This is a genomic window from Peribacillus sp. NPDC097197, from assembly GCF_050278025.1.
Classification (GTDB): domain Bacteria; phylum Bacillota; class Bacilli; order Bacillales; family DSM-1321; genus Peribacillus.
The window spans coordinates 173015-230685 of sequence record NZ_JBNNST010000005.1 but is presented as its reverse complement, the minus strand read 5'-3'; the positions used below and the strand labels follow the sequence as shown (position 1 = coordinate 230685).

Sequence of the window (57671 nt, the reverse complement as noted above, 5' to 3'; positions counted from 1 at the left end):
TGCATTAACTGACGCATCGTCAGGAGCATGAAGTTAAATAACTGTGACACAACCGTCATCATCATTCCCATGACTATGATGACAATCGCTAAACCCACGATGATTTTCACAGGGATGCCGACAACAAAAACATTTAGTTGAGGAACGGTCCTTGCTAGGATACCAAGCGTGACATCCACTAAAAATATGCTCCCCACAACTGGGATCGCCATTTGAAAGGCAATCATAAATGCTTTACTAAACGCCTTGGCCAAGTACTCTATTATTGTTTGGTCGCCGAACGGGACGAACAATTGGTCAATCGGGATAAATTGATAGCTATAAAAGATTCCATCCAGTAGTAAATGATGACCATTGGTGCTTAATAGAAACAATAGGGCTATCGTGTATAAATATTGTCCCATCAAGGGACTTTGTGCTCCTGTTTGTGGATCGATGACATTCGCTATCGAAAAGCCCAGTTGAAAATCGATTAACCCACCGGCAATTTGGACCGCAGACAAAATCATATAAGCAGCAAACCCAATGAAAAGTCCTACAAGTGCTTCTTTCATGATCAATAAATAAAAAGTCACATCCAAATCCAGAACCGGGGCATCGATGGTATAGTACATGATCCAAGCCAGGAAAACCCCCAACCCGATTCTGTGCTGTATCGGAATTGATCGATACGAAAAAATCGGCATGGCCACGAAAAAGGTAGTAACCCTGACTACTATTAATAAAAAAGCAGGAAAGTAAGGGAATATTTCCTCCATGCCCTAACCTACAAATCGATTCAAATTACCGAATATATCATTGGCGTACGATAATAGATGACTGAGCATCCATGGGGCCAAAAAAATAAGCGCCAATAAAACAGCCACAATTTTCGGAACGAAGGCCAATGTTTGCTCCTGAATCTGAGTGGTTGCCTGAAAGATACTTACTAATAACCCGACCACAAGAGCTATCAACATCAACGGACCCGCAATAATCAACACCATATAAATCCCTTTTTCTGCTACATCAATCACATAATCTGCACTCATCTTTTCTCACCTGCTTAAAAACTCTGTAATAATGACTTCACTACTAAATACCAACCATCAACAAGAATGAAGAGAAGGATCTTGAATGGGAGGGAAATCATGACCGGCGGTAACATCATCATCCCCATTGACATCAGGACGCTGGCAATAACCATATCTATCACTAAAAATGGAATGAAAATCATGAATCCTATTTGAAAGGCCGTTTTAATTTCACTGATTGCAAATGCTGGAACAAAAGCAGTCAAGGGGATATCCTGTATCGTTTTTGGCTGTTCTACCTGGGCATAGTCAAGAAATAAGGCCAGGTCTTTCTGTCTCGTATGAGCGCTCATAAATTCCTTAAAAGGAATCGCTGCTTGCTCATACGCCTCTTCCAAATCAATTTCTTCATTAAATAAAGGAGTCAATGCCTTCTCATTCACTTCCTGGAAAGTGGGAGCCATGATGAAAAAAGTCATGAAAAGAGCCAAGCCGACCAGTACCTGGTTCGGCGGCATCTGTTGCGTCGCCAGCGAAGTCCTGACAAAACTGAGTACGATGATGATCCTCGTAAAACACGTCATTAAAATCAATATACTAGGAGCAAGAGATAAAACGGTTAGCAAAAGAACTAACTTGACGGAAGTAGAGACGCTAGTGGGATCACTGTTGTTAAAGAACTCCATGAACTCATTCATTCTTTGTCTCTTCCTTTCCTATCAAGTTCTTTTAACAGCTTCTTCCTGCTTTTAGACATTTTCTCGAGCTGATTTTTGAACTCCGAGGAAAAACTATTAGTCTCTGTTTCATCCTTTTTCAGCCATTTGCCTTTCATTTTTGCCACAAAATCTCTTGGCTGGATCATCTGGTCCATTTTCCCATTGTAATCTTCTATCAGCTGTTCATATTCTTTTGGATCATCTATTTCCTTTAAAAGTTGGATGTTTTCACCAACGCCTACGACTAGAATCCTTCCTCCGACTTTTACAAGCTGTACGGATCGGTTTGCCCCGAGACTCGTACCTCCCAGATTCTCAACCGAATTGGCTTTTTGATACGTTTTGCTTTTCTTTCCTACAAATCTTAAAACTATATAGAGCAGCACGACCACAAAAATGGTCGCAAGAATCATCCTGAGGAACTCCCATCCAGTAATCCCCACTTTTTCAGGATTCGTTGCTTCATCGGTAGATTGGGAATCGGTAGAAAGGGATTCTTTTGATTTATCAGTTTTATCCGTTTTTGAATTTTCTGGCTCAAAAAAATTCTTTACTGTGTCATCCTGATCTTGTGCATGGACCTGAATGGCCCCGCAAAACAAAATGACTAGCGCTAGTGAAACTTGAAGCCATTTTTTAAAAGCAAACAATATGAAGACACCCTCTTAGTTAGCTTAGTGCTTTATTTATGGCTTCCAATACGCGATCCGCTTGGAACGGTTTTACAATGAAGTCTTTGGCTCCCGCTTGGATGGCATCAATGACCATTGCTTGTTGGCCCATTGCAGAGCACATGATGACCTTGGCTTGAGGATTTACCTTTTTAATTTCCTTTAATGCGGTAATTCCATCCATTTCAGGCATCGTTATATCCATCGTTACAAGATCCGGGTGTGTTTCTTTATATTTCTCAACTGCTTGGGCTCCATCTGCCGCTTCCCCGACAATCTCAAAGCCATTTTTAGAAAGAATGTCCTTGATCATCATTCTCATAAATGCTGCATCGTCTACAATTAATATTCTATTTGCCATTTTGTTTCTTCCCCCAAATTTTATCTAATTTTTTTTAATCGGTCGCTCTGACTCATAATATCAGTAACTCGAACTCCAAAGTTTTCATCAATGACAACAACTTCACCCTTTGCGATTAACCGGCTGTTTACAAGAATATCAACAGGTTCCCCAGCCAGTTTATCCAATTCAATGATAGAACCGGATGACAACTCCAGGATTTCCTTGACCGAACGCTTTGTCCTGCCAAGTTCTACCGTTACTTGAAGTGGAATGTCCATCAGCATGCTGAGGTTCTTCGTTTCCGATTCTTGAAGTTGATAAGGCTGAAAACTTGTGAAACTAGCTGGTTGGATATTTACAGGCTTACCATTGGATGCACTTGGTGAACCAAAATGCTGAGGTTCATTAGGCATTTGATAAGTCTGTTGTTGTGCCTGATAAGGCATTTGTCCATATGGATCATGGACTGATTGGTTCGTAATGGGCATCTGTGATTGAACAGTCGCTTGTGTCGGAATGCTCTGCGGCTGATTTATGGCCACCTGTTCCATCGCTTTTGGAATTTCGGCAGGTTCACTATCTCCGGTACCATTCAATAGTTCATCGACCAACCCCTTAGCGAACTCTAAAGGCAATAACTGCATGATGCTTGAATCAATTAAATCACCGACGCGCAGCCGGAACGAAATTTTTGCAAATAGATCTTCGTTCGGGATGGCGTCCTCGCCTTCGCCGTTCAAAAAATTGAGTAAATCTATGCTAGGTGGAGAAATATCAACCTTTTTGCTGAAAATGGTCGACATTGACGTAGCGGCGGACCCCATCATTTGATTCATTGCTTCCTGGACCGCACTTAATTGGATTTCCCCTAGCATATCCGAAGGACTTAATCCATCACCACCCAACATCAAATCGGCGATGATGGCTGCATCACTTTGCTTGATGACAAGCATATTGATACCGGAAAACCCCTCCGTATACCTTACTTGGATGGCCACATATGGCTGTGGAAACTCCTCTGCTATTTTACCTTTTTCAATGATGGTAACAGTCGGAGTCGTGATATCCACCTTTTGGTTCAATAAGGTGGATAATGCAGTTGCTGAGCTTCCGAAAGAGATATTCCCGATTTCACCGAGTGCATCCAGTTCCATTGCTGATAAATAATCAGCAATGGGAAGCGAGCTTACCTCTTCATCTGTATCGTCTGTACCTTTTAAAAGGGCATCTATTTCGTCTTGTGAAAGCATTTCGTCACTTACCATCTTCGTCTCCCCCTTTCAAAATATCAAGAATCTGGATGGCATGTTTTTTACCTACTTTGCCTGGTTGCCCACTATATTTTGGAATTCCTCCAACTTTAATTAATAAAGGTTGATCGATTGCCTGATTTAAATCGATAACATCACCTACATCAAGAAGCAGAAAATCCTGTATGGTAATATCAGTGGTTCCAAGTTCGGAAATGATTGGGAGGTCTGAATTCCTGATACGCGTTTCCAAGACCTTGATTTCCTCAGGCAGTCTTTCTTTTTGGGAAGTTTCCATCCAGTAATGAGCAGATAACTTTGGTATAATCGGTTCTAAAACGACGTGCGGTATACATATATTGATCATTCCGCTTGTTTCACCAATCTGGGTATTCAACGAGATGACCACCACTGTGTCATTGGGTGAAACTAGCTGTAAGAACTGCGGATTCACTTCGAATTCCGTCATCACCGGTTCGATTTCGACAATCGTCTCCCAGGCTTCCTGTAAATTCTCAAAAGCCTTCTCAAAGAGGTTTGACATGATTTTCGTTTCGATTTCCGTTAGACTGTCGACTTTATTTGCACTGACGCCCCTGCCCCCCAACACCCGGTCCATCATGGAATACGCAATATTCGGGTTGACCTCCAGTATGATGCGACCATCCAAAGGTGGGACCTCGAATACATTCAAAATCGTCATTTTGGGGATGGACCGTATAAATTCTTCATAAGGGATTTGGTCAGCGGAAGCGACCGAAATTTGAACATAGGTTCTTAGCTGCGCTGAAAAGTAGGTTGTCAATAACCTTGCGAAATTGTCATGGATGCGTGTCAAACTCCTGATTTGGTCTTTCGAGAACCGGAGCGCTCTCTTGAAGTCGTACACTTTCACCCTTTTTTCTATTTCTTCTTTCTTTAAATCATCTGCATCCATTTCTCCTGTAGAAATCGCTGATAGTAGTGCATCAATTTCATTTTGCGATAATATTTCCCCGGACATTAGCATTCACCTCCAAAACTTCCCCTTCTTATTTAATGAAGTCAGGATGTTCTTATTGAAGGATCGAGGAGGTTATATAAACCTTTTCAACTTTTCCTTCTTCCATTAATTCATTAATTTTAGTCTGTAATGTATTCTGAAGTTTTTCCTTGCCCTTTTTACCTGTCAATTCTGTTGCCTTCATTTCGGAAAGCTCGGTTATAATGATATTTTTCACTTGAAAATTCCTTTTTTCGAGTTCTTCTTTAGCCTTTTTACTATCTGTCTGGACCATAAATGATATTTTAATATAATCATTGCCCGCTAGATTCGTCGTAATCTCCGGAATTTCTACAGAAGATTTAACAATTTCATCTATACTTGGCTTGTCCTCTGCTGATGTGGGGTCAGATAACTTCGTAACAACCACTACTGCTATGACGCCAACCAGGGTTATCGCCACAAGCATAATCAATATAATCGTCAATAGCTTTTTTTTCATACGCTTCCCTCCCCATCTTTTTGAAATCCAAGAACGTTAACGGAACGGTAGAATTGAATGATAGCCTGAATCAATTCCTCTTCTTTCTCAAGTACTACAATCTTCTTGCCATTTGTAAAAGTAATGGTCGTATCCGGCAGCGATTCGACCGTATCTATGTACAATGCATTAATATGAAATCTCTTGCCATTCAGCCTTGTCACTTTAATAATAATATGTAGGAGCCAGAGCAAATCAGCACCTGGCTCCTCCCTCCCTTAAACTATCGTTTTAAGTTAACCAGTTCTTGCAGAATTTCATCAGACGTCGTGATGATCCGCGAATTCGACTGGAAACCACGCTGAGCAACAATCATCTCCGTGAACTCTTCGGATAAATCGACGTTGGACATTTCCAATGACCCGGATGCAATTGTTCCGCGGCCATCCCCAGCTACACCGATGTTCGCCGTTCCTGAGTTAATCGATTCCTGGAATGTGCTACCGCCAGTTTTGGTTAAACCAGAAGCGTTTGAGAACTTGGCGATGGCCAACTGACCCAATGTCACGATTTTCCCGTTTGAGTATATTCCATTAATTTCACCTGAAGCGCCGAAGTTAAAGCTTTCCAGTTTTCCTTCTTTATTACCGTTTGGATTGACAAGAGCTGTTGTTGTTCCTGCAACTTGGGTAAGGTTTGAAAAATTATAATTTATGGTAGCTTCTGTTTTATTACCAGAAGTGTAATTACCGTTATTATCAAAAGCAAGAGTAGTTAATTGACCTGAACCTGTAGTACCAGGAACAGTCGGTGGTTCCTTGTCTACAAATACATCCCATGAACCAGTAGTAGCATTTGGTTCAGATGTTTTTTGAAAATACATCGTTTTCGTTTGTTCTTGACCCTTATCATCAATCACTTTGATTTGCTGACTAAATACGGAACCCTTAATAGCGTCTGCTGCAAGATTCTCACTCACAGTTACTGTAGTTGTCTTTACTGCCGGTAAAACAGCATTTACGTTAACTGCTACATCACCGATTGTATTCGATAATTTTCCATTTGCATCAACCTTGTAGGCTTGCACTTTGGATCCACTCGAGTTAACGAGGGTACCATTATCATCTAAATAGAAGTTTCCAGCACGTGTATACGATAAGGCGTCACCTTGTTTGACGACGAAATAGCCGTCACCGGATACGGCCAAGTCGAGATCACGTCCAGTAGTTTGCAAGCTTGATTGACTATGAATCGTGTCTATCGTCGCGATGGTAGATCCTAAACCTACTTGTTTGGCATTGGTCCCCCCTCTATTTTCCGTTGCAGCACTTGCCCCTGATATTGTTTGGTTCATCGTATCACTGAAAGTAACACGGCTTTTCTTAAAACCATACGTATTTACATTAGCCACATTATTCCCGATGACATCCAATTTTGTTTGTAAGTTTTTCAACCCACTGATTCCTGAGTACATTGAACGAAGCATATTAAACGTTCCCCTTTCATATTAGCGACTGCTTCTGTCATTCCACAGTCTAGGCTTCCTATACTAGGGCCGGCCCGTTAATCCAGTAATATGGTTCCATTGATATTCGTGAAAATTTGAGACGATGCTTCATCTCGGTCCATGACAGTGATAACTTTGTTATTTTTCGTGCTGACTACGAGCGCCGCATTATCGGTGATTATGAGTGACTCTGTCACTCCCATCTTTTTGGCCTCACTTGCTTTATCGGCAATTAGATCCCAAGTTTGGGGATTTATTTCTATTTTCCTTTGATTCATCCGCATTTGGGCGTGTTTACTGATCGTCAGTTTTTCAACATCTGTTACAGCTGTCTTGAAGTGCTGTTGAAATCCTTGCTGGACCGTTTGCCTTTGTCTCAAGGGTGTTTTCATCAGTGGTATCGCTTGAGCGGAATTAGTTTGAAAGCCTAGTTTATTCATCGTTCCGCTCCTTAAGCGCCAGCTATTTTTATCAATTGCTCTCTTGATAATTTTGTGCCTGTTTCATCATCCACTTCGATTTGCAGCTTGCCATTATTCATCGATACTGATGTTACAATGGCCGACTGCTCACCGTTTTTCTCATCATTCCACGTGACACTTTTACCAATCAGCTCGCTTGCTGTCGTCAGGCTATTTGAGCCTGTTCCCGTCTGCTTCATGGCTGAAATATTCGCCGGTTCAAGTTTGGTTCCATCTTCTAAAAGGAAATAAACTTTATCTCCTTTAAATTGAATTGAATCCACGATTCCTGTTCCTTCTTCAATTGCAAGGTTCTCATCACCCTCGTCAAGTTTATGCCATGTCACTTCTTTACCAACAAAGGAGTTATAGTTCATCAAACTATTTTGCTGATTGGATGCAAGCAACTCGTCCATTTTAGTTCCGATATTCATCATCTGTTCTAAAGATGAAAAAGTCGCCATTTGGGCTATGAACTCCGAGTTGTCCATCGGGCTTGAAGGGTCTTGATTTTGCAGTTGAGTAAGCAACAACTTCAGGAAATCATCTTTTCCTAGATTATCCCCCGTTTTTCTTGTTTCGGTTTGATAGTTTGATAACATGAGTGATGTATCAATCGTCGTCATTTCTTCACCTACACTTCTAGATTTAACAGGGCTTCAGCAAATGAACTGGTAAATTCACTTTCTGATTCTTCGTTACTTTCCTGCTTGCTTTCTTGGTGTTGTCTGCTTTGGTCCTCTGCATCTTTCTGGCTGAATTTCTCTGCATTGAAAGAGTTGAAGGCCTGTACAATTTCGATTTTTTCGATTTGAATGTTCTGCCCGCTGAAGGCTTGCTTTAATCCTCGAACTTGGTTCTCCAACATATCCTTTGCATGTGCTGTAGTGGCTAAGATTCTTGCTGTCATCAGTCCATCTTTTTGGATCAATTCAATTCTGAGCGAGCCCAGGTGTTCAGGGTTCAGTCTAATTAACAGCTTATTGACGCCATTCGTTCCTGAGAAATTTGATTTGTTCAAAATGGATTCAAATCGCTTGACGAATTCATCTTGACTAACCGTCTGTCCATCTTTGGAAGCTGTCATAACCAGCTGTTCCAGTTTTGTGATTTGCCCCTGTACACTTGCACCTTGGTTAATAGCTTCATTTAAAACCTTTTCATTGCTAAGCGTTCCTGAATTTCCACTTTTCGTTAGAGTGAGCTTAAAGTGAGCTGACTTTACAATCTGTATTGGCAAACCCAGACCTTGCTTGTTTCCTTCTTTATCAGCCCCTACCATCCGAGAGAATGCATTCCTCACCGTTTCGAGAGATTTATTCTGCCCTTTATCCACTAGAACTGAAAAATCAAGATCTCCACTTTTTTTCTGTTGCTCATTGGACACCCATTTTTCAAGCTTTCCGGTTATTCCATCAAGCACGTTCTTCATTTGCTTCTGGATGGATGCTTCGTCCTGTGTCATATCTTTAGTTTCTGATAGAAGTTCCTGAACTTTCACTAGCTTTAAAAGGTTTGCCGTTCCCTCTATTGGGAGCTGTTTCCACTCATCTTCACTTAACGATGCAACTTGTTTAAGGATTGTATATAGGTCCATGACATTAGCACCGAGAAGACTTTGAGCGTCGAGTGCCATCTCTTCCTGGTCACTATCTAAATCAAGTTCTTCGATACTTGTAAAAAATCTCTCTAGACTAGTTTTGTCATCACCGTTAAGAATTTGCAGTAGCTGTAAAAGTAACTCTCCCGAACCTGACGACTCGTTTATTAACAAGTCCTCAGCTGCTACTCCCCCTTCAAGATCACTTAAATTGGATTGTTTCAAGAAATCCACCAAATCCTTTAGTGTTGTGAGTTTTTCCTCCGAAAGAGTGATAGATTCTGCATCCAACGTCTTGTCCGAATCTGTCTCTACAGTCAATGCGGATTGAAGGGCGGATCCAAACTGGGCATTTGATCCTTGGCTCTGGTTGGGTTGTACTTTTTTATTCACTGATGCCAAAGGTAGCATCGAATTAATGGCCGAATTCACGTTTAAATCACCTCCTTTCATGCGACTTACGTACTAGACTCTGTTAGTTTCTTCGTTAATCTGACAGCATCTGCGGTAGTCATCTGCTCCAAGACCTTCGCTAATGTATCAGCTTTCATACTTGCCAAGATTTTCACGGCATCTTCATCGTTCATCTCCGTAATGATTGGCGCTGATTTTTTAGGAGCCATCGTTTCATATGTGCGTATGATGTCCTTGAATGCCCGTTTACTCCCATCCTGGCTTTCTTTAAGCTGATTCAATTGAGTTTGTATTTGCTGTTTTTCTGCCTCAGCCTTTTCGACCGCTTGATCACGGGTGTCAATGATGCTTTCAAGTTTCTTTATCTCTTTTTCCTTGTCTTTAATTTCAGTCTCTAGTCTAGCCAATCTTTTTGAATCCTTACCAATCTCTTGCGTGGGTTTTACTTTTTCATCATCTTTTTCAAATAGTTCAGTTAAGGGGATTTTCCCTGATAGCTCCTTAGCCTTTTCCATGACATTCACACCGGCTACAGTAAAAACGATCAATGCAACAGTCACCGCAAAAATCAAAGGGATAAAGATGACAAGAAACCATTGAAATTTACTTATTTTACTTTCTTCCAATTCATCCAATCCAGTTGGTTCTTCTTTTTTACGCATTCTATCACCTAACGCCCTTTACTTAAGAATTGCCTGATAGATATTTCATCCATTTGTCTATTCTCATCTTCCTTGATGATATCCAAGAATTTATGAAAATCGTTTTCTTTCATTTTCTCGTACTTCTTCACTTCAATATTTCTTTCCATTAATACTTCTTGCAGGACATTCATTTTATAACGAGCTTCTATGACTTCCTCCTGGCTAAGACTTATGAGCTTTTCAAGATTGTCCATAAACAGCTGGTGATGGCGAATTTCTTGAATGGACAAACCATTTCTCAACCTTTCCTCTTGGAATGCCAGTAAGTCCTCTTTTTTCTTCAAGAACTTATATAGTTTTCCAGCCACTTCTTCAAACTTTTTCAGCGCTGTATTATATTTAGATAGTGCATCTCTTTTTTCTTTTTCTTTTATGGTAAGGATCTTTTCGAACTTATATTGATAAATCATAGCTACTCACCTCTTTCCATCAAATCTACAAGGTTTCCTATACTTATATCTTTAGGCGCCTTTTCATGAGTGCCCTGCTTTAAAAATGAAATGATTTCCGGGTAGCGCTTTATGGAATTATCTATTTCCTTCGAAGATCCCCTTTTATAAGCTCCTATATTAATTAAATCTTCCGAATCCATATAAGTAGATAAGTTTGCACGTAGTTCTTCTGCCGACTTTTTGTGTCTTTCTCCAACGATGTTATTCATGACTCGGCTGATGCTCTTTAAAACATTAAGCGCGGGATACTGGCCCTTGTTTGCCAAATTACGGTCTAAGATGAAATGCCCGTCCAATATTCCCCTGACTGCATCGGCAATTGGTTCATTCATATCGTCTCCATCAACAAGAACTGTATAAAAGGCTGTGATAGATCCTAGTTGATTTGTTCCCGTTCTTTCTAAAAGTCTTGGAAGAATGGCGAATACCGATGGTGTATACCCTTTTGTCGTAGGTGGCTCACCGACAGCTAGTCCGATTTCCCTTTGGGCCATCGCCACCCTTGTGACAGAGTCCATCATCAACATTACATTCAATCCCTTATCCCGAAAGTATTCTGCAATTGCAGTTGCTGTCATTGCTCCTTTAATCCGCATCAACGCTGGCTGATCGGAAGTTGCCACCACCACAATGGAACGAGCCAATCCCTCTGGACCAAGATCCTTCTCAATGAACTCCCGAACCTCCCGACCACGTTCCCCAACAAGTCCAATAACATTTAAGTCAGCTGTCGTATTCCTGGCCACCATGCCTAGCAATGTACTTTTCCCTACTCCACTCCCAGCGAAAATCCCGACACGTTGCCCTTTTCCGACTGTTAGTAGACTATCTATCACCCTGACACCAACATCAATCGGTTCATCAATCGGTGGTCTTTCCATAGGATTAGGAGGATCTTGATCGACTGGTACCGTAGCTAGTCCCTTCGGAAGCAGGGAATGATCGATGGGAAAACCCAGAGGATCGACAACCTGGCCAATCAATCCGCTTCCCACTTTTATCTCAAGGCTACGCCCACTTCCTTCGACGATGCACCCTGGTGAAATATCACTCACAGCTGTAAATGGCATGAGAATAACCATTTCATCGCGGAAACCGACGACTTCAGCCAGTATCGGTTTTTTCTTTTTTTGAACACCGGTATAGATATAGCAAACGTCTCCAACAGAGCTTTCAGGGCCTTGAGATTCAATCATCAACCCTACGACACGCTTGACTCGGCCATAGTGTTTAAATGTATCGACTTCATCAATATAGGGTATGAGGTCTCTCGCTTTCATCTTTACTCCCCTTCCAACAGTTCGGATAGTTTTGCCTTAATTTCTAGTAGTTGACTATCGACACTTGCATCAATTCTTCCATTCTCCGACTCTATGATACAGCTGCCTTCATCCAATTCATCATCAGGATAAATATATAATTCCGCTTCTTTTGGAAAAATCGAAATCAGTTCATCCTTGTGAGAAAGAATCGATTGGTATCTGGACGGATGAATGTGCAGCTGAACTTCCCGGTATTCCCTTGCTTCTTTAATCGCTCCCTTAACGAGAGATAAGAATGTTTCTTCCTTAGCCTCCAATTGCTGTCCGATGATTTTTTTGGCTACGTTCAATGCTATATCTAGAATGACTGATTCAGAGGATTCAAGATGCTGCTGATAATCAACTTTTGATGCCTCCACCACTTCTTTAGCAAAAGCGATGTCCCCGGCCATCTCGTTATAGCCCTTTTGAAGTCCATCCTCAATGCCCTGTTGGTATCCTTCTTTTTGTGCTTGTTCAATGTATATTCTTTTTTCCTCTTGCTCCCAATAATCCTTTGCTTGTTGAATTTCTTCGACAATCGTTTCGGCTTGCTGCTTTGCTTCTATTAATATGGCATCCGCTTCTTGTATGGTTTGATTAAGAAATTCATTAAGTGGGAAGTGATTGGTGACTTGCCCCTCATCATTTTCTGTTACCTGGACATCAAATTGCCGGATTTTAATCGTGAATTTGTTACTTTCATCTTCCTTCGCCTGATGAGATTTAATAATTCTAGACAATAATATCATCCCCTCCGCCACGGGCGATTACAATTTCACCAGTTTCTTCAAGGCGGCGAATGACAGCAACGATTCTTGATTGTGCTTCTTCTACATCACGTAGACGAACAGGTCCCATATATTCCATTTCTTCCTCAAAGGTTTCGACCATCCGTTTGGACATATTGCGGAATACAATGTCTTTCACTTCCTCACTTGCCACTTTAAGTGCAAGTTTAAGATCTTCATTATCCGATTCCCGAACCACGCGTTGAATGGCTCTACCATCAAGGGTCACGATATCTTCAAAGACAAACATCCTCTTCTTGATTTCTTCTGCAAGTTCAGGGTCTTGAATTTCAAGAGCATCCAAAATGGTTCGTTCCGTGGAACGATCGACTCCGTTCAGGACATCTACCACAGCTTCGACACCACCGGTTTGTGTATAGTCCTGGGTAACGGTTGCAGAAAGTTTTCTTTCTAATATCTGTTCCACTTCATTAATAATCTCTGGCGAAGTGCTATCCATCAAAGCAATCCTTCTTGCAATGTCTGCCTGCACTTCTTGAGGCAGTTCTGATAAAATTTGTCCGGCCTGTGTTGGATCAAGATAAGATAAAATCAGGGCAATCGTCTGAGGGTGCTCGTTTTGAATAAAGTTCAATATTTGCCCTGGGTCTGCTTTACGAGCAAAGTCGAAAGGCCGAACTTGCAGGGATGAAGTTAAACGGTTAATGATGGCCGCAGCTTGATCGGTACCTAACGCCTTTTCCAAAACCTGCTTCGCGTATCCTATCCCACCTTGCGAAATATAATCCTGTGCTAAAGCGATGTTATGAAATTCCTCTAAAATCTCTTCCTTATCGTGCGAGTCGACACTTCTAACTCCTGAAATCTCCAGAGTCAGCCTCTCGATTTCTTCTTCTGAAAGATGCTTATATACGGATGCAGAAACATCCGGGCCTAAGGAGATAAGGAGGATTGCCGCCTTTTGTTTACCTGTCAATCCACCCTTTTTCTTTCGATCTATCACTTGCATGGCCTCCTAATCTTCTGCTATCCAGCTTCTTAATAATTTTGCGAATTCATCTGGCTTCTCTTTAGCCAATTTTTCAAGCTGTTTCCTTTTTAAAGAGGCCTCCGATTCCGTCTCTTTATTTAAATCAGGAACTTCGAATTGGGCTTCCTCTTCTACTTCCTCGTAATACTCCTCTTCCAAATCCCGTTGACGTCTTGAACGGAAGAATAAGACTAATAGAATGATAATGACTAGCAATAGAACTCCACCAACAATATAAACCCATATCGGTAGTGAGGAAGCATTCTCCTCTTCTGAGATCTTCATTTTTCCATTAAAAGGTTGTACGGAAATGGCAATCTTCTGATTTAATTCATCATCTGTCAGTTCTTCCCCTACCGCTTTTTTATCTATCGTCGTTCGGATAATCGTACTTAGGATTTGTGTGATATCATCCACGCTCTGTTGAGATAATGAATTCGGATCATCAGCGGTAGGTGGTTCTACCATGACTTGAATGCCTAAATCCTTGACTTTATATGGACTTTCAACGATTTCTTTCTTGATTCGGTTCACTTCACTATTTATAGTTTCATCTGATTTTTCATAATCGCCTGAACCTGTCGTACCTTCTACATAACTGGAACCCAATGAATCCGCGGAGTCTTCACTTTGGGGAATTCCCCCATTTTCAGCTGCGTCCCCGCTATACGATTCGTTGATCCTTTGGGCTGAAATTTCTATTCCAGCCATATTTTCCTCATCCACCGGCTCCACAAGGTTCTCTTCCCGATTTTCTTGAGTAAAATCAATGTCGGTCGTAACGGAAACGGCCACTTTATCCCGCCCCATAATAGTTCCAAGCATATTTTGCACTTGTCTTTGTATATCTCGTTCTATTTCTTTTTTTATCTCATTTTGAGATTGAAAAGCAGAACCGAATGACGAATTTTCATTTTTAAGGTCATAATACTCAAAATCTTGATTCATGATGACGATATTATCTGTAGGAAGGTTGGGAACACTTTTCGAAACAAGATGATATAGGGAATTGACTTGACTCTCCTCGAACTTATAGCCCGATTTCGTATTCAATACAATCGATGCTGAAGCTTCACCGGCGGATTCGCTGACAAAGACTCCTTTATCAGGAAGCGTAATCATTACGCTAGCGTCCTCGACTCCATCAATTTTCTTTATTAAATTGGATAACTCTGTTTGCATCGTATCCAATTTAATTACATTAAACTCATTTTCAGTCATTCCCAATCCAGCTCCCTGGCTAAAGAATGAATAATCGATGCTACCAGACTCAGGTATTCCCTCAGCCGCTAGTTCGACTTTGAGCGTATCAACACTTTCTTGTGGTACTTTGATGGTTGTACCGTTATCCGCAATCTCGTTTTTTATTCCTTGACTGTCTAAATTTTCTTTTATGCTACCCGTCTCGGATGGTTTCAGATTGGAATATAACGGAACCAATGTCGTTCGGGTTGCGAAAAATGAGGCAACCATGACGATGATGATGACTAATGCCGTTGAACCAATCATTATCATCTTTTGTTTTCTACTTCTTGTACTCCAGTAACCAGTTATTTTATTTTTAAAGTTCACTAGTGCATCATTCATTTAAATCCCCCGGTCAGTCTATGAATTTATGAGAGGAGGCATTTTCCCCCTAGCCATTTTTTCTCTCTTTATATGAGGTCTTTAAAATGAATGTTAAATGCTCATTCTCATCATTTCCTGGTAGGCTTCGACCACTTTATTCCGAACCTCTAACGTAGCCTGCATCGTAATGCTCGCCTTTTGTGAAGCAATCATCACATTATGAAGTTCTACGTCTTCTCCGTTAGCTAACTTAGCTGTAAGGCTGTCCGATGATACCTGGGCCTCGTTAACTTTATTCATAGTTTCTTTTAATACGGACGCAAAATCTTGTTGCGCTTCGTATGGTGTACTTGTGTTAGTCTGCTGACTTTTCCATGCTTTATCTATATTGCTTATGCTTGAAAGAGAAATCCCCTCCATAATGCACACGCTCCAATCAAAAATTATTTACCGATTTCTAATGCCTTCATCATCATTCCCTTTGATGCATTCAAAACAGTGACATTGGCTTCATAGGATCTAGTGACGCTCATTAAGTCGACCATTTCTCTCAGTGGATCCACGTTTGGCATCTCTACATATCCATCTTCATTTGCATCTGGGTGATCTGGATTGTAATCCAGTTCAAATGGTGTTTCATCTTTAACAATTCCTGATACTTTTACACCTGTACCCGTACCGTTCGTTTTTCCGGTTGCTGCATCTAGAAAACTTGCAAAACTTGCTTCCTTATTTTGCAGAACAACCGATTTTCTTGAATAAGGTTTCCATTGTCCCGACTCCGCATCAAATTCGGCTCTAGTCGTATCGGCATTGGCCATATTGGCAGAAATCACATCCATCCGAAGCCTTTGGGCAGTCAAAGCTGAGCCCGTCGTATTAATACTCTGAAAAATCCCCATTACTTCCCACCCCTAATCACTGATTCCAATGACTGGAATTTACCCGAAAGTCTATCCGTTACAGCATTATAATAAATTTGATTCGTAGCCAGGTCCGTCATTTCTTTATCGACATCCACACTGTTCCCGTTACTGTTATAATTCACATTGTTCTGTGTAACAATGGAAGAAGTCGCTTTGCCGTTTGATTTAAAGCTAAAGTGCCTGTCATCGGTACGATATGATTGAATAGCCGTATCAAGTTCTGTTCGAAAGGACTTTGTATTAGAAACATCTTTCGCCTTATAATTCGGCGTATCGGAATTAGCAATATTTTGCGAAATGACCTTTTGTTTCGTACTAGAAAAATTCAGAGCGTTTTCCAGTGATTGAAAGGTATTTGAAAATAACTCCATTTTGTCGTTCCCCTCTTTCTATCCAAGCAAATAATAACTTATGTGATAAATAAATCCATTATCTTAATATCCTTAATTTTAAAGAAACGCAAGAACGATGTCTATAATCAATATATAGACTTTAGACCTATTATAGTCGAAAAATGTCACAATTTGCTCAAATTTATAGCTTTTTTATTTAAATTTCTAGTCAATTGTGACGTTATATTACATTATTTTATGATTTTATCCATTTTTTATCTTTAAATACTTATTTATCATACAGAATCACAAACCAATATACCTGATACTTTAGAACTAATTAGTATAGAAACCACCAGGTATATATTGGTAATGGTTTAATGGTAATCTACATACTGCTTCAGCAAAGGGTGAATTAACGTGTAAAAAATCAGATTTTTTACAAATACTGACTCCCTAATTTTTTTGAAAGAATATAAAACTATTAAAGCATTCGACTTTTTTCCACATATTAAACTTCCCGGAAATTCCGATTAATAAATGCCTGAGATATAAAGTATTCTTAAAATTAATGAAAACAATCTTTTATTGACCATAGAGGACTGTCTATTCAAATAGCTATTACAGTATAATTACCCTTTATAAGGAAAATTATACTGTATTTTGGATAAACGATTCTTTATCCTCATACTGCCTATTAGAATTTGATTCCAATTACCCTATAATGGAAAACTTCATTATAAATTGAACCTCCTACATGTTCTTATAACTACTACCTTAGTTTTACCGGATGAAGGATATATTAAATAAGTGCAATTTAATATATATACGATTATATTTCGTACCTAACCCCAAAAAGGCACGATCTCTCACCCACTAAGAGATCGTGCCTTTTTGGTTAGATTGCTAGAAATCGAGATGCTAATTTTCTCCATCTACATTTAAAGATAAAAAAAGGATCCGGAATTAAATTCCCGAACCCTTTCCTTTGGTACTATCAGCTTTATATCTAGAGCTGAATTTTAGTTATTTTTAAGTTTTTCTAATTCGTTAAGGAATTTATCGTTCAATACTTTGATGTACGTCCCTTTCATCCCTAATGAACGTGACTCAATAACACCGGCGCTTTCAAGTTTTCTAAGTGCATTCACGATTACTGAACGAGTAATACCAACTCTATCTGCAATTTTAGATGCAACAAGTAATCCTTCGTTCCCTTTAAGTTCTTCGAAGATATGTTCAATAGCTTCTAATTCACTGTAAGAAAGTGAAGATATAGCCATTTGAACGACTGCTTTACTACGTGCCTCTTCTTCAATCTCTTCTGATTTCTCACGAAGGATTTCCATTCCAACAACAGTGGCTCCATACTCCGCCAAGATTAAGTCATCATCATGGAACTTATCTTGTAATCGAGCAAGAATCAATGTTCCTAAACGATCTCCCCCGCCCATGATAGGAACGATGGTAGTTAGGCCATTTGAAAACAACTCTTTATTCTCAATTGGGAAAGCTGTATATTCGCTTTCAATATCGAGGTTAGAAGATGTTTCTTGGATGTTGAATAGATTCTTTGTATACACTTCAGGGAATTGCTTATCTTCTAACATTTTATACATACGTTCATTTTCGATTTGTTGGCTTACTGCGATTCCAAGTAATTTTCCGCGACGGCTAACGACGAATACATTCGCTTCGATTACTTCACTTAAACTTTCTGCCATTTCTTTGAAATTAACTGCTTTTCCTGCTGCTTTTTGGAGCATTGCATTAATTTTTCTTGTTTTTGCTAATAAGTTCATCTGACTTGTTCCTCCTAAAAATACCATGGTTCACAATTGACTATGAAGTTGTATTTCCGTAATGTGATGTAATTTGCTTAGGCAATGAATATTGCCGCTGGTTCATTCTAAAGGATAAACTGGCTTAAGTCTTTATTACGGGCAATCGAGCCCAGCTTATCTTCGACATATTGAGGAGTGATTGTAATCTTCTCCATCGTAATGTCAGGAGCTTCGAAAGATAAGTCCTCTAGAAGACGCTCCAGGATTGTATGAAGGCGCCTTGCCCCAATATTATCTGTGTTTTGATTAACCTCGAAAGCCACTTCTGCTATCTTACTTACAGCTTCGTCAGAAAATTCAATTTCTATACCTTCTGTTTCTAATAAAGCTACATATTGCTTTAACAGAGCATTATCCGGCTCGTGTAAAATTTTCACAAAGTCTTCGACGGTCAATTTGTTTAATTCCACACGGATTGGAAAACGGCCCTGCAGCTCAGGAATAAGATCCGAGGGTTTAGCCGTATGGAAAGCCCCTGCTGCAATGAAGAGTACATGATCGGTTTTAACGGATCCGTATTTTGTTACAACTGTAGACCCTTCAACAATTGGAAGGATATCCCGTTGTACACCTTCTCTTGAAACGTCCGCTGAAGAACTTCCCGACTGTTTGCTAGCGATCTTATCAATTTCATCGATGAATATTATCCCATTTTGCTCTGCACCGTATACAGCATCCGATGTTACTTCATCCATGTCGATTAATTTTGCCGCTTCCTCATTGGTCAAGACAACTCGTGCTTCGCTTACTTTCAATTTACGCTTTTTATTTTTCTTGGGCATCAAGCTTCCCAAGGCATCCTGCATATTCATCCCCATTTGTTCCATTCCCGAACCTTGTAGCATATCAAACATGGATGCGGCCTGTTCTTCCACCTCAACTGTAATCATTTCATTCTCTAACTCGCCTTTAGCCAGCTGATTGGCCACAAGCTTTCTTTTTTGCTGAAGGCTTAAATCTTCTGAGTTGTCACTCGAATCCTGTTCAGCTTGATTCGTTCCTCCTCCGAAAAATGCTTCGAGAGGGTTTTTGAAATTGCTCTGTTTTTTATTAGATGGCACTAATAAATCAATTAAACGGCGATTGGCATTTTCCTCTGCCCGTTCTCTGACACTAACCATCTTTTCTTCCTTCACGAGGCGGACGGAAGTCTCCACTAAATCACGCACCATGGATTCTACATCACGGCCGACATAACCGACTTCCGTAAATTTCGTTGCTTCCACTTTCACAAAAGGAGCACCAACCAATTTAGCCATTCTCCGAGCAATTTCTGTTTTCCCAACACCAGTCGGTCCAATCATTAATATGTTTTTCGGAACAACTTCATCACGAAGTTGTTCTGAGAGTAAAGAACGACGATATCGATTACGCAATGCTACCGCTACTGCACGTTTTGCTTCACTCTGTCCTACAATATATTGATCCAGTTTCTCTACGATTTGCCTCGGTGTTAAATTAGTTTTCTTTGACATTGTGCGCTCCTCCTTACAACTCTTCCACGATTATATTCGTATTTGTAAATACACAAATTTCCGCTGCAATTTGTAAAGATGATTGGGCTATTTCCCTTGCCGATAGGTTTTCACTAGAAAAACGCTTTAAAGCCCTGCCTGCAGCTAGAGCATAATTTCCACCAGATCCTATGGCTAGAATCCCGTCGTCAGGTTCAATTACTTCTCCAGTACCGGAAACGAGAAGCAAATCTTGTTTATTCATGACAATTAACATTGCTTCCAGCTTTCTAAGCACATTATCACTCCGCCATTGCTTCGCCATTTCGACGGCTGCACGCTGAAGATTCCCATTGTATTCCTCAAGCTTGGCTTCAAACATTTCGAAAAGAGTGAATGCGTCTGCAACAGAACCTGCAAAACCTGCCAGGACATTCCCGTTAAAGATTTTCCTCACTTTTCTTGCCGTATGCTTCATCACTACTGAATTCCCTAAAGTAACCTGCCCATCACCGGACATGGCACATTCTCCTTTATGATGCACTGCAAATATCGTTGTCATAAAGTGTCCCCTTTCAACTTTTAAGCCCGCGGATGTGATGCATTGTAGACTTTTTTTAATTGGTCCTTTGTTACATGCGTATACACTTGCGTAGATGAAATTTTTGAATGTCCAAGCAGTTCCTGAACCGTACGTATATCTGCCCCGTTATTTAAAAGGTGAGTGGCAAATGAATGCCTCAACATATGGGGATGCAGATTTCCATCAGCGGCCGACTTTTTAATCAATTCATTTAATATATAACGGACCCCCCTAGGTGTAAGGGGTTCTCCGCGAAAGTTAACAAATAAATAAGCATGCGCCTTAGCGTCAGACGATGTCATTTTCATCCTGGCTGTACGTATGTATAAATCTAACGCTTCCTGAGCATAACTGCCAACCGGGACATACCGATCTTTCTTCCCTTTTCCATGGATCAGTACGGTTCCAAGCGAGAGATCGATATCCTGTACTTTGATTTCACAGCACTCACTTACGCGAATGCCAGTAGCATACAGTAATTCCAGTAATGCAACGTTTCTTATTTCAATTGGGGTATCTTTCTTTAAAGAAGAAAACAACTGATTGACTTCTTCCTCATACAGAAAGCGAGGCAATCTCTGTTCCTTTTTGGGTAAAGATGCAAGGGAAAAAGGATTATCCTTGACTTCCCTTTCCCTCATTAGAAATTTATAAAAACTACGCAAACAAGATGTTTTTCTTGCTACAGTCCTCTTTGAAAGTTGTTTTTCATATAAATTCGTCAAATATAGCCGGACATCCATATATTCGACTGACGCGACATCGGTAATCCGTTGTTCGTTCAGGAATAAGAAAAATTCGTGAATATCCCGCTTGTAATTTTCAATCGTGTAGTGTGAACTATTTTTTTCTATTTGTAGATATTCAATGAAGGAAGATAACGCCTTATTTTGATTGATCATAGAAACACCTCGCAAAGGCTTATAAATAGTATCATACTTTAAAACAGCAGGCAAATGATTTTACAAACTTTTCACAAAGTTCTGAATTGTGTCTAAAGCGCGATTTGCATGTGCCTCATTTCGTTCCTTTTTCGACTTGATTCTGATTTCTAAATCTGGGAGGAGACCAAAATTCGCATTCATCGGCTGGAAGCTCTTCCCGTTAGTGGACGTAATATACCTTGCCATGCTCCCCATTGTCGTTTCAGCAGGGAAAACGATTGGTTCCATCCCTTGAACCAGTCTTGCTGCATTAATTCCGGCGACCAGTCCTGATGCGGCAGACTCCACATACCCTTCCACACCCGTCATCTGGCCGGCAAAGAATAAATCTTCCCGGTTTTTGAATTGATAGGTCGGCTTTAACACATTCGGAGAGTTGATGAATGTATTGCGGTGCATCACTCCATAACGGACAATTTCAGCATTCTCTAATCCTGGAATCAGCTGAAGTACCTCTTTTTGAGGTCCCCATTTTAAATGTGTCTGAAAACCAACAATGTTATAAAGGGTTCCAGCTGCATCATCTTGACGAAGTTGAACGACAGCAAATGGTCGTTTACCCGTTTTTGGATCTTCCAATCCAACCGGCTTCAACGGTCCGAATAGCATCGTCTTTTTCCCACGAGATGCCATTACTTCTATTGGCATGCACCCTTCGAAGAAGATTTCTTTTTCAAATTCCTTAAGTGGAACAGTTTCTGCAGAAATCAGCGCTTCATAAAACCGATCGAATTCTTCTTCGGTCATCGGACAGTTCAAGTAAGCAGCTTCCCCTTTATCATAGCGGGACTTTAAATAGACTTTATCCATATTGATGCTTTCTTTTTCAAGAATTGGAGCTGCAGCATCATAGAAATATAAATATTCTTCATCCATAATTTGCTTCAAGCTATCCGATAAAGATTGGCTAGTCAATGGACCCGTAGCTATGACGGTTGGACCCTCAGGAATCTCTGTCACTTCTTCATGGAACACGGTCACATTTGGATGATTTTTCACCCTCTCCGTTACAAGGTCAGCAAATTCGTGACGATCGACGGCTAATGCACCACCAGCAGGAACAGCACAAGTATCTGCTGAGGAAATAATAACGGAATCCAATATTCGCATCTCTTCTTTTAAAACACCTACAGCATTTGTTAACGTATTTGCCCGAAGTGAATTGGAACAAACAAGTTCAGCGAATTTATCGGTATGGTGTGCAGGCGTTTGCTTAACCGGACGCATTTCGTACAAATCAACTTTTATTCCTCTTTTAGCTAATTGCCAAGCAGCTTCACTTCCTGCAAGCCCAGCACCAATTACACTTACTTTTGCTTCTTTCATATTTCGAACCTCCATGTATAGATATGATAAAACAGGAAGATTTATCATCAAAATTGTTTTTTACAAAATCTTCATTTTAACGATATGTTTATATGTATACCCCATCTTGCACATTCCTGCTGATGCACTTTTTAAGTATGTCTATTTGGATAAATGCCTTAAGTCGTGTTCTTACAGAAACAATAACTGGACACAAAGAGGAATTATAACTTTAAATGAAGGCACTTGTCCACTGAATTTTACAATACTTGAGCAAAATTAAAAAGTTTCATGCCTTTCCAATATATTCTGCGAGGAACATCCTTCTCTTTATCATGATATCATACCTTACCTAATATGAAGAAACTCAGCTCTACCCGAGTCAGTCCTTTTTTGGTGAACATGAAAAAGGTGGGCATGATTGCCCACCTTTCCTTAAGCTTGAGGTACCTCTTTGAAATCACAGTCCATACATTGTACTTGTACGCCTTTTTTAAGTTTTTTCTCAACAAGGGTACCTTCACATTTTGGACAATTACGCGGCAATGGCTTATCCCATGAAATGAAATCACACCCTGGATACGTATCGCATCCATAAAACAGGCGGCGTTTTTTACTTTTCCGCTCGATGATGTTTCCTTCTTTACATTTTGGGCACTTCACACCGATTTCCTTGACGATTGGTTTCGTGTTACGGCAGTCAGGAAAATTGCTGCATGCCATGAATTTTCCGTATCTCCCCATTTTGAAGACCATTCCATGACCGCATTCTTCACAATCCTCGCCAGCAGGTTCATCTTTAATTTCAATCTTTTCCATCTCGGCTTCTGCCTTGGCCAAATCAACAGCAAAATCCTTGTAGAAGTCATCAATGACATTAACCCATTCAACACTTCCAGCCTCTACACCATCAAACTCCTGTTCCATCTTGGCTGTGAATTCAGCATCCAGGATATATGGGAAGAATTCGCGAATTAGTTCAAGGACTATTTCACCAAGTTCGGTCGGGATAAATCGTTTGTTATCAAGCGTGACGTAACCCCTTTTTTGTATCGTATCCAAAGTAGGGGCATAAGTGGATGGCCGACCTATGCCTAATTCTTCCAGCGTTTTAACAAGACGTGCCTCTGTATAGCGGGGCGGCGGTTGCGTGAAATGCTGCTTAGGCTCAACATCTTTTGAAAAGAATTGATCACCTTTTTTCACATCAGGAAGGGTATTCTCCTTTTCCTCCACCGAGTCATCCGTTCCTTCAACATAGACCTTCATAAAACCAGGAAATTTAACTTTCGATCCATTTGCTCTGAATATGACATCTCCGTTATGTAAGTCGATGCTCATTGTATCCATAACAGCAGAAGACATTTGACTTGAAACGAAACGTTCCCAGATCAATTTATATAAACGGAATTGGTCTCTGGATAAAAATTCTTTCACTAAACCTGGTTCCCGCAGTGTGCTAGTCGGTCTCACTGCTTCATGGGCATCCTGGGCATTTGTCTGTTTTTTCTCTTTACGCTGTTCCGTCTGGACATACTCTTCACCATAACTAGTTGAGATGAAGTTATGCGCTTCGAGCTTAGCCACATCGGAAATCCGGGTTGAATCCGTTCTCATGTAAGTAATCAGTCCGACTGTTCCTTCTTTTCCTAGCTCAATTCCTTCGTAAAGCTGCTGGGCAAGCATCATCGTTTTCTTGGCCCTGAAATTCAATTTACGCGCAGCTTCCTGTTGTAGGGAAGAAGTTGTGAATGGTGCAGCTGGATTACGTTTTCTTTCCTTTTTCGTCACGGTACCGATTGTAAATTCCCCACCGCTCAAAGAATCCAGAACCTTCTTCACGTCTTCTTCCGTATTCAATTCAGTACGTTCTCCCGCAAGGCTGAAAAAGGAACCCTCAAACTGTTCTTTTCCTTTTACAAAATCGGCCTTGATTGTCCAATACTCTTCAGGAACGAAGTCTTTGATTTCTTTTTCACGATCTATGATCATTCGGACTGCAACTGATTGAACCCGTCCGGCACTCAAGCCTTTTTTAACTTTTTTCCACAATAGAGGGGAAATATTGTACCCGACCAAACGATCCAATATCCTCCTTGCTTGCTGTGCATCAACCAATTGCATATTAATCGGTCTCGGAGATTTAAATGATTCTTTGATTGCTTCTTTCGTAATCTCATTGAATACGACACGGCAATCCGAGTTTATGTCGACGTCGAGGCTATGCGCTAAATGCCAGGCAATCGCTTCACCTTCTCTGTCGGGGTCAGCTGCGAGATAGATTTTTTTTGCTTTTTTTGCTGCTGTTTTCAATTCTTTTAAAACCGGGCCTTTGCCGCGGATTGTTATATATTTAGGTTCATAGCCATGTTCAACGTCGACACCCGTTTGACTTTTAGGTAGATCGCGTACATGACCCATGGAAGCTTTAACTTTATATTTCTTTCCTAAGTATCGCTCTATCGTCTTTGCTTTTGCGGGCGATTCCACAATCACTAAGTAATCTGACATCCAATAAATCCTCCTCAAAGAGGTAATATAAATCTTCACTATTATTAATCATTCAAAAATCATTTGTCAACACCTCTTTACTTTTCCAATCCCGCTGATTCATCAGGATTTAGATATTTTGACAAGAGGTGCCTGTTGCAAAACTTATAACAGTTTTACAATTTTTTCAACCTTTTTGTCTAATATTTTATTCTATTCACCTAAAAAAGCACCTTTTTCGACAAAAATTGGAGGTTTCACCGTATATCTTCTATATTATATTGTTTTAATATTCCTCCTCAATCTGTTCAGCTGTCAAAACTAATTTAGCTCCCTCTTGAATTAATTGATTAGTCCCCATTGATTCAAGACTAGTTATATTACCAGGAAGTGCAAATACGTCCCTTCCCTGGTCAAGTGCAGCCTGCGCTGTGATAAGCGAACCACTTCTCTGCTTTGCCTCTACCACGAAAATCCCCTGCGATAAACCACTGATGATTCTATTGCGGAGAGGGAACATCCAAGGTTCCGATCTCCTAGTCGGAGGGGTTTCCGAAAGAAGCAATCCCTTATCGATGATCACCCTTGCGAGTGGAATATTGATTTTCGGATAAATGTGCATTAATCCCCCTCCTAAAACCCCTATCGTATGTCCACCTTCGTTCAACGTGATTTTATGGGCAATCGCGTCAATTCCAACTGCCACTCCACTAATAATCACGAATTTTCTCTTTACGAGTGGCGTTAAAATCGTTTTTAAGGCCTCTAACCCGTACGAGGTTGGATTCCGTGTACCAACGACACCTATGGTATTCTTCTTAGCTAAAAGCTGTTTATTGCCTTTTAAATAAAGCACCCAGGGGGGATCGAAAATTTGTCTTAATAGATATGGATAGTCTTCATCAAAAATCGTCATACAGTGGATTTGATTATTTTCATATTGTTTCAGTTTTTCAATCGTATTGTAAGAATGCAAGTCTGCGAGAAAGAGTTGGAGTTTGTCGTTCGGGATGGAGAGAATTTCTTTCCATTCAGCATACGTTTTTGTAAAGAGGGTGGTGAGGGATGGGTCTGCAGCCAAGATCACTTTTATCGTTTTCCAGCCTGCACCACGACAATGATGAAGGTGGATTAGCTTATCATTTCTGTTCAATTTGGAAACACTCCTTTGAGGATTATTCAAAAACAGGGGATGGTCGTATGGTTTGTCAAACGAAGTCATGGATGCTTTCGAAGGTACATACTATAGAAGTGAAATAAAGGCCGACCAATATCAGGTCGGCCCATCTCTTATTAATGCGTTTTACAAGGTTCGTACATGCCTTTTTCTTTTAAGACGGATATCAAGGTTTCTCCCATGACCGATGGTGTTTCAGCAACTTTAATTCCACATTCATTCATGACGCGGATTTTTTCATCGGCTGTTCCTTTTCCTCCTGAAATAATTGCACCAGCATGTCCCATACGTTTTCCAGCTGGAGCCGTACGTCCTCCAATGAATCCAACAACCGGTTTCGTCATATTTTCCTTAACCCAAATGGCCGCTTCTTCTTCTGCTGTGCCACCGATTTCCCCTATCATGATTACCGCATGGGTTTCTGGATCTTCATTGAACGCTTTAAGCACATCAATGAAATCAGTCCCATTAACAGGGTCCCCACCAATGCCGACAGCTGATGATTGCCCAATACCTTCTTGTGATAATTGATGTACGGCTTCATAAGTCAGAGTACCAGAGCGAGAAACCACGCCAATATGGCCTTTTTTGTGGATATAGCCAGGCATTATCCCGATTTTGCATTCTTCCGGGGTAATCACACCCGGACAGTTAGGTCCAATTAAGCGTGTTTTTTTGCCTTCCATATACCGCTTGACCTTAACCATATCAAGGACTGGAATATGCTCGGTAATACAGATGACGAGATCAATCTCCGCGTCAACCGCTTCTAGAATTGCATCTGCTGCAAATGGAGCTGGTACATAGATAACCGATGCATTCGCCCCTGTTTCAGTGACAGCTTCGGAAACTGTATTATATACAGGTACCCCTTCCGCTTCTGTTCCACCTTTACCCGGAGTGACCCCTGCAACGATTTTCGTACCGTATTCTAACATCTGTTTTGTATGAAATAATGCTGTTGAGCCAGTGATTCCCTGAACGATCACTTTCGTATCTTTATTAATATAAACGCTCATTATGTTCCCCCCTGCCTATTATCCTACAAGTGATACTATTTTTTGCGCTCCGTCTGCCATGGATTCAGCAGCGGTGATATTTAGACCAGAATCTTTCAAAATACTTTTCCCTAAATCAACATTCGTTCCTTCTAAGCGAACAACGAGTGGAACATCCAGGCCTAGCTCTTTTGCAGCAGCTACGACGCCTGTCGCGATGATGTCACATTTCATGATTCCTCCGAAGATATTGACAAAGATGCCCTTTACTTTTTCATCGGACAGGATGATCTTGAAGGCCTCTTTCACCTTTTCCTCTGTAGCGCCGCCCCCGACGTCAAGGAAATTGGCTGGGTCGCCCATATAGTGTTTAATGATGTCCATTGTTGCCATTGCAAGCCCGGCGCCATTAACCATACAGCCAATATTTCCGTCAAGCGATATGTAACTAAGACCATGTTTTGATGCTTCAATTTCTTTAGCATCTTCTTCATCCAAATCACGGTACACTGAAATATCTTTCTGACGGTATATTGCATTGTCATCAAAATTCAATTTAGCATCCAAGGCCATTACATTGCCATCCCCCGTCACGACTAACGGATTGATTTCGGCAATCGAACAATCTTTTTCTACGAATGCTGTATATAAGTTGATCATCAATTTAGATGCTTTATTTATTAATGGAGCTGGAATATTAATATTAAAAGCGATTCTACGTGCCTGGAAACCCGTTAAACCGACCACAGGGTCAATTACTTCCTTGAAGATTTTCTCGGGAGTTTTCTCAGCCACTTCTTCGATTTCCGTTCCGCCTTCTTCGGAGGCCATCAATACTACACTGTTCGTTGCACGGTCCAAGACCAGACCAATGTAATATTCCTTGGTGATATCGCAGCCTTCCTCGATAAGTAAACGCTTCACTTCTTTACCTGCAGGCCCTGTTTGATGGGTCACCAACGTTTTACCAAGAATCTCTTCTGCATATGTACGCGCTTCATCAAGATTCTTCGCAACCTTAACTCCGCCGGCTTTTCCGCGGCCACCCGCATGGATTTGAGCTTTGACGACAACAACCTCTGTACCTAACTCCTTCGCCGCTTCAACTGCTTCATCAACAGTAAAGGCAACTCGGCCATTTGGAACAGATACCCCGTATTGTCTCAAAATCTCTTTCCCCTGATACTCATGGATATTCATTTCCCATCCTCCTTATCTACTAAAAAACAAAACTTAAATTTGGTGCGTGTTTTCTCTACCATATTACAACAAAATTCTCTTTCATGCATAATTTTCTTTATCGACTATGAAAAATAATTATTACAATATACCTAATTAACCTTCTATTATATGGAAGAAAATACATTATTCATTCATAGGCTCATTTTCAGGATGATCATTTTACACCTACAGACTTTTTTAATTAAACACCTTATTTAAAGCCATTTTTAGGAATTTATTTGCTTCACTTTTATAAGATTTGCACCCTTATTTATTTTTTTGGACAAAAAAAATAAAAGCACGAAGCTTCTGCTTCATCCTTTTATCATTAGTTTACTATGTTTTTAATATAATGATTTTTTTCAGTACTTTTTATGGTTTCCTTCACAATCCGACCATTTTTTTAACCTGCCGAATAAAATTAGGGTTTTAACTTTTAGCATTCCGGTCCACCTTATAAACAAAAGCGAATACTTCGGCAACAGCTCCATATAATTCTTCCGGTATCGTTTGATTAATATCAAGCTGACCCAAAAGTTCCGTTAACGTTTCGTCCTTCTGTACAGGAATATTCAGTTCCCCTGCCTTTGCCAGGATATTCTCTGCCGTCTTGCCTTTTCCCTTAGCCAACACGACAGGTGCCTGCGATGACTTTGCATCATACTTTAAGGCAATCGCTTCTTTCCGTTTTTCCTGTTTCATATCCGAATGTCCACCCCACTATAAGTTCCTGTCTCTGAAAAAGGAACAGTAGTCTGCCTCACACCCGTATTTCTTGTGCGTGTTGGGTCCTGAAATAAAACTCCTGATAACTTGTAATCCATCAATCGCAAATTATCCTTCAACACGTCCAGATAATTACTCGCCACAGTTTCAATTGTTTGATTCTGCTCGTTGATGATAGTCACGTTGATGACGCGGTTTTGGATTTGCATGTCAATGATGGTTTCGTTAAGGTTCTCTAACTCTAAATAAAACAGGATACGACAGTAATCAGGATCGATCTTTCCATCCTTTGTTTTCCTTCCACTCCATTGCAACGTTAAATCCGTTTGGGACGAACCTAAGTTGAGAGGAAGGGTGAGCAATAAATTTTGCATGGGTCCGTTATCCTGTGAAAGAACCTGCTGAGCAGTGAGCCGATTCACTATTTGTTCAGCCATGTCTTTAATTGCTGGTGGATGCTGCTCATTCAACAATTTTAGGAGTAAAGGCTTGAGAGTTTCTAACTCCTCTGATAGCGCTTCCGATTCGCCTCCCGATAGATTAGCAAGAACATGCTCCAGTTGAAGCCCAAGCATTTTGGTCCATTCTTTCAGTTGTTGGGCTACAGCTGTCCCATTTGTAAAATCATTTGGTTGAAAACCTTCATCTATTAAATGGCTCAGCACTAGTTTCTCGGGATTGGTAGCAGCAGAGGAAGTTTCTGGAACCTGCTTGAAAGCCTGAAGTAGAAGATCCCCCACTTTCCCCTTCGACTCACCAACTTGCCCTACATCCTTATTTATTTGACTCAATAATTCATCGACTTCTAGATCGACCGGGGTGATTTTACGATTGGCAGACACCTCGGAAAAAGCACGTTCAAGTAAATGTGAAGTAAGATTAAGGGCTTCTTTTGTAAACATTGGAATTTGCCGGACCGTCTGTTGCATCCCCTGCCATTGGGTATCAGCCTTAGAGCTCTTTAATGATTCTGAGATTAACTCCGGCCCTTCATTTCCGCTTTGGATTCCATTCCGTTGAATCATAGGGATAGTCCCTGGTTCCCTTGCCGAGGAGCCTTTCCCAAAAGCACGTTCAAGCAGGTTTAGATTAAGTCCAGACCTTTCATCGGTTGCAATGCTTTTATACGGTATTACATCTTTTACATCTGAAGATTTCGTCGCTCCTATATCCGAACTCCCCCATAGTTTAATAAGGTTAGATTCCATATTCCCTTGTCCAAGCGTTCCATTTGCTAGTGCTTGCAGTCCTTGCTGTAGTTTATTAGCCGTTGGGGTCTTCATGGGTTCCGGCGCCCGCACCGATTCAGCAACTATTCTTCTCAGTAATTCCGTTTCAGTTATCCCACTTGGAATGAAACCAGTCTTTTGAAGCAAGGAAAAGGCTCCTGATTTCATATCTGGTGTCGACTTGGAATCAAGCCAAGTTGCAATAAGTCTGTGCAAACCAGTTTGTTGCAATTGATCTTGTTTAGTAATATGTAGGGACTCCAATACGGCTTTTAGCTGCACCACCGTCTTTGTGTCAGATCCGCTTTCCTGTAATTGTTGTTGCAGACCACTTAGTAACTTATGAAAAGGTTCACCTTTTGCTAGTTCGGCCAATGCAAAAAATACATCCTTAACAAAAGGTAGCTGCTGCGTAAACATCGTTTTAATAACAGAAAGTCCCGATTCAGTTGTACTTGCCGCTTTAACCCATTGCAATGCTGATGAGAAGAAATCTTTGGTGATGGGGAATTGATTTCTCAGTAAAAACTCGGCAAGCTTTGCAGACTCTGGTTCCGACTTAACACCAAGGTAAACAAGTAGCTGTGCCGCTGCTTCTTTTGTATTCGAGAGGTTCACATTCGGGGAATCAAGTACTTTCAAAACCACCTGTCCCTCATTTGGCTGCACTTGAAGCCAATATCTTTCCCCAACCTGTAGCGGGACGTCCAGGTGCGCAATCATTTTTTGTTGATTAATCTGCACTTCAGCCGTTTGGTTCGGAAAGATCTTATTCACTTTTCCGAAAAGAATTTGCCCACTCTTTAGATTCGTGCTTCCTTGTATCTCAACGGGTGTAGAAACAGACTGACCATTTGTTATTGATTGCATCCCCTCATCCTCCTTTAATCCTTATTTCCTTGCCGCAATTTCCTTTACAGGTGCGAAACTTCTTCTGTGCCATGGTGTAAGCCCATGCTTATCGAGAGCTTCGAGGTGTTGGCTCGTACCATAGCCCATATGCTTTTCAAATCCATACTCCGGGTACTTTACCCCATATTCCTTCATCATCCTGTCACGTGTCACTTTAGCGACGATTGAAGCCGCAGATATGGTAATACTTCTAGCATCTCCTTTTATTAGCGAGAGCTGAGGAATGGGCATATCCAGTTCCATTGCATCAATCAATAAATGATCCGGCAATTCCGAAAGATTGTTCACCGCTGCCATCATGGCCTTTTTCGTAGCCTGATAGATATTGATTTCGTCGATTTCTTCGCTATGTACAATGCCTATCCCAATTGATATAGCCTCTTTATGAATCGCCTCATAAAATTGTTCCCTTTTGGACTCGGAAATTTTTTTCGAATCATTTAGCCCAGGCAAATAGAAAGTCTCTGGTAAAATAACCGCACTTGTCACTACCGGACCAGCCAAGGGCCCTCTTCCTACTTCATCTATACCGGCAAGAACCGAAAACCCTTGTTGGCGCAGCTCTCGCTCAAACTCTGACATTTTTAAGAAGGTATCCCTGATTTGTTGAGCTTTTTCGTAGGATTTGTTCCATTTGCCGATTAAATCGGCGACTCCCTTGCGAGCATCCTCCCGGCATTCTTGCAAAAAAGGATCTTCCGGATTACTTATGGATTTTAATCTTGAAGAAATTTCGTTAATATTCATGGCTGTTTTCATTTTTATCACCCATCATTATAAGTATCGGCAGAAATGTTACATTCCTATAGTTCCATCAAAAATACGGAGCGGAAAAGAGACATCATTTAGGTTAAAACAACCTTCGATGCCTAAAGTCCCGCTCCGTGTTTATTCTCTTGTACAGCTTGGCCCAGACAGAGGTTAGTCGGGCGTGTTTTCTTGATCCTCTTTAGGCGGTAGCTCGAATGTGAGCGGGCCCATCTTTTCAGAACGGATCTCACGAACGACCAGTTCTGCGGTCTTATCGTAATCGATATACCCTCCAGAGGCTATACATCCTCTGAACTTCCCAACTGCATCGAAAAGTTCCAGCGTTTCTTGTGGGATGACATCAAGATTATATCGTGATTTCAACCGATCTGGATATTCTTTTTCCAAGAACCGAAGACCATAGAGAGAGACTTCGTGCAAGTTTAAAATTGTATCCTTGATTGCTCCTGTCAAGGCCAGTCTTAAACCGACTTCCTGATCCTCGAATTTAGGCCACAGAATCCCCGGAGTATCTAAAAGTTCGAGTTCCTTACCGAACTTTATCCATTGCTGGGCCTTCGTCACGCCAGGCGTGTTGCCCGTTTTGGCAATGTTCTTCCTAGCAAGCCGATTGATCAGCGTCGATTTCCCGACATTCGGAATCCCGACAATCATCGCACGAATCGCACGCGGCTTGATTCCTCTTGACTCCATCCGATCATACTTCTCTTTCAAGAGCATTTTAGAAGTCGTCGTAATCTGATGCAGACCATTTCCCGCCTGTGAGTTAATGGCAATTGCCGTTTTACCTTGTGATTTATAATAATCAAGCCACTGATTGGTTTTTACCGGATCAGCCATATCGGCTTTATTCAACAAGATAAGCCTTGGTTTATGCTGGATAATCTCATCTATCATCGGATTCCGTGAAGATGCCGGGATACGTGCATCCACAAGTTCAAATATGATGTCCACCAGTTTTAATTTTTCTGTTACTTCCCGTCTCGCTTTGGCCATATGGCCAGGGAACCACTGTATTGTCAATGGAATCCACCTTTCTACTATTCCACCAATCGAAAGTCTTTGATTGGCCAGTAAACTAATTTAGTTTTGCCTAACACTTCCCGGTACGAAACAACCCCGATATGGCGGCTGTCCTTGCTGAAGCGACGATTATCTCCCAAAACAAATAAATGTCCTTCAGGCACCGTTTCTTGTTCAATGATATCACTTAATGTAAAAGGCTCGGTCAATGGTCCACCATCAATCAATTGCTTTTTATATTCATCCAAATATGGTTCGCCATATTCTTTTCCATCCACATAAAGTATATCATCTTTATATTCCACCTTTTCACCAGGAAGACCTATGACCCGTTTAACGTAATCCTTGCCTTCCGGCGCTTTAAAGACGATGATGTCGAATCTTTTTGGTTCACCCACTGAATAAGAGAATTTATTAACGAGCATACGGTCTGTATCCTTCAAAGTCGGCATCATGGAAAAGCCGTCCACATAGATTGGGGCCAAAAGGAAATAACGAATAAGCGTTACTAAAATGACCGCAATTAGGGCTGCCTTTATCCATTCCCACAATTCATTTTTCTTTTTCGCCATCCTTACCACCCTTTTAGAAAAGCATATCATCTAATCATTTTAACATGTTACGGACGCTATAGCGAGCAGGTTTAGGACCCTCTCACTTCTTTTCCGGATGGTTTAATCGATAAAAAAAGGAGCCTGTAAAACAGGCTCCTTTTTTTGTATACGATTTGGTTTCGCACCTTATGTGGATCATGGTAAACCCGCATAGAGAGATTCGAAGAATTAACGACGAATTTCTTTAATACGTGCTTTTTTACCACGAAGTTCGCGTAGGTAATAAAGTTTCGCACGACGGACTTTACCGTGACGGATAACTTCTAATTTCGCAATTTTTGGTGTGTGAACAGGGAAAGCACGTTCTACTCCAACGCCGTAAGAAATCTTACGTACTGTGAAAGTTTCACTAACTCCGCCGCCACGACGTTTGATTACAACGCCTTCAAACAACTGAATACGTTCGCGAGTTCCTTCAATAACCTTAACGTGTACACGTACTGTGTCACCAGGTCTGAATGATGGAAGATCTGTGCGAAGTTGTTCTTTTGTAATTTCGTTAATAAGATTTTGCATGAATTCCAACTCCTCCTGGACGCTCTTGCAAATACTGAATTGTTTTGCAGCGGAACATCGATATAAGACCGGACTTTTGCCCAAGTCACAAGGTCTATCCTACCATACTATATGCATTGATGCAATAGCGATCATTCTTCTTTTTGAATCTCTGACAGCAATTTTTTCTCAAGATCGGAAAGTTCATAGCTTTCAAGCAAATCAGGTCGTCTCTGCCATGTTCTCCGTAATGATTCTTTCATCCGCCACTCATCTATTTTTTTATGATTTCCGGATATGAGTGGATCCGGGACTTTCATGCCCCGGAAATCTGCAGGTCTAGTGTAATGAGGGTGCTCTAATAAACCAGAAGAATAGGAATCAAGAATCGGGGAATCAACATTTCCAAGAACACCCGGCAACAAGCGGACAACACTATCTATAATGACCATGGCCCCCAATTCTCCACCTGTAAGTACATAGTCGCCTATTGATATCTCATCTGTGACGATATGCTCCCTGATACGCTCATCATATCCTTCATAATGGCCGCATACGAAAATGAGATGTTCTTCCTTTGCAAGTTCCTCTGCTTTTTTCTGCGTGTAGCGCTCCCCCTGCGGGCAAAGGAGTACCACCCTAGGTTTTAGGTCACCTTGGCCTTTGATCGCTTCTACAGCATCAAAAATGGGCTGTGCCTTCAACACCATGCCTGCCCCACCGCCATATGGGTAATCATCAACAGTTGAATGTTTATTATCTGCGTAATCGCGGAAATTGGTCACTCGATAGCTGACAGCCTGCTTTTCTGCCGCCTTTTTTAACATAGAGGAACCAAGCACTCCTTCGAACATTTCTGGAAAAAGAGAAAGTACATCGATTTTCATCAGTCCAATAGTCCTTCCATCGGCGTGATGATAACCTTTTTCTCCGAGATGTCGACCTCTTTTACAATCTGATCGATATACGGTATTAGAACATCCTTACCTGCCGTCCTTTTAATGACCCAAACATCATTGGCACCTGGAGTCAATACCTCTACGATTTCTCCTATTTCCTCTTCTTCATCCGTGAAGACCTTACAGCCGATGATCTCGTGGAAGAAAAATTCCCCCTCATCCAGTTTGCCAAGCTGTGATTCCTTTATTCTCAAAATCCCGTTACGGAAAGCTTCTACCTGACCGACGTTATAATAGTTTTCAAACGTCAATAGATTAAAGTTTTTATGAGTCCGGTGTGACCTGATTGTAAGCGGCAATGGTTTTTTCTCTGTTTCCCTGAACAAATACAGCGTATTGCCAACTTTGTACCGCTTCTCCGGGAAATCTGTTGATGAAATAACACGGACTTCTCCTAGAAGACCGTGCGTATTGACGATTTTACCTACATTAAACCAGTTTTCCATTCTTTCACCTCTAACGAATTTCCGAGACAATTCCATCTTTAATGACAATTGTCTTCGTTGTCATAAGATCGTCCCAATCTGCCCCGATTTCTACATCAATAATGCTTTGGACTTCCCGTTCCTTCAGTTCGCTTCCAATAGGAAGGATTTCCAACTGTTCCATTTGAAATTCAAGCAGTTTGATTTTTTCCTGCCTTTGGTTAATTTCTTTTTCAAAATGAGAACGAAGGCTGGCGGGCTGAAGGTTACGGGTCTTTTCAAGTTTTTTCAGTTCAAAACGAAGCTGTTCACTTTCTTTTTGAAGTTGTAGTCGTTTTGATTTGTACTTATCGAGGAGCTGATTCTTGCTGGATTCCGTTAATACTTGGTTAACGATTACGTTTTGGAGAATTTTCATTCCAGCGCCTCCTATTATCTATGATTTCTTATTTCGTTCAAAAAATATGTATGATAGGGTAATCTTTTGAAAAAATGAGGGTCATTCTCTTAAGTATAACGTAAAACGGTGAAAGATGTGTCTCAAAAGAATGAAAATTAGACCCCGAATCCATGAAATTGTAAGTAGACCCGGGATTGAACTTTTCTTGAAGTACAAAAAAAGGAGGGGATTAGCCCTCCTTATTCGGAAATCTCCAAATAGATTTTCTTCTGCTGTGAAGATCCTGCTGCATATACCACAGTTCGAATCGCCTTAGCAACACGCCCTTGTTTACCGATGACCTTGCCCATGTCTTCTTTATGAACGGAGAGGACATAAACAACCCGGTCGGCTTCTTCCTTCGAAGTTACAATAACCTCTTCCGGATGATCCACAAGTGCTGAAACAATCGTTTCAATTAAAGATTTCATCAACTAGCGTCGATTACTTGCTGTTTTTTGCAACATGGAATTTTTCCATGATGCCTTGAGTTGAGAATAAGTTGCGAACTGTATCAGATGGTTTAGCTCCATCTTGTAACCATTTAAGAGCAAGCTCTTCATTGATGTCAACTTTAGCTGGTTGAGTCACCGGGTTATAAGTTCCCACTACTTCGATGTAACGTCCGTCACGTGGTGAACGAGAATCTGCAACTACAATACGATAGAAAGGAGATTTTTTTGCTCCCATACGTTTTAAGCGAATTTTTACTGCCATTTTAAATAAGCACCTCCGAATAGTTTCACACAAGATAGTATAATATCAAATGTCTTGTATGTTTGTAAAGGTTTTTTTCTTAACAGGTGAAAAAAGTGTTTAAATAGGCGGTTTCAGCCTATTTTTATGCTCATTTCCCATGAAAAAAACTTACATGAACGGGAATTTAAATCCCTTTTTCTTTCCTTTTTGCATGCTTGTAACTTGTTTCATCATCTTTTTCATTTCTTCAAATTGCTTCAGTAGACGGTTCACTTCTTGGATCGATCTTCCGCTCCCTTTGGCAATCCGTTTCTTGCGGGATGCATTCATGGTTTCTGGATGTTCTTTCTCTTGCGTCGTCATTGAACGGATGATAGCCTCAACATGACCAATCTGTTTCTCATCGATCTGAAGGTTATCCATCCCTTTCATTTTATTCGCACCAGGAATCATCTTCAAAATATCATCAAGCGGTCCCATATTGCGCACTTGACCAAGCTGTTCAAGGAAATCATCAAAGGTAAAAGTAGCGGTACGCATCTTTTTCTCTAATTCTTTCGCTTTTTCTTCATCAACATTGGCTTGTGCTTTTTCGATAAGGGTCAATACATCGCCCATACCAAGGATTCTTGAAGCCATCCTTTCTGGATGGAATGCTTCAAGTGCATCCAATTTTTCGCCCATACCGACAAATTTAATCGGCGTGTCCGTAACGGAACGAATAGAAAGTGCCGCACCACCACGAGTATCCCCATCTAGCTTCGTTAATACGACTCCAGTTAGACCGAGCTGTTCATTGAAACTTTGAGCCACATTGACAGCATCCTGACCTGTCATCGCATCGACAACTAGGAAGATTTCATCCGGTTTGGTCAATTCCTTGATATCTTTCAGTTCGCCCATCAGATTTTCATCAACATGGAGGCGACCTGCGGTATCAATCAACACATAATCATGATGTTCTTCCTTCGCCTTTTCAATCGCCTGTTTCGCAATTTCTACAGGACTGACCTGATCACCTAGGGAAAAAACAGGCATGCTTAATTGTTTGCCAAGTGTTTCAAGCTGCTTAATCGCCGCCGGACGGTAAATATCAGCCGCAACCAGCAATGGCTTACGGTTGTATTTTTTTCTAAGAAGATTTGCCAGCTTTCCGGTAGTCGTCGTTTTACCTGCCCCTTGAAGACCTACCATCATAATGACAGTCGGTGGTTTGGAGGCAACGGCAATCTTACTCTGTTCGCCGCCCATCAGCTGAGTCAATTCTTCCTTAACTACTTTAATTACCTGTTGACCGGGGGTTAAGCTTTTTAGCACTTCCTGACCTACCGAACGCTCACTTACACGCTTCACAAATTCCTTCACGACTTTAAAGTTAACATCCGCTTCAAGCAGGGCCAAACGAACTTCACGCATCATTTCTTTAACGTCTGCTTCGTTGACCTTCCCTTTTCCACGGATTTTTTGCATCGTGTTCTGCAGTCGGTCGGCCAATCCTTCAAATGCCATATTGCCGCCTCCTAATCTAACTTCTCAAGCGCTGTAATTGCGTCAAGCAACTTTTCTTTAGAAAAGGATTCCTTCTCTAAAAGATCCTTCACATTCGCAATCCATTGGTTACGCTCTTGAAATTTTTGAAATAACAATAGCTTCGCTTCATATTCTTCGAGCATTGCTTCTGTTCTTTTTATATTATCATAGACTGCCTGCCTACTGACTTCGTATTCATTGGCAATCTCTCCAAGAGAGTAATCATCCAGATAGTAGAGGGCCATATAGCTCTGCTGCTTTTCCGTTAACAACGATTGGTAAAAGTCATACAAATAATTAATCCGCGTTGTCTTTTCAAGCATGTTAGCAAGCCTCCCTGCTGTTAAGTGAAAACCCTTTACAAGTTTATATTGTATAGTGTCGATTATTTCATGTCAAGCTAAACTCCTTACCACAAGATAAAAATCATCATTTTTTTCGTTTTCTCGCTTCAATCAGGCGCTTCATCTGCTCTTCGCGTTCCGATTCCGATAATTTATTTACAGGTTCCTTCTTGTGGTGGCGAGCTGGCACTGCTTTTACCTGCTCCTTTTTTTGCTCGATTTCTACAGGCTGCTTCTTTAATGCTTCGTCCTTACCAACTTTTTGGTTTACCTTTTTCAGTTTTGCGACTCTTTCGTTTTGCCTAGATGAAGTGGTTTCTGATTTTTCGCGACTTCCCGAATAGATACGCGAAACTCTGTGCCAACCAAACCTTCGGACCGCAATTTCGCAAAATAAAAGCAAGAATGCCGATAAAAGTAGCCAAGAACTAATACTTTGTTCTTGCCTTGACGTATTTTGCAATGGCCGGAATGCCTCAGATTCATCCTTCAACTCCTGACCACCCGAAACAGCCAATAATTCCTTAATAAGCGCTTTGTTTAGGCCTTGTTGCAGGTATTCCTCTGAATAGGGCACGGTGAAACCTGTTTGATATAGATTCGTACTTCCACCCTTGGTATCTTGTTTTATGCTGAGAAAATACATCCCTGATTGCTTAGGCATGATGACTTCGTATTTTCCCGGCGCGATGAGCTTCGTATTGACGTCTACTTCCTCACCTTTTTCAGACACTACATTTGCCGATACAGGAAGGTGATTTTGTGTGGACGATTCAAGGTTGATGACCGTTTCCTCCCCACCATTATCCTGTGTGAGCATATACGGCTCACTTTCGAACTTGGGCAGCGTGTTTGTGATCAATTGATTGAGAAATGTCCCCCACTTTCCCCAAGCAGGCCAATCGCCCGACCATTTCCCACTAATGTCCGAAGTGAAAGCTGCCGTCGTTCCTATTCCATATTGCCACTCGGCAAGGACGGGATCCTCTTTTTCACTGTTCAGCGACTGTAATGCACGCTGCTTTGCAGTTGTCGCGATGTAGGCATTCATCTTAGGTACGCCATCCTTAAACAATCCGTTCCATTCCGGATTGTCCTTGATAGATGGATAAAATGGGGTATCCTCAATGTAAGTGCGGCTCGCCATGACGGTTTCCCTCGATAAAATGCTCGGAATAACGGAAGCATCCGTGACATCGTAATAGCGCCCCGCACCAAAGTCGGCCAAGTCCTCAAGTAGGTTCTTATCGGCATCATTTCCAATTGAAACGGTAGAGAGGGTTATGTTCTCTTCCTTTCCTTCTTCAATCAAGTCTTCATAATTACTTGAAGCGTTTGACTGTCCATCGGTCAACAAAATAATGTGCTTCCGCTGCAACCTTTCATCCCTTAACTTATCATAGGCCATTTCAAGCGAGCTGAAGATTTCAGTACCGCCACCTGAAGACAGTGTACGAATCTTCTCCACGACTTTTTCCTTATCCTTAAGTGGGGCTGCTTCGATGATTTCCCATGGTCGGTCATCGAAGGCAATGAATCCAAACGTATCCTTTTCACGCAAAAGTTCAACAGAGCGGGCAGCCGCTTCCTTTGCCAATGATAGCTTGTTTCCATCCATACTGCCTGATCGGTCGAGAACAATCATCAGTCCAAGAGATGGCATCTCTTTTTTTCCTTTGATGTCCATATCTACTGGAAGTAATCTCTCAATTGGTGTCTTGAAATACCCGCCGAGCCCGAAACTATTTTCTCCGCCGGTCATCACGAACCCATTACCGAAATCCTTAACGGACCGCTCTATCATTTTCATTTGAATTTCCGAGACTGAGGTGGCAGGAACATTATTAAACACAATCGATTGGTATTGTAAAAAGCCGGATAAAGTGGTCGGCAGTTTTTCCGGTATCGTCGATTCGACAATTAGCCCGCTGCCGTTCAAAATATTTTCAAGCCGTCCTGTTGACTCACCTTCGACAATCAATACTTTTGGTGTGCCTTTTACATTCGTGATTGCCTGCAATTGGTTATTTTCCGCAAATGTATCATTTTCAGCGATGATTTCGGCCTTATATACTTGTAGTCCAGTTTTCTCGGCTGTATGAGAAACAGAGAATAAATTAGTCCCTTCTTTTACACTCACTGCCTTTTTGATGATTTCCTGATCATTCAGTGAAATGCGGACAGTCGCTTTTTTCGCTGTATTGCTAAAGACCTCCAATGAAATCTCCGTTTTTTCGCCTTGATAGATAGATGGGGGAATCGTTACATTCTTCAGGGCGACATCTTCGCCAATCGATTCGATTAGTGGCACGATGTCGAGCCCAATATTTTTATTTGCAAGTAGTTTGGCCTCCTCCACACTGCTTCCCGACGTTTCATTGCCATCCGAAAAAAGGACGATTCTCCCACTTGAATAGCTCGGAATGAGCGAGGAAGCAAATTGAATGCCTGAATCCAATTGACTTGCCTCTTCTTCCACTTCACCGCTAAATTGGCTTATGGGTGTATGTTTTGTCGACAACGCCTGCTCAGCAACGGCACTGCCCCCAAAGGCTGCCACCGCAAAGGAGTCGTCTCTACCCATGGTTTCAACACTTTTCTCAATCCAAGCCAGCGACTTTGTGTCAGAGTCTTTGACACTTGCAGAACGATCGACTAAAAAAACAACCATCGATCCCTTGATAGGTTGTAGCAATTGCGGAACGCTCAGTGCCAATACAATGAGAAAAAAAATACATGACCGCAATATGGCCACAACGACCGTCTCTACATGCTTCGTTTGATTATGTGATTTTATCACATACATATAAATAAGCGCTGCACAGGGAAGCAGCAATAAAAAAACCAGGGGATAAGTAACATCAATGCCCACGTCGATATACCTCCCATTCGGCCATTAGTAGCAGAAGGGCCATACAAGCCAGCCAGTACCATAAGATATCCTGTTTTGTATCGCTTCCCCCTTCTTTCAACTCTGATGATTTCATATTCATCTTGAACGACGGAGCTGAATCGACTCTTTTTTCCCTTTCGTCCAATAAAACCGAAAAGTAAAATGCCTGTTCTCCCGCCATTGCTTCGTATATACCGGGCTTATTTGGCGCTCGAAAGCCCTCCTTTTGCAAATCAATGGAAAAGAGATTCGTTCCGGACTCTGTAAATATAGCCAATTTTCCCGTTTCCGTTCCAAGATTCAACCACTTTTCTTCACCAGGCTGATAGTAACCTAGAAAGTTCGACTGTTGGGTCAGCCATTGATAGGAATTATATAAAAATATAGGAAATCCAGGTTGTAACGGCCAATCGCTGTCCGCAACGGAGAAGTTCAGGGCAATGATCGGCTGTCCTTGGTGCGTACCTTTTTGAATGAGCGGTATACCCTCACTTGTAGTAACATGATGCCATTGCTTGCTGATCGGAGGGGATGCCGATTCAATATACACTTTGTCCATTTGTACGTAGTCCATGAGTGGGTCACCCGTTCCCTTTGGTTGACCTGTCAGTTTTTGTTTACCTTTTTCAGTGGCATTGATAAAGAGAAGCGGGTACGATCCAAGTTCCTCTAAGTCCACTCCTTCGGCAATCACGATTCCATCCATTTCGACTTTTTCTTTATCGTCAAGCTGGATGATATCAAGGCCAATCGTTTCGAGCCCATTAATCAAAAATGGATTCACATCCCCCACTGCATAGACTTTCTCATATACGGCCGTTTGGATGGCCGTCATTTCATTGTCCGCTGAATAGTCATCATCCACAATGATGGAGGCCGTATAATACGGTTTTTCTTTCAGAACCGGTATATCAATTATTTTCTCGCTGCTTGCTTTCACCATTATCCTTTTTGTGAATAGAACATCTTTTCCATTCGTTACTTGAAATTTCACCGTTTCATCCTGCTTCGTTTGATTTTCAATGACCGCCACCCCAGTAATGCCTCCTTCAGAGCTTGCCGTGCCAAATGAAAGCAAGGAGAGATTGCCAGTCAGGCTGCTGAAATTATGTACACCAATGGGAATGTCTTCCGATAACCCCCTAAGGTCCTCCTCCACAACCGCATCGGAGTATAAATGAATGACCGATTCTTTTCCAGCCGCTAGCGAGTCTGCCAGTTTCAATGCCTTATCAACATGCTCATGACTGTATTTTAGCTCCATTTCTTTTATTTGTTTTTTTAACTCAGCCCGGTTTGTTTCGTGATTGGCAAGTATCACAGGCTTTTGACCGGCATCTATGATTGTCACTTCTTGATCATCCACCGCTTGAAGCATTTCCCCCACTTCTTGCTTGGCTTTTTCAAACCGGGTGAGATCCCCTTCTTTTGCACTCATCGAAGCCGATGTGTCGACAATTAGGATTAGGTGGTCGCCCGGAATGCCCTTTTGAAACCAAAAGGGTCGAACCAACGCGAACATGAGGAGGAGAAGTACGAGAAGTTGAAGCCAGAATAAGAGATTATGCTGTAATTTATGAAGCCATGGAGAGGCCTGCCATTCATTCAGCACCTGCTCCCATAATAAATTGGACGAAATCGTCGTTTTCTCATATTGCTTCCGGAAAAAATAAAACAGAATGACGGCTCCGATAAAAATGGTCAATAGAAAAAAGAGTGGGTTTGAAATATGCATATCTTCACCTCAATTCATTAGCCCGTGGCGTGGAAAGTCGTGAAATAAAATCGTTTGTATATCCGTTTCAGCAGATATGAGCATATAGCGGCTGCCAAGACTTTCACAGATAGCTTCAAGCTGCTCGTTATGGTGTGCTAGACGCCTTCGATAGTTGTCGATGAGGGTCGGATTAAGGCTAACATTGACCGCTGTTTCCATTTCACTATCCACAAACTTCAGGTCCCCATCATACATAGGTTGAAGTTCCTCTTTCCCCAGCAGTTGAATGAACCAGACTTCTTGTCTTGCCGAGCGTAGCTTTCTTAAAGTCGCCTCCACCTTTTCGATGGGCTCAAGACCATCCGAGATGATAATCGCAAGTTGCTGATTCCTCACCATCACTTTGCCAAGTTGCTCATAAAACTCCCCGCTTCTCTCCGTATCTTCCAATCCAGCTATCTCTCGAAAAACCCTTTTACGGTGAACCGCTCCTTTACGTCGAATAGGATGGGCTCCTTGATTACCGACGGGAACAAAATTCAGACGGTCTTCGCTTGCAAGGACAACAAAGCTCAATGAAGCGGCGAGCTTTCGCGCCTGTTCCCATTTTCCCGGGAGAGCTCGCATCGAAGAAGACATATCCAGGTAAACGGCAACGGATAACTCCTGTTCATCGAGGAACCTTTTTATATAATGCTTCTGGGTTCGGCCAAATACATTCCAATCGATTTGCCGGACATCGTCTCCCGGTTGATAGGCCCGAAAATCGGAGAACTCAAGCGAAGAACCAAACGCACTCGACCGTCTCGAACCTTTATGCATCCCACGCTTCCTCGTTTTCACGAGCAATCTCTTTTTCTGTAGCCTTTCTAAAAAAGCATAAGCTACCATCAAACCGGTGTTCCTTTTCCTAATTTATACGCCGACTCAACGACTTCAGAAATAATGGAATCGATGAGAACCCCGTTTGCTTCCGCTTCAAAGTTGAGTATAATCCGATGCCTCAGCACAGGATAGGCCGTTTGCTTCAAATCACCGGCAGAAACATGATAACGCCCGGCAAATAAAGCCCTTGCCTTTGCCATTTTGATCAAACTTTGCAACCCACGAGGTCCGCTTCCGAATTGAACGTATTGCCGGACAAGTTCCGGCGATTCCTCCACATTTGGATGAGTACTCGAAATAATCGAAACCGCGTAATCCAGCATCTCTTCTGAAATAAGGACCTCCTTTACTAGTTGCTGCAGTAACAAAACATCCTTGATGGAGGCAGCTTTTTCAATAGAAATGGTTTCCCTGCCTGTCGTTCGAAGGGCAATCTGCTTTAATTCCTGCTTTGATGGATAACGGACAAGAATCTTACAGATAAACCGGTCCATCTGGGCTTCGGGCAATGGATACGTCCCCTCCATATCGATTGGATTCTGGGTTGCAAGCACAAAGAAGGGCTGATCAAGCTGTTTCGTTTCCCCCATGACTGTTACAGTTCTCTCCCCCATTGCCTCTAAAAGCGAACTCTGTGTCTTCGGCGTAGCCCGATTGATTTCATCAGCTAAGACGATATGAGAAAAAAGAGGTCCCTCATGGAAGGTAAACTGCTGCCTTCCGTCCTCTCCAGGTTGCAATAACATGGTTCCCGTAATATCGGAAGGCATCAGATCTGGTGTAAACTGGATTCTAGAAAACTCTAAATCCAGGCATTCCGAAATCGTCCGAACGAGCATCGTCTTCCCAAGTCCCGGCAAGCCTTCAAGTAATACGTGGCCACCTGCAAAAATGCTCCATAAAACTTGATCGATCACGTCTTCCTGCCCAACTATAAAACGGGAAATTTCCTGCTTAACTCTCTCAATCATAGTCCCTGCTTCATTAAACTGCTGTTCTTTTTCCGTCATTTTCCCACTACCTTTCCGGATCAAGATTATTAAAATAATTCTTGACGATATCATTCAAATCAGAGGGTAGCCTAAGGCGATCCGTACTTTTGCGATAAGATTCCTCATACTGCTGATAGACCTCCTCATAATTCCGCAAGTTCCCCCTCAATACTGGACCCTCGGCCTCCTCCTGCTCGCCACTCCCTTCACCAAGTTTCCCATTGTCGGTTTCCATATTCTGCTTTCCATCGGTCTTTTCGGGAATCGTCAGCATTTCCCTCGACCCTTGTCCAGCACCCCCCTTCGTGCCTCCTTTTCCTCCGCCGGTTCCACTTGCTCCTTGTCCTTGTCCTTGACCCTGTCCTTGTCCTTTTTGGCTTCCGGGATTATTCCCAGAATTGGCGTTGGGCTGTCCATTAGGCGTAGAGGAGGGCTGACCTAGGGGCTGATTGGCGGGTTGGTTCCCTTGTGTTCCATCGCTGTTAGAAAAAGCTGTTTGAGAAGAAGGAATACCATCTTGACTCATTTTATTCTGAAGTTGGGATCCCGCTTGACGAACAGCTTGATTGGCTGATGCTAACTGCTTGGCAAGTTCTCCCGATTCCATCGCTTCCTCCAACTGCTGCATCAGTGCATCCAATTGTTCTTCCGTTAATGGAAGCTCCTGCTCTGTGTAGCTCTCTAGGGCCTGCTTCTGTTCCTTGGACAGCTCATCCCATCTTTCATTTAGTTCTTTCAGTTCTTTTTCGACCAGTCGCATGTCCTTTTGTTCAAGTGCCTTGGACAGCTCCGTAAGGCCGGTTTTTTTTGACTGATCCTTCCAGGTTTCCAGTGACTCTTGCTTTTCTCTTTGCTTCTTTTCTTTTAATTGCAGCTCGCTTGACTGTTTGGCGAGTGCCTCTAAGGCCTTCTCAGCCTCTTTTTCTAGCGCAACTTTCTCTTTTACATCTTTCAATGTCTTTTTGACATCAGGATCCTTTATTTCCTTCACTTTTTCATCAAGCTCTTTTTTGACCTCCTCGACAAGCTTCACTTCTTTTTCCGCCTGCCTGGCTTGATCCATTTTCTGATTTGGCAAAATTGCCAATAGGGAACCTCCTATTGCTAAACAAAGAGCTAGCGTCAGCCATTTCGGATGTACCCATACTTTCTTCCTTCTGAGGGCCTCCTCCTGATGGATTTTCATATGGTGAATAGCATCCCTGAGCTGGAGTGACTTAAGCTCACCAATCTCCCCTAAAAAAGCGAATCCCGTCACGACACGGTCATCAGGAACATACTGGTTAAACAGCAAAGCAGCCGTTTTATTACCGGGTTTTCCTTTAATGATTCTATAGACAAAAAAAGCAAGTAAACAGATGATTCCAATGAAAAAATAACGGAAAACGAAGGGTATGACTACTATACGTGCCATGAAAAATAGTAAAGTCGTCCATGCAGACACGGCAAGGAGTAAAAGTTGCCCCTCCCTCATCACATGCTGCATGAAAAGTTGCCGCTTAACGGGTTTAATCAACTTGAGAAACTGGAGTTCATCATGGGTAAGATCCTTGTTCATCGTTTTGTCTTCATTCCCACGCGCAGCTTTTTAACGCTTAGAAGAACGGACCCGATTAGTAGAAGTGTGTAACAAATCAAATGAGACGCCCAAAGTGGAAAATCAATCCCCGATAACTTCTGGATTTCCTCAGAGTAAGTCGGTTCAACAAAGCCGATTAATACGATTGGGGTATTTAGCATGGCCGCTAAGTAAGGCAATGGGTTAGTCGTTGGTGTGGTCACATTTACCTGATTCCCCACGGCCATGGTAGTGAATAGTAGGGTCAATAAAGCTGTGCCACCTACTAAAAACAATGTGATTCCATAAGTCGTGACCATCGCCGGAATGGTTTTTCGCACAAGTGTAGAAAAAAGCACCCCGATACTGCCATATACGATGACGGTGAAGACATTGAAGCCCAGCACCATCAAAAGCTGATTCGGCGAAATTCCGCCGAATAAAAAGACGATGCTATATAGCGGTAAACTGGCCACAACCAGTAATAGCAAGTAGGAAATGGATGAAATTAATTTCCCGAAAATGATGCCTGTCGAGCTTTGGGAAGTCGTCAATAAAATATTTAACGTCTGTCGCTCCCTCTCACTCGAGATGACGCCTGCCGTCAGTCCAGGTGTAATGAACAAGACCAAGGCCAGTTGGATAACGGATAGAAATATAAACATACTCCGGCTTGCATCCGGGTCAACGCGCCCGCCCATGCTACTAAGAGACTGAATGAAAATCATACCGATAACGATGGCACCAATCGCAAGAACATAGAATAATACACCTAAAAAACTTTTAAAAGAGCGAAAGCGTAGCTTAAACTCTTTATTCAAAACCGGATTCATCAGCCAGCTCTTCATGACAGTTCAACCCCTTTCGTGATTTCCATGAACACATCCTCCAGATCCGTCTCTATTTCCGAAAAAGAGACAATGGGCAAGTCTTGCAACATACAGGACTTCAGCAGCTGTTGTTGGGCCCCTGCATCTCCTTTGAATAGAAACTGAATCGTTTTTTCATCAACATGCGTATTGATCTGGCTAATATCCGGATTATCTTCTAGAAAAGCGATGGATCGCTCAATATCCTCATGAACCTTAATAATCAGGCTCTTTTCGCCCTGCAGCTTATGTTGGATTTCCGCGACCGACCCTTGTGCTTTCAATTTACCCTGATCGATGATGCCGAGCACATCACACATTTCCGCAAGTTCAGGTAAAATATGCGATGATATCAAAATCGTTTTACCCATATGTTTCAATTCCTTTAAAATCTCCCGCATTTCAACACGAGCCCTCGGGTCAAGCCCGGAAGCGGGTTCATCCAAAATAAGCACTTCGGGGTCGTGTATCAGACTCCTTGCAAGACAAAGCCGTTGCTTCATTCCCCGTGATAAAAGATCCACATAGGAATCCTTTTTATCCGATAAATTTACGAGCTCGAGCAGTTGTGGAATCAGTTTACTCCGTTCCGAAACGGGTATACCATAACTTGCTCCGTAAAAATCCAGGTACTCTTCAGCCTTCAATTGATCATACACACCAAAAAAGTCAGGCATATAACCGATCTGGCTACGGACTTGTTTAGGTTCCTTCGATATATTGTAGCCATTGATATAAGCCGTTCCCGATGTTGGTGCAAGCAAGGTAGCCAAAATGGAAAAAGTCGTGGATTTCCCTGCCCCATTTTGACCGACAAAACCAAACACGGTTCCTTTGTCTATTTGCAAATCCAAGTGATCCAATGCGGTGAACGTGCCATATTGTTTAGTTAACTGTATAATTTCTATCATTTCTCCACCACTCCCTTCACAGTGATTTGTGGCATCCTTACACTCGGGTCATCATCATTATCTATCATGACTTTTATCTGGATGTTCCCTTGTTTCGATACATAGGATGATATATCCTTAGTCCCTTTGAAAGTAATTTCCCGTTCTCCCTTAGGTATCGATTCATACTTTTCAGTCGAAAAATTATAGAGTTCATACTTAACATCTTGTTTACTGAACTTAATCGTCATTTCTGACGCTTTGAATGTTTCGTCCTTCATGATCTTTGGAACTGAACTGATATATTCATATTCTCCCCTTTCAAACCAATACGTACCATATCCTTCTTCTTCGCCAACTGAACCCCGGAGGGCATTCACAGACCCCGCGAACATTTCTTTTGACAATGTCACTTCCCCAGCCAAAATTGTTTTCGGACTGAATGTTTGGAAAATCAGATTATCTATATTTACTTTCGGTTTTTTAGATAGTCTGACGTCTACGATTGAATCGTCGGTTATACCGCCGATGACAGGTTCGGATTTTGTCGAGGCCCCTCCGAAATACGCCTCCGTCAGATAAAGAAGCTGATCCCTGCGCATTTTTTCAATATCGATTTTTTTTCCCATAGTTCCATTATTCCAAGAAGACGATGTCGTTCCATACGGTTTAAATAAGAAATCACTCTTTAACGCTTCATTTACCTTGATCTCTGCCCCCTTCTTCAACGTTCCGAGATTGATTCGTTCATTGCCGGTCAGGATCATTAATTCCTTAAGGTCATAAGGTGTCTCATTTTGAATCGTACCTGTCAAGGTCCTGTTTTCAACGGTCAAGTCATTTTTCAATTGACCTGCATTTTCTTTATAAACCTTTCCTATAAAGGACCTGGTAGACCAATATTCGACGTTTGGAAAGGTCAATTCCATATCGGTAGCTTTCTCTTCAAGCATTGGTGCTCTTTTCACGCTTCCACCTAATCCCTCCTGAGTCATTGGCATCGCAACTAACTCATTTTTCGGGAAAGTCAGGTTGTAATTGCCTCCTTTATTGGACAGGAGGACATTCGATTGGATGCCGATGATTTGGTCATCCTCAATTTGATAGATTCCCAATTGATTGAGTTGAGGTTTGGCAAGACGATCTTTCGCTCCGACGGCAAACGTTAGAATCGTCGTAATGCAGGCAATCAAGGGAATGATCCACCAAGCGTGCTCCCTTTTATCCATTTTCCTCAGAATGACAAATAAAATCGGTACAATGATCACAACGTAGACTAACAGCAACAATGCCAATTGAATCACGGATAAATTCGTATCATCAAAGTAACTATTGGGGTCATTCATTTCCCATCTTGCTTCGTCCATGAATTCACTTGAAGTGGAAAACGCATTCAACTCCACCTTCTTTAAAATCGCTTCAAACCACGTGCCGTATCCTTTCCAAGAGGCAAGTGGCTCATCTCCTAACGAAAAGGCCGTCTGGACAATCATCCCGTTTCCATATTGCTTTTTGACAACGGCCGGTGATGTCCCGCTCTTCGCAATGATTTCTGTCCCTTTCTCCACTTCACCAGTAAAGCCCGGCAATTGTTCAAAGGATGGTCGATCTTTTTTCTTTTCTGTAAGAAAGGATGAATCCATCTTGATTCCTTTATCCATCTTCATCGGTAAAAGGTTATACCGGGACCCGTATGATTGAGCGGCACTTGGTGATGACCCGGAAATCAATACACCACCAGAACGGATCCAACCCTTTAGTGCTTTCTGTTGTGCCTCATCCAAAGCGGCAATTGCAAATTCATCAATGATTAAATAATCTAACATTTCATAGCCAATTGACTGTTTAGGCAAATCTTCTTTTTCCAACTCGACCATCCTGGCTTGGAGGGATGGCAAGACTCTCAATTCCGTCAAACGATCGTAATTTTCACTTAATACTCCAATCAGGTCCTCGCTTTCATCAAAGAACTTAGGTGCCAGTACCTTCGGGCCGGAATAGTCTACTTCTTTACCATTCTTCCAATCTCCCTCATAGAGATAAATCGACTTCGCCAGTGCGGTCCCATTATAATTATAATTTTCGTCGGTATACCCTGGAAGTGAAACGGAATAGGTTTTCTTGCTTTCCTTTGGCAATTCCACTTTTAGAATTTGCGACCCTCCGAAATCGTAATCGGCCTGAAATTGAAAAATCAGCGTACCGCTGAAAGCCTCCCCCTTATTTTCGATATGTACGGTCATCGGCATGGCCTTGGCCCGGGTTATGTATCCATCAAACCCTGTTTCAATCGAGATTTTCATGTCCGTGTCCGCTGCTTTTGCTTGAACTGTATATGAATGTAAAAATAGGCCTAAAAATAATAAACAAGCAGCGATTCCCTTTAATTTTCTGAACAACCGAACTCCCCCTTTTTTTTCTATACTCCTAATAGACGATTAGATCACGAAAAAGTATACAGTATTTATATAAAAAGTAAAAAAAATCAAAAAAGCCGGAAGGGAAAAATCCCTTCCGGCTAAAACTATTCACCTTTATACTTCTTCTTTATCAATGATATCGGCAAAGAGCCCATACACATATTTTTCAGCATCGAATTCTTGAAGATCGTCCATTTTTTCACCAAGTCCGACAAATTTCACGGGAATGGAAAGCTCATTCCGGATCGCTATGACAATTCCGCCTTTTGCTGTACCATCAAGCTTCGTTAAGACGATACCCGTTACATCTGTCGCTTCCTTGAACGTTTTCGCTTGAATGAGTGCATTTTGCCCCGTCGTTGCATCAAGGGCAAGGAGCACTTCATGTGGTGCACCAGGCACTTCACGTTCAATTACACGCTTCACCTTTTCCAATTCCTTCATTAAATTCACTTTATTTTGCAGACGGCCTGCTGTATCACAAATCAGGATATCGGCTTTGCGTGCCTTAGCCGCTTGAACGGCATCGAACATAACAGCAGCAGGGTCAGATCCTTCTCCTTGTTTAATGACACTGACACCGACACGTTCTCCCCACACTTCGAGTTGCTCAATCGCTCCGGCGCGGAAAGTATCACCAGCCGCCAATACGACCGATTTGCCTTCTTCCTTAAACTTATGGGCAAGTTTACCGATTGTCGTTGTTTTACCTACACCGTTCACACCGACAAAGAGAATGACCGTCAGGCCGTCTTGTTGAATGTTCAAGCTGGATATTCCTTCTTCATCACCTTGGTAAATTTCAACAAGTTTTTCAGAAATGACAGATTGCACTTCTCTCGTATCAGAGATATTGCGCAGTTTCACTTCCATTTTTAATTGGTCGATTAATTCCATAACGGTATCGAAGCCTACATCAGCCTGGATGAGAATCTCCTCAAGTTCTTCGAAAAAGTCTTCATCCACTTTCCGGTAACGGGCAACGAGTTCATTAACCCTTCCGGTAAAGGAATTCCTCGTCTTCGTTAAACCTTGCTTAAACTTTTCCCCGATTGATATTTCGGATGTTGCTTTTTTTTCAACTTCTACTTCTACTTTTGTTTCTACAGCTGTTTCTTTTTCTTCTTGTGCCGTGAATTTTTCTTTTAGCTTCTTGAAGAAACTCATTGTCCCACTTCCTCTAATTCATGGATTTATATTTCAACAAAGTTCTCTGATTCCTCCATACGAACGGAAACTAATTTGGAAACACCTGACTCTTGCATCGTAATGCCATAGAGGACATCCGCTTCCTCCATCGTCCCTTTACGATGGGTGATTACTATAAACTGAGTCTCTTGACTGAATTTCCTTAAAAATTGGCTGAAACGAACTACATTCGCTTCATCAAGTGCCGCCTCGACTTCATCGAGGATACAGAAAGGAACGGGCCGGACCTTTAAAATCGAGAATAAAAGAGCAATTGCAGTCAATGCTCGTTCTCCACCGGACAAGAGACTTAAGTTCTGTAGTTTTTTCCCCGGAGGCTGTGCGATGATATCTACTCCCGTATTCAATAAATCATTGGGATCTGTCAGTTTTAATTCAGCCCTGCCACCACCGAACAGTGATTTAAATACCTGTTCGAACTGTTCACGAATCGCATAGAATGTTTCTGAAAAGCGTCGTTTCATTTCCTCATCCATCTCGTCGATAACCTGGAATAAGGTATCCTTAGCCTGCTGCAGATCTTCTTTTTGACCGAGAAGGAACTCGTACCTTTCGGCTACACGGGCATACTCGTCTATTGCTCCTAAGTTGACCGTCCCCAATTCTTCAATGGCCAGCTTAATGAGCTTTACCTTTTTCTGAGCTTCTTCGATAGGTATCATTAATGGATACTTTTCTTTAGCCCCTTCATAGGATAATGTATATTCCTCGCGTAAATGATCCAGGCGGTTTTCCAGCGCCACATCAAGTCGGGTTAATTTGACCTCTTCATCCTTGACCACTTCAACGATACCTTTATAGAGACGACTTTCCTCTTTCAAAGCTATTTCGAGGGTTTCGAGATGAGTTTGCATTTCGGTCTTTTCCTGTTTTTTGGCGGAAATATTTTCAATGGCCGCATTCTTATCAAGCAATCTTTGTTGGGCCATGTCTTCAAGCGTTTCTTCCCCACTCGAACTGTCCGTCATTTCATTTGTTAAAAGCCCCAAGTCATCCTTGTTTTCAGTTAAGGTGCTGGTCTCTTTTGCCAAGTCCGCCTCAAGCCGTTCCATTTTTTCTCTTTGATTTTGAAGCTGACCGCGTTTTGAGGCCAATGTTACCCTTAACTCGCTCGTTTCTTCGGCAAGACTTTCCTTTGATGATTGCTGTGATTGTTTTTGTTCTGTCATTTCCGCTATAAGGCGGTCAAGCCCATCGATTTCCACTTTACAGGATTTCAACAGTTCTTCCAATTCTTCGAGCCTTGCTTTCTTTTGCTGTTGCTCTTCTAAATAGGAGTTTTTATCCAAATCATAAAGGTGTAGGCGATCATTCACATTTCTTTCTTGTAGCTCGACTTCACGAAGTTCACCTTTCAGGGATTGCTCCTGTAATCGTAGCATTTCACCTGTTTTTCTCGTTTGTTCAAGCGTTTGCTCTTGAACACCGACATCCACCTTCAGCTGTTTTACCTGTTTTTCAAGCTGGTTCGTTTTTAATTCCATCCCGGCTAGCTTCTCATGTAATTCTTCAAGCTCGGTTTTCCGGGATAGTAGTGAAGTCGATTTTTGTTTAATCGTTCCACCCGTCATCGAACCACCAGGGTTGACGACATCCCCTTCAATCGTAACAAAGCGGAAACGGTGCTGCACCATTTTTGCCAGTTCGTTGGCTCCTTTTAAGTCCTTTGTGATAATGACGGTTCCTAGCAGGTTTGCCGCGATGGAAGCATGTCTTTCATCATATTGGATCAACGAGGAACCTGTCCCGACAAAAGCAGGGTGATTCTTCAGCATCGATAGCTGGTTCGATGAAATCTCTCTTCCTTTGATGACAGATAAGGGCAGGAAAGTCGCCCGTCCAAACCTGTTTTTCTTCAAGAAGGAAATGGCTTCACGGGCATGTTCTTCTCTCTCCACAACCACATGTTGCATCGCCCCACCTAGTGCTGTTTCGATGGCGGTTTCATATTCCTTTGGGACCTTGATCAGTTCCGCCACTGCACCTTCAATGCCTTTTAGAGTACCTTTTGCTTTTAGGACTTCCTTAACACCTTGAAAGAAGCCTGCATAGTCCTCTTCCATCTCTTCAAGCAGTTCCTTTCGGGATTTTGCCTGTTGAAGGAATTGATAGGCCTTATATAGGGTCGTTTCCTGTTTTTGATACGTATCTTTTGCCGTTTGTAGCTTATTCTGTTGATTTCGGAAAGAAGTGACATGGTCTTCAAGCTGCTTGCTCAGTTTTTCCATACGCTTGGAGTATTCCGACTTTTTAGCAGTGATTTCCGTTCTCTCGGTAAGGAATTTTTCATTTTCGTGATCCAGTTTGGAATTTTTATGTTCCTGCTGCGTGAGTTGCTGCAGAAGGTAATGCTTTTCATTTTTGGCGGCAGCCTGCTTGTTCAGCCACTCGATATAGTCACTTTTCTTCACTTCTATCAGGGCTTCAATGTCGGTATTGAATAGACCTAAGCTTTTTTGTTTTTCATGTAAAAGCTCTTGAAGCTGTTTTACTTCAGAACTCAATGCATGCAGAACTTCCGTTTCTCTTTCCTTTTGTAAAGAAAGACGTTCAACGGCTGCCTTGCCCTCTATAATCGCTTTTTCAAGCTGTGATTTATTTTGTGCCGCATTCTTTTTCCGTTCTTTCAATACTTCTTTACGACCCTCAAGCTTCTCAAGCTCTTCGCTGGCGTTCAATAGCACTTCTTGAAGCTCGTTAATCGATGTTTCGAGTCCGGCAATGCTTCCTCGAACCTCTTTAAGATGCTCTTCACGTTCATGAAGCCTTCCAGCCAATTGTCGCTCCATCTCATTGTGTTTCCCAAGTTCCTGGGTAAGACTTTCCCATTTTTCATTAAGTTCTTCAATTTCAAAAACGGTCAAAGCCACTTCGATTTTTTCAAGTTCCTCTTTCTTATCCAAATATTCTTTGGCCAGGGAAGATTGAATTTTCAAGGGTTCCACTTGACCTTCTAGTTCATGAAGGATGTCATGAATCCTGTTGAGATTATCTTGTGTTTCCGTCAGTTTTGATTCCGCTTTTCTTTTTCTTGTTTTATACTTCAAGACACCAGCGGCCTCTTCAAAAATAACTCGTCTTTCTTCTGCTTTGCTGCTTAGGATTTCTTCCACTTTCCCTTGGCTGATAATGGAAAATGCTTCGCGTCCAAGTCCTGAATCCATAAATAATTCAATGATATCTTTCAGGCGGCATCCTTGATTATTAATGAAGAATTCGCTTTCACCCGATCGATATACCCTTCTTGTCACACTAACTTCATGAAAGTCAATTGGAAGGGTGTTGGTCTCATTATCCAAAGTCAAGGAAACCTCTGCAAAATTCAAGGCCTTTCTTGTGTCACTTCCTGAGAAGATGATATCTTCCATTTTTGCTCCACGCAGTGATTTTGCGGATTGCTCTCCAAGAACCCAACGGACTGCATCAGTCACATTGCTTTTACCACTACCGTTCGGTCCAACCACTGCCGTGACACCAGGTACAAATTCAATCGAAATTTTATCTGCGAAAGATTTGAATCCTACAACGTCCAAGCGTTTGAGGAACATGACCTTTCCCCCTCTACTGTTCAACTATCTTGTTGAGTTTTTTTCTTTAAAACGGCCAATGCGTGTTCGGCGGCATGTTGCTCTGCCTCTTTTTTCGATTTTCCCACACCAGTTCCTAGATCTTCCCCATTCAAAGAAACCGTAGAAACGAACTCTCTATTATGGGCCGGTCCTTTTTCCTGCAGTATTTTGTATTGCAGAACCCCAATTGCGTCCCGTTGGATAAGCTCTTGGAGCTGGCTCTTATAATCCATCACATGAGAAAAAGCACCCTCGTCTATCTTCGGAAACACGACATTTTTCAAGAACTGCACAACCGGCTCTAATCCTTGGTCAAGATATAAAGCGCCGATATAGGCTTCGAATACATCTGCAAGCATGGCAGGGCGTTCTCTACCGCCTGTCATTTCTTCCCCTTTACCAAGCAATACATATTCCCCATAAGAGAGGCTGTTGGCAAAGTCGACTAGTGACGGCTCACAGACAATGGCTGCCCTTAATTTCGTAAGCTCTCCTTCACTCATCATCGGGTATTTCTGATACAGATATTTCGAGATTGTCAGTTCAAGTACTGCGTCTCCTAGAAATTCTAGCCTTTCATTATCTTCGTAAGGCTTGCGGCGATGCTCATTCACATAAGATGAATGTGTAAAAGCTTTTTTCAACAAATTTTCATCTTCAAAATGAAAACCCAGATTGTCCTGTAACTCTTTAAATTTATTATCCTTACTTAATGGTTTACGATTATTTACGTTCCTACGCATCACAAAAACCCTCCACTACGGTTCAAAAACAAATTTTTCCTACATATAAAAAGAAACCTGGCAGGAATTCCTGTCAAGCTTTCCTATGTACCATCATACAGTATAATCCGCTTAAAGAAAAATAGCCAGCAGCGTTGATGCTTGACACATGGAACTTAATCGGAACTGCACGTATTCGTTCAAGCCTGTTATTTTCCAGACCCTTACATTACAAGAGAAAGCCCCGTTAAAAAACGGAGCTTTTAATCAAAAGACATTAACATTACATAGTGCTTTTTATGTAATTCACAGCATCACCCACTGTGGCGATTTTTTCAGCGTCATCGTCCGAAATTTCCATATCAAATTCGTCTTCAAACTCCATGACTAGTTCGACTACATCTAGGGAATCGGCACCAAGATCTTCTTTGAATGAAGCTTCAAGCTTTACTTCTGATTCTTCAACGTTCAACCGATCTACAACGATTTTCGTTACTCTTTCTAATACATCTGCCAATATGTTCACCTCCCCTCAAGACATTATAAATTATATTTCAAAAAAATCAAACCTAAACTTACATCACCATACCGCCATCAATATGAAGGGTTTGACCCGTCATATAGCTGCTTGCCTCTGAAGCGAGAAACGTGGCAACTGATGCAATATCCTTTGGGTCACCGAAGCGGGCTAAAGGTATTTGTGACAGCATCGCTTTTTGCACGTCTTCCGTCAGTTCACCAGTCATATCCGTGGAGATGAAACCTGGAGCGATCGCATTGACCGTGATCCCTCTTGATGCAAGCTCCTTGGCAGTGGACTTTGTCAAGCCAATCACGCCTGCCTTGGCTGCAACATAGTTTGCCTGCCCCGCATTCCCCATCACACCGACGATGGAAGCCATATTGATGATTTTGCCGCTACGTTGCTTCATCATGTGTCTTGTGACTGCCTTTGTGCAAAGGAAGACACCTTTTAAATTCGTATCGATGACCGAATCCCATTCTTCTTCCTTCATCCGCATCAATAAATTATCACGGGTAATTCCAGCATTATTGACTAAAATGTCGACCCGGCCAAATTGTTCAATGACCTCTTTAATCATGCCTGTTACTGATTCACTATCTGATACATCGCATTGAACGGCAAATGCTTTTCGCCCAAGTGCCTTGATTTCATCGACCACTTCATTAGCTTTTGTTTCGCTTCCAGCATAATTGACAGCTACGTCCGCTCCCTGCCGTGCGAGTTCCAATGCCA

At 41.8% G+C, this 57671-nt stretch carries 57 protein-coding genes (2 of these 57 running past the window's edge); all 57 read right to left on the bottom strand.

All coding sequences use genetic code 11. The annotated features are described in order from the left end of the window. Positions 1-758 carry the 5' portion of a flagellar biosynthetic protein FliR gene (fliR, locus tag ACQKL6_RS09380; protein ID WP_402868354.1) on the bottom strand. It extends 19 nt beyond the left edge of the window, so the window shows 758 of its 777 coding nt (coding positions 1-758); its start codon is at positions 756-758; the stop codon falls past the left edge of the window. Between the two features lie 3 nt (positions 759-761). Beyond that, positions 762-1031 (bottom strand): flagellar biosynthesis protein FliQ, encoded by a 270-nt coding sequence (gene fliQ / locus ACQKL6_RS09375; protein ID WP_427650992.1) that lies wholly within the window; start codon positions 1029-1031, stop codon positions 762-764. Between the two features lie 14 nt (positions 1032-1045). Further along, positions 1046-1711, bottom strand: a complete 666-nt coding sequence (gene fliP, locus ACQKL6_RS09370; protein WP_402868349.1) for a flagellar type III secretion system pore protein FliP — start codon at positions 1709-1711, stop codon at positions 1046-1048. After that, entirely contained in the window at positions 1708-2382 is a 675-nt protein-coding gene (locus ACQKL6_RS09365; RefSeq protein WP_427650991.1) for a flagellar biosynthetic protein FliO, read from the bottom strand. Before ACQKL6_RS09365 ends, fliP begins: the two co-directional genes overlap by 4 nt. Positions 2383-2401: 19 nt before the next feature. Then, positions 2402-2764: a response regulator gene (locus ACQKL6_RS09360; RefSeq protein WP_063231856.1), complete on the bottom strand. Its 363-nt coding sequence runs from the start codon at positions 2762-2764 to the stop codon at positions 2402-2404. A gap of 20 nt (positions 2765-2784) precedes the next feature. Then, a complete protein-coding gene (gene fliY, locus ACQKL6_RS09355) occupies positions 2785-4011 on the bottom strand; it encodes a flagellar motor switch phosphatase FliY (protein WP_427650990.1) in 1227 nt (408 codons plus the stop codon). Further along, positions 4001-4999 carry a flagellar motor switch protein FliM gene (fliM, locus tag ACQKL6_RS09350; RefSeq protein ID WP_402868343.1) on the bottom strand — a complete coding sequence of 333 codons (999 nt, stop codon included), beginning with the start codon at positions 4997-4999 and terminating at the stop codon, positions 4001-4003. Before fliM ends, fliY begins: the two co-directional genes overlap by 11 nt. 52 nt (positions 5000-5051) lie before the next feature. Then, the gene (fliL, locus tag ACQKL6_RS09345) at positions 5052-5480 is read right to left on the bottom strand and encodes a flagellar basal body-associated protein FliL (protein WP_427650989.1); all 429 of its coding nucleotides are present in this window, start codon (positions 5478-5480) and stop codon (positions 5052-5054) included. Further along, positions 5477-5692 (bottom strand): flagellar FlbD family protein, encoded by a 216-nt coding sequence (locus tag ACQKL6_RS09340; RefSeq protein WP_402988021.1) that lies wholly within the window; start codon positions 5690-5692, stop codon positions 5477-5479. Before ACQKL6_RS09340 ends, fliL begins: the two co-directional genes overlap by 4 nt. Before the next feature lie 50 nt (positions 5693-5742). Further along, a complete protein-coding gene (flgF, locus tag ACQKL6_RS09335) occupies positions 5743-6945 on the bottom strand; it encodes a flagellar basal-body rod protein FlgF (RefSeq protein ID WP_427650988.1) in 1203 nt (400 codons plus the stop codon). 77 nt (positions 6946-7022) lie between these two features. Further along, positions 7023-7406 carry a TIGR02530 family flagellar biosynthesis protein gene (locus ACQKL6_RS09330; protein WP_407407658.1) on the bottom strand — a complete coding sequence of 128 codons (384 nt, stop codon included), beginning with the start codon at positions 7404-7406 and terminating at the stop codon, positions 7023-7025. Between the two features lie 11 nt (positions 7407-7417). Then, complete coding sequence (flgD, locus tag ACQKL6_RS09325) at positions 7418-8053, bottom strand: flagellar hook assembly protein FlgD (protein WP_402987897.1); 636 nt, start codon at positions 8051-8053, stop codon at positions 7418-7420. An 8-nt stretch (positions 8054-8061) separates the two neighbouring features. Next, positions 8062-9459 carry a flagellar hook-length control protein FliK gene (locus ACQKL6_RS09320; protein WP_427591111.1) on the bottom strand — a complete coding sequence of 466 codons (1398 nt, stop codon included), beginning with the start codon at positions 9457-9459 and terminating at the stop codon, positions 8062-8064. A gap of 26 nt (positions 9460-9485) precedes the next feature. After that, positions 9486-10103: a MotE family protein gene (locus tag ACQKL6_RS09315; protein ID WP_427591109.1), complete on the bottom strand. Its 618-nt coding sequence runs from the start codon at positions 10101-10103 to the stop codon at positions 9486-9488. A gap of 8 nt (positions 10104-10111) precedes the next feature. Further along, positions 10112-10555 (bottom strand): flagellar export protein FliJ, encoded by a 444-nt coding sequence (gene fliJ / locus ACQKL6_RS09310; RefSeq protein WP_402868333.1) that lies wholly within the window; start codon positions 10553-10555, stop codon positions 10112-10114. 2 nt (positions 10556-10557) lie between these two features. Continuing rightward, entirely contained in the window at positions 10558-11877 is a 1320-nt protein-coding gene (gene fliI / locus ACQKL6_RS09305) for a flagellar protein export ATPase FliI (protein ID WP_402956307.1), read from the bottom strand. A 2-nt stretch (positions 11878-11879) separates the two neighbouring features. Continuing rightward, the gene (gene fliH, locus ACQKL6_RS09300; RefSeq protein ID WP_427650987.1) at positions 11880-12641 is read right to left on the bottom strand and encodes a flagellar assembly protein FliH; all 762 of its coding nucleotides are present in this window, start codon (positions 12639-12641) and stop codon (positions 11880-11882) included. Continuing rightward, on the bottom strand, positions 12634-13653 hold the full coding sequence (gene fliG, locus ACQKL6_RS09295; protein WP_402956303.1) for a flagellar motor switch protein FliG: 1020 nt from the start codon (positions 13651-13653) through the stop codon (positions 12634-12636). Before fliG ends, fliH begins: the two co-directional genes overlap by 8 nt. Before the next feature lie 12 nt (positions 13654-13665). Continuing rightward, entirely contained in the window at positions 13666-15267 is a 1602-nt protein-coding gene (gene fliF / locus ACQKL6_RS09290) for a flagellar basal-body MS-ring/collar protein FliF (RefSeq protein ID WP_402987885.1), read from the bottom strand. 93 nt (positions 15268-15360) lie between these two features. Beyond that, positions 15361-15669 (bottom strand): flagellar hook-basal body complex protein FliE, encoded by a 309-nt coding sequence (gene fliE / locus ACQKL6_RS09285; protein ID WP_402956299.1) that lies wholly within the window; start codon positions 15667-15669, stop codon positions 15361-15363. 23 nt (positions 15670-15692) lie between these two features. Continuing rightward, positions 15693-16151, bottom strand: a complete 459-nt coding sequence (gene flgC / locus ACQKL6_RS09280; RefSeq protein WP_402956297.1) for a flagellar basal body rod protein FlgC — start codon at positions 16149-16151, stop codon at positions 15693-15695. Then, complete coding sequence (gene flgB / locus ACQKL6_RS09275) at positions 16151-16546, bottom strand: flagellar basal body rod protein FlgB (RefSeq protein ID WP_402956295.1); 396 nt, start codon at positions 16544-16546, stop codon at positions 16151-16153. Before flgB ends, flgC begins: the two co-directional genes overlap by 1 nt. Before the next feature lie 983 nt (positions 16547-17529). Further along, on the bottom strand, positions 17530-18309 hold the full coding sequence (codY, locus tag ACQKL6_RS09270; RefSeq protein ID WP_402868321.1) for a GTP-sensing pleiotropic transcriptional regulator CodY: 780 nt from the start codon (positions 18307-18309) through the stop codon (positions 17530-17532). A 107-nt stretch (positions 18310-18416) separates the two neighbouring features. Further along, positions 18417-19826, bottom strand: a complete 1410-nt coding sequence (hslU, locus tag ACQKL6_RS09265) for an HslU--HslV peptidase ATPase subunit (protein WP_402868319.1) — start codon at positions 19824-19826, stop codon at positions 18417-18419. A gap of 13 nt (positions 19827-19839) precedes the next feature. Beyond that, entirely contained in the window at positions 19840-20367 is a 528-nt protein-coding gene (gene hslV, locus ACQKL6_RS09260; RefSeq protein WP_402868317.1) for an HslVU peptidase proteolytic subunit, read from the bottom strand. A 20-nt stretch (positions 20368-20387) separates the two neighbouring features. Next, positions 20388-21290 carry a tyrosine recombinase XerC gene (gene xerC, locus ACQKL6_RS09255; RefSeq protein WP_427650986.1) on the bottom strand — a complete coding sequence of 301 codons (903 nt, stop codon included), beginning with the start codon at positions 21288-21290 and terminating at the stop codon, positions 20388-20390. A gap of 60 nt (positions 21291-21350) precedes the next feature. Continuing rightward, positions 21351-22673, bottom strand: a complete 1323-nt coding sequence (gene trmFO / locus ACQKL6_RS09250) for an FADH(2)-oxidizing methylenetetrahydrofolate--tRNA-(uracil(54)-C(5))-methyltransferase TrmFO (protein ID WP_427650985.1) — start codon at positions 22671-22673, stop codon at positions 21351-21353. A 399-nt stretch (positions 22674-23072) separates the two neighbouring features. Beyond that, positions 23073-25148: a type I DNA topoisomerase gene (topA, locus tag ACQKL6_RS09245; protein WP_402868312.1), complete on the bottom strand. Its 2076-nt coding sequence runs from the start codon at positions 25146-25148 to the stop codon at positions 23073-23075. A 265-nt stretch (positions 25149-25413) separates the two neighbouring features. Next, positions 25414-26280: a DNA-processing protein DprA gene (gene dprA / locus ACQKL6_RS09240; RefSeq protein WP_427591098.1), complete on the bottom strand. Its 867-nt coding sequence runs from the start codon at positions 26278-26280 to the stop codon at positions 25414-25416. A 140-nt stretch (positions 26281-26420) separates the two neighbouring features. After that, on the bottom strand, positions 26421-27323 hold the full coding sequence (gene sucD, locus ACQKL6_RS09235; protein ID WP_402868308.1) for a succinate--CoA ligase subunit alpha: 903 nt from the start codon (positions 27321-27323) through the stop codon (positions 26421-26423). An 18-nt stretch (positions 27324-27341) separates the two neighbouring features. Further along, positions 27342-28502 (bottom strand): ADP-forming succinate--CoA ligase subunit beta, encoded by a 1161-nt coding sequence (sucC, locus tag ACQKL6_RS09230; RefSeq protein ID WP_427650984.1) that lies wholly within the window; start codon positions 28500-28502, stop codon positions 27342-27344. 450 nt (positions 28503-28952) lie between these two features. Then, entirely contained in the window at positions 28953-29225 is a 273-nt protein-coding gene (locus ACQKL6_RS09225) for an EscU/YscU/HrcU family type III secretion system export apparatus switch protein (RefSeq protein ID WP_403123188.1), read from the bottom strand. Continuing rightward, positions 29222-31348 carry a hypothetical protein gene (locus ACQKL6_RS09220; RefSeq protein WP_427650983.1) on the bottom strand — a complete coding sequence of 709 codons (2127 nt, stop codon included), beginning with the start codon at positions 31346-31348 and terminating at the stop codon, positions 29222-29224. The genes ACQKL6_RS09225 and ACQKL6_RS09220 overlap by 4 nt, the downstream gene beginning before the upstream one ends. A gap of 21 nt (positions 31349-31369) precedes the next feature. Then, on the bottom strand, positions 31370-32137 hold the full coding sequence (locus tag ACQKL6_RS09215) for a ribonuclease HII (RefSeq protein ID WP_402868303.1): 768 nt from the start codon (positions 32135-32137) through the stop codon (positions 31370-31372). A gap of 174 nt (positions 32138-32311) precedes the next feature. Beyond that, complete coding sequence (gene ylqF, locus ACQKL6_RS09210; RefSeq protein ID WP_402868300.1) at positions 32312-33184, bottom strand: ribosome biogenesis GTPase YlqF; 873 nt, start codon at positions 33182-33184, stop codon at positions 32312-32314. Positions 33185-33201: 17 nt separating this feature from the next. Beyond that, positions 33202-33756 carry a signal peptidase I gene (gene lepB / locus ACQKL6_RS09205; protein ID WP_402987868.1) on the bottom strand — a complete coding sequence of 185 codons (555 nt, stop codon included), beginning with the start codon at positions 33754-33756 and terminating at the stop codon, positions 33202-33204. A 210-nt stretch (positions 33757-33966) separates the two neighbouring features. Next, a complete protein-coding gene (gene rplS / locus ACQKL6_RS09200; protein ID WP_402868296.1) occupies positions 33967-34314 on the bottom strand; it encodes a 50S ribosomal protein L19 in 348 nt (115 codons plus the stop codon). Between the two features lie 131 nt (positions 34315-34445). After that, complete coding sequence (trmD, locus tag ACQKL6_RS09195) at positions 34446-35180, bottom strand: tRNA (guanosine(37)-N1)-methyltransferase TrmD (RefSeq protein WP_402868294.1); 735 nt, start codon at positions 35178-35180, stop codon at positions 34446-34448. Then, on the bottom strand, positions 35180-35698 hold the full coding sequence (gene rimM, locus ACQKL6_RS09190; RefSeq protein ID WP_402868292.1) for a ribosome maturation factor RimM: 519 nt from the start codon (positions 35696-35698) through the stop codon (positions 35180-35182). Before rimM ends, trmD begins: the two co-directional genes overlap by 1 nt. Before the next feature lie 10 nt (positions 35699-35708). Next, positions 35709-36095: a YlqD family protein gene (locus ACQKL6_RS09185; RefSeq protein WP_402956278.1), complete on the bottom strand. Its 387-nt coding sequence runs from the start codon at positions 36093-36095 to the stop codon at positions 35709-35711. A 221-nt stretch (positions 36096-36316) separates the two neighbouring features. Continuing rightward, positions 36317-36547, bottom strand: a complete 231-nt coding sequence (locus ACQKL6_RS09180; protein ID WP_402868288.1) for a KH domain-containing protein — start codon at positions 36545-36547, stop codon at positions 36317-36319. 13 nt (positions 36548-36560) lie between these two features. Further along, the gene (gene rpsP, locus ACQKL6_RS09175) at positions 36561-36833 is read right to left on the bottom strand and encodes a 30S ribosomal protein S16 (RefSeq protein WP_053345299.1); all 273 of its coding nucleotides are present in this window, start codon (positions 36831-36833) and stop codon (positions 36561-36563) included. Between the two features lie 150 nt (positions 36834-36983). Next, on the bottom strand, positions 36984-38324 hold the full coding sequence (gene ffh, locus ACQKL6_RS09170; RefSeq protein WP_402868286.1) for a signal recognition particle protein: 1341 nt from the start codon (positions 38322-38324) through the stop codon (positions 36984-36986). Between the two features lie 11 nt (positions 38325-38335). Continuing rightward, on the bottom strand, positions 38336-38668 hold the full coding sequence (locus ACQKL6_RS09165; protein ID WP_402868284.1) for a putative DNA-binding protein: 333 nt from the start codon (positions 38666-38668) through the stop codon (positions 38336-38338). Positions 38669-38774: 106 nt separating this feature from the next. Next, a complete protein-coding gene (locus tag ACQKL6_RS09160; RefSeq protein ID WP_427650982.1) occupies positions 38775-41561 on the bottom strand; it encodes a VWA domain-containing protein in 2787 nt (928 codons plus the stop codon). Then, the gene (locus ACQKL6_RS09155; RefSeq protein WP_427650981.1) at positions 41551-43317 is read right to left on the bottom strand and encodes a vWA domain-containing protein; all 1767 of its coding nucleotides are present in this window, start codon (positions 43315-43317) and stop codon (positions 41551-41553) included. Before ACQKL6_RS09155 ends, ACQKL6_RS09160 begins: the two co-directional genes overlap by 11 nt. A gap of 9 nt (positions 43318-43326) precedes the next feature. After that, entirely contained in the window at positions 43327-44121 is a 795-nt protein-coding gene (locus ACQKL6_RS09150) for a DUF58 domain-containing protein (protein ID WP_402868279.1), read from the bottom strand. Between the two features lie 68 nt (positions 44122-44189). Then, positions 44190-45194, bottom strand: a complete 1005-nt coding sequence (locus tag ACQKL6_RS09145) for an AAA family ATPase (RefSeq protein WP_427650980.1) — start codon at positions 45192-45194, stop codon at positions 44190-44192. Between the two features lie 7 nt (positions 45195-45201). Next, positions 45202-46734: a hypothetical protein gene (locus tag ACQKL6_RS09140; RefSeq protein ID WP_427650979.1), complete on the bottom strand. Its 1533-nt coding sequence runs from the start codon at positions 46732-46734 to the stop codon at positions 45202-45204. Next, a complete protein-coding gene (locus ACQKL6_RS09135; protein WP_402868274.1) occupies positions 46731-47582 on the bottom strand; it encodes an ABC transporter permease in 852 nt (283 codons plus the stop codon). The genes ACQKL6_RS09140 and ACQKL6_RS09135 overlap by 4 nt, the downstream gene beginning before the upstream one ends. Next, positions 47579-48514 (bottom strand): ABC transporter ATP-binding protein, encoded by a 936-nt coding sequence (locus tag ACQKL6_RS09130; protein ID WP_402868272.1) that lies wholly within the window; start codon positions 48512-48514, stop codon positions 47579-47581. The genes ACQKL6_RS09135 and ACQKL6_RS09130 overlap by 4 nt, the downstream gene beginning before the upstream one ends. Beyond that, complete coding sequence (locus ACQKL6_RS09125) at positions 48511-50892, bottom strand: hypothetical protein (RefSeq protein WP_427650978.1); 2382 nt, start codon at positions 50890-50892, stop codon at positions 48511-48513. The genes ACQKL6_RS09130 and ACQKL6_RS09125 overlap by 4 nt, the downstream gene beginning before the upstream one ends. Before the next feature lie 135 nt (positions 50893-51027). Beyond that, positions 51028-52080: a signal recognition particle-docking protein FtsY gene (gene ftsY / locus ACQKL6_RS09120; RefSeq protein WP_402868269.1), complete on the bottom strand. Its 1053-nt coding sequence runs from the start codon at positions 52078-52080 to the stop codon at positions 51028-51030. Positions 52081-52106: 26 nt separating this feature from the next. Then, the gene (gene smc, locus ACQKL6_RS09115) at positions 52107-55670 is read right to left on the bottom strand and encodes a chromosome segregation protein SMC (protein WP_402868267.1); all 3564 of its coding nucleotides are present in this window, start codon (positions 55668-55670) and stop codon (positions 52107-52109) included. Positions 55671-55690: 20 nt separating this feature from the next. After that, a complete protein-coding gene (gene rnc, locus ACQKL6_RS09110) occupies positions 55691-56434 on the bottom strand; it encodes a ribonuclease III (RefSeq protein WP_402868266.1) in 744 nt (247 codons plus the stop codon). 262 nt (positions 56435-56696) lie between these two features. After that, positions 56697-56930: an acyl carrier protein gene (locus ACQKL6_RS09105; RefSeq protein WP_053345291.1), complete on the bottom strand. Its 234-nt coding sequence runs from the start codon at positions 56928-56930 to the stop codon at positions 56697-56699. A 58-nt stretch (positions 56931-56988) separates the two neighbouring features. After that, on the bottom strand, positions 56989-57671 hold the 3' portion of the coding sequence (fabG, locus tag ACQKL6_RS09100) for a 3-oxoacyl-[acyl-carrier-protein] reductase (RefSeq protein WP_402987838.1). The gene runs 61 nt beyond the window's last position; only the last 683 of its 744 coding nucleotides appear in the window; its start codon lies beyond the right edge, outside the window; it ends in the stop codon at positions 56989-56991.

Excerpts from the sequence above, each read along its gene's own strand:
- fliJ (WP_402868333.1), bottom strand. The coding sequence starts at position 10,555 with ATGATTTATCAATATAAGTTCGAAAAGATCCTTACCATAAAAGAAAAA.
- rimM (WP_402868292.1), bottom strand. The coding sequence starts at position 35,698 with ATGGAAAACTGGTTTAATGTAGGTAAAATCGTCAATACGCACGGTCTT.
- lepB (WP_402987868.1), bottom strand. The coding sequence starts at position 33,756 with ATGGCGAAAAAGAAAAATGAATTGTGGGAATGGATAAAGGCAGCCCTA.
- fliE (WP_402956299.1), bottom strand. The coding sequence starts at position 15,669 with ATGGAGGGGATTTCTCTTTCAAGCATAAGCAATATAGATAAAGCATGG.
- ACQKL6_RS09315 (WP_427591109.1), bottom strand. The coding sequence starts at position 10,103 with ATGCGTAAAAAAGAAGAACCAACTGGATTGGATGAATTGGAAGAAAGT.
- trmD (WP_402868294.1), bottom strand. The coding sequence starts at position 35,180 with ATGAAAATCGATGTACTTTCTCTTTTTCCAGAAATGTTCGAAGGAGTG.
- flgB (WP_402956295.1), bottom strand. The coding sequence starts at position 16,546 with ATGGAGTTATTTTCAAATACCTTTCAATCACTGGAAAACGCTCTGAAT.
- codY (WP_402868321.1), bottom strand. The coding sequence starts at position 18,309 with ATGAACTTATTAGCAAAAACAAGAAAAATTAATGCAATGCTCCAAAAA.
- sucC (WP_427650984.1), bottom strand. The coding sequence starts at position 28,502 with ATGAATATCCATGAGTATCAGGGGAAAGAGATTTTGAGACAATACGGG.
- ACQKL6_RS09145 (WP_427650980.1), bottom strand. The coding sequence starts at position 45,194 with ATGACGGAAAAAGAACAGCAGTTTAATGAAGCAGGGACTATGATTGAG.
- flgF (WP_427650988.1), bottom strand. The coding sequence starts at position 6,945 with ATGCTTCGTTCAATGTACTCAGGAATCAGTGGGTTGAAAAACTTACAA.
- rpsP (WP_053345299.1), bottom strand. The coding sequence starts at position 36,833 with ATGGCAGTAAAAATTCGCTTAAAACGTATGGGAGCAAAAAAATCTCCT.
- ACQKL6_RS09140 (WP_427650979.1), bottom strand. The coding sequence starts at position 46,734 with ATGAACAAGGATCTTACCCATGATGAACTCCAGTTTCTCAAGTTGATT.
- ACQKL6_RS09330 (WP_407407658.1), bottom strand. The coding sequence starts at position 7,406 with ATGAATAAACTAGGCTTTCAAACTAATTCCGCTCAAGCGATACCACTG.
- hslV (WP_402868317.1), bottom strand. The coding sequence starts at position 20,367 with ATGACAACGATATTTGCAGTGCATCATAAAGGAGAATGTGCCATGTCC.
- ffh (WP_402868286.1), bottom strand. The coding sequence starts at position 38,324 with ATGGCATTTGAAGGATTGGCCGACCGACTGCAGAACACGATGCAAAAA.
- fliY (WP_427650990.1), bottom strand. The coding sequence starts at position 4,011 with ATGGTAAGTGACGAAATGCTTTCACAAGACGAAATAGATGCCCTTTTA.
- smc (WP_402868267.1), bottom strand. The coding sequence starts at position 55,670 with ATGTTCCTCAAACGCTTGGACGTTGTAGGATTCAAATCTTTCGCAGAT.
- fliF (WP_402987885.1), bottom strand. The coding sequence starts at position 15,267 with ATGAATGATGCACTAGTGAACTTTAAAAATAAAATAACTGGTTACTGG.
- ACQKL6_RS09225 (WP_403123188.1), bottom strand. The coding sequence starts at position 29,225 with ATGAAACAGGAAAAACGGAAAGAAGCGATTGCCTTAAAGTATGATGCA.
- ACQKL6_RS09215 (WP_402868303.1), bottom strand. The coding sequence starts at position 32,137 with ATGAATATTAACGAAATTTCTTCAAGATTAAAATCCATAAGTAATCCG.
- rnc (WP_402868266.1), bottom strand. The coding sequence starts at position 56,434 with ATGCGTAGGAACGTAAATAATCGTAAACCATTAAGTAAGGATAATAAA.
- ACQKL6_RS09180 (WP_402868288.1), bottom strand. The coding sequence starts at position 36,547 with ATGAAATCTTTAATTGAAACGATTGTTTCAGCACTTGTGGATCATCCG.
- ACQKL6_RS09155 (WP_427650981.1), bottom strand. The coding sequence starts at position 43,317 with ATGCATATTTCAAACCCACTCTTTTTTCTATTGACCATTTTTATCGGA.
- trmFO (WP_427650985.1), bottom strand. The coding sequence starts at position 22,673 with ATGGAGGTTCGAAATATGAAAGAAGCAAAAGTAAGTGTAATTGGTGCT.
- fliP (WP_402868349.1), bottom strand. The coding sequence starts at position 1,711 with ATGAATGAGTTCATGGAGTTCTTTAACAACAGTGATCCCACTAGCGTC.
- fliQ (WP_427650992.1), bottom strand. The coding sequence starts at position 1,031 with ATGAGTGCAGATTATGTGATTGATGTAGCAGAAAAAGGGATTTATATG.
- ACQKL6_RS09130 (WP_402868272.1), bottom strand. The coding sequence starts at position 48,514 with ATGATAGAAATTATACAGTTAACTAAACAATATGGCACGTTCACCGCA.
- ACQKL6_RS09165 (WP_402868284.1), bottom strand. The coding sequence starts at position 38,668 with ATGCTTGAAAAGACAACGCGGATTAATTATTTGTATGACTTTTACCAA.
- flgD (WP_402987897.1), bottom strand. The coding sequence starts at position 8,053 with ATGACGACGATTGATACATCACTCATGTTATCAAACTATCAAACCGAA.
- fliL (WP_427650989.1), bottom strand. The coding sequence starts at position 5,480 with ATGAAAAAAAAGCTATTGACGATTATATTGATTATGCTTGTGGCGATA.
- flgC (WP_402956297.1), bottom strand. The coding sequence starts at position 16,151 with ATGGGGATTTTTCAGAGTATTAATACGACGGGCTCAGCTTTGACTGCC.
- ACQKL6_RS09135 (WP_402868274.1), bottom strand. The coding sequence starts at position 47,582 with ATGAAGAGCTGGCTGATGAATCCGGTTTTGAATAAAGAGTTTAAGCTA.
- ftsY (WP_402868269.1), bottom strand. The coding sequence starts at position 52,080 with ATGAGTTTCTTCAAGAAGCTAAAAGAAAAATTCACGGCACAAGAAGAA.
- topA (WP_402868312.1), bottom strand. The coding sequence starts at position 25,148 with ATGTCAGATTACTTAGTGATTGTGGAATCGCCCGCAAAAGCAAAGACG.
- fliM (WP_402868343.1), bottom strand. The coding sequence starts at position 4,999 with ATGTCCGGGGAAATATTATCGCAAAATGAAATTGATGCACTACTATCA.
- ACQKL6_RS09360 (WP_063231856.1), bottom strand. The coding sequence starts at position 2,764 with ATGGCAAATAGAATATTAATTGTAGACGATGCAGCATTTATGAGAATG.
- fliI (WP_402956307.1), bottom strand. The coding sequence starts at position 11,877 with ATGAAAGCGAGAGACCTCATACCCTATATTGATGAAGTCGATACATTT.
- hslU (WP_402868319.1), bottom strand. The coding sequence starts at position 19,826 with ATGTCAAAGAAAACTAATTTAACACCGAGGCAAATCGTAGAGAAACTG.
- ACQKL6_RS09185 (WP_402956278.1), bottom strand. The coding sequence starts at position 36,095 with ATGAAAATTCTCCAAAACGTAATCGTTAACCAAGTATTAACGGAATCC.
- ACQKL6_RS09220 (WP_427650983.1), bottom strand. The coding sequence starts at position 31,348 with ATGCAATCAATAACAAATGGTCAGTCTGTTTCTACACCCGTTGAGATA.
- sucD (WP_402868308.1), bottom strand. The coding sequence starts at position 27,323 with ATGAGCGTTTATATTAATAAAGATACGAAAGTGATCGTTCAGGGAATC.
- ACQKL6_RS09150 (WP_402868279.1), bottom strand. The coding sequence starts at position 44,121 with ATGCATAAAGGTTCGAGACGGTCGAGTGCGTTTGGTTCTTCGCTTGAG.
- xerC (WP_427650986.1), bottom strand. The coding sequence starts at position 21,290 with ATGATCAATCAAAATAAGGCGTTATCTTCCTTCATTGAATATCTACAA.
- rplS (WP_402868296.1), bottom strand. The coding sequence starts at position 34,314 with ATGCAAAATCTTATTAACGAAATTACAAAAGAACAACTTCGCACAGAT.